General features: G+C 38.1%; 53 protein-coding genes (1 of these 53 running past the window's edge). 32 read left to right on the top strand and 21 right to left on the bottom strand.

Annotated features, from left to right (window positions below; translation table 11 throughout):
* The 6 genes in view from CWC11_RS08085 to bcsR are tightly spaced (at most 7 nt apart) and all read right to left on the bottom strand, a layout consistent with a single transcriptional unit that may run on beyond the window.
* Window positions 1–2,284, bottom strand: partial view of a cellulose synthase subunit BcsC-related outer membrane protein gene (locus CWC11_RS08085; protein WP_138682273.1) — the 5' portion only. Its footprint begins 1,535 nt before the window's first position; the window shows 2,284 of its 3,819 coding nt (coding positions 1–2,284); the start codon lies at window positions 2,282–2,284; the stop codon falls past the left edge of the window.
* A complete protein-coding gene (gene bcsZ / locus CWC11_RS08080) occupies window positions 2,275–3,405 on the bottom strand; it encodes a cellulose synthase complex periplasmic endoglucanase BcsZ (RefSeq protein ID WP_138682272.1) in 1,131 nt (376 codons plus the stop codon). The genes CWC11_RS08085 and bcsZ overlap by 10 nt, the downstream gene beginning before the upstream one ends.
* On the bottom strand, window positions 3,405–5,651 hold the full coding sequence (gene bcsB, locus CWC11_RS08075) for a cellulose biosynthesis cyclic di-GMP-binding regulatory protein BcsB (RefSeq protein ID WP_138682271.1): 2,247 nt from the start codon (window positions 5,649–5,651) through the stop codon (window positions 3,405–3,407). The genes bcsZ and bcsB overlap by 1 nt, the downstream gene beginning before the upstream one ends.
* On the bottom strand, window positions 5,644–8,319 hold the full coding sequence (gene bcsA / locus CWC11_RS08070; RefSeq protein ID WP_138682270.1) for a UDP-forming cellulose synthase catalytic subunit: 2,676 nt from the start codon (window positions 8,317–8,319) through the stop codon (window positions 5,644–5,646). Before bcsA ends, bcsB begins: the two co-directional genes overlap by 8 nt.
* A 2-nt stretch (window positions 8,320–8,321) precedes the next feature.
* Window positions 8,322–9,035 (bottom strand): cellulose biosynthesis protein BcsQ, encoded by a 714-nt coding sequence (bcsQ, locus tag CWC11_RS08065; RefSeq protein ID WP_138682269.1) that lies wholly within the window; start codon window positions 9,033–9,035, stop codon window positions 8,322–8,324.
* 7 nt (window positions 9,036–9,042) lie between these two features.
* Entirely contained in the window at window positions 9,043–9,246 is a 204-nt protein-coding gene (gene bcsR / locus CWC11_RS08060) for a BcsR/BcsP family cellulose biosynthesis protein (RefSeq protein ID WP_058547356.1), read from the bottom strand.
* Window positions 9,247–9,362: 116 nt separating this feature from the next.
* On the opposite strand from bcsR, the gene bcsE reads away from it, so the two are divergent.
* The 4 genes from bcsE to tyrR all read left to right on the top strand — a co-directional run bounded on the left by bcsE (window position 9,363) and on the right by tyrR (window position 14,450).
* Complete coding sequence (gene bcsE / locus CWC11_RS08055; protein WP_138682268.1) at window positions 9,363–10,985, top strand: cellulose biosynthesis protein BcsE; 1,623 nt, start codon at window positions 9,363–9,365, stop codon at window positions 10,983–10,985.
* On the top strand, window positions 10,982–11,158 hold the full coding sequence (locus tag CWC11_RS22810; RefSeq protein WP_171038406.1) for a hypothetical protein: 177 nt from the start codon (window positions 10,982–10,984) through the stop codon (window positions 11,156–11,158). Before bcsE ends, CWC11_RS22810 begins: the two co-directional genes overlap by 4 nt.
* Window positions 11,155–12,738, top strand: a complete 1,584-nt coding sequence (bcsG, locus tag CWC11_RS08050) for a cellulose biosynthesis protein BcsG (RefSeq protein ID WP_138682267.1) — start codon at window positions 11,155–11,157, stop codon at window positions 12,736–12,738. The genes CWC11_RS22810 and bcsG overlap by 4 nt, the downstream gene beginning before the upstream one ends.
* A 155-nt stretch (window positions 12,739–12,893) precedes the next feature.
* On the top strand, window positions 12,894–14,450 hold the full coding sequence (tyrR, locus tag CWC11_RS08045; protein ID WP_104642247.1) for a transcriptional regulator TyrR: 1,557 nt from the start codon (window positions 12,894–12,896) through the stop codon (window positions 14,448–14,450).
* An 18-nt stretch (window positions 14,451–14,468) separates the two neighbouring features.
* On the opposite strand, the gene CWC11_RS08040 is transcribed toward tyrR, so the two are convergent.
* On the bottom strand, window positions 14,469–14,963 hold the full coding sequence (locus tag CWC11_RS08040; protein WP_138682266.1) for a hypothetical protein: 495 nt from the start codon (window positions 14,961–14,963) through the stop codon (window positions 14,469–14,471).
* A 105-nt stretch (window positions 14,964–15,068) separates the two neighbouring features.
* Here CWC11_RS08040 and CWC11_RS08035 point away from each other — a divergent pair, with 105 nt between their 5' ends.
* Window positions 15,069–15,605, top strand: coding sequence for a thioesterase family protein (locus CWC11_RS08035; protein ID WP_104642249.1), 537 nt, complete (start codon window positions 15,069–15,071; stop codon window positions 15,603–15,605).
* Window positions 15,606–15,635: 30 nt separating this feature from the next.
* Here the strand turns inward: CWC11_RS08035 and CWC11_RS08030 are convergent, their stop codons facing one another.
* Complete coding sequence (locus CWC11_RS08030; RefSeq protein ID WP_138682265.1) at window positions 15,636–15,944, bottom strand: EscU/YscU/HrcU family type III secretion system export apparatus switch protein; 309 nt, start codon at window positions 15,942–15,944, stop codon at window positions 15,636–15,638.
* A gap of 2 nt (window positions 15,945–15,946) precedes the next feature.
* Window positions 15,947–18,376 carry a flagellar hook-length control protein FliK gene (fliK, locus tag CWC11_RS08025; RefSeq protein ID WP_138682264.1) on the bottom strand — a complete coding sequence of 810 codons (2,430 nt, stop codon included), beginning with the start codon at window positions 18,374–18,376 and terminating at the stop codon, window positions 15,947–15,949.
* 103 nt (window positions 18,377–18,479) lie between these two features.
* Between fliK and ccmA the strand changes: the two genes are divergently transcribed.
* The 10 genes from ccmA to CWC11_RS07975 are packed head-to-tail and all read left to right on the top strand — an operon-like array spanning window position 18,480 to window position 26,195.
* Complete coding sequence (gene ccmA / locus CWC11_RS08020) at window positions 18,480–19,100, top strand: cytochrome c biogenesis heme-transporting ATPase CcmA (RefSeq protein ID WP_104642251.1); 621 nt, start codon at window positions 18,480–18,482, stop codon at window positions 19,098–19,100.
* Window positions 19,100–19,786: a heme exporter protein CcmB gene (gene ccmB, locus CWC11_RS08015; RefSeq protein WP_104642252.1), complete on the top strand. Its 687-nt coding sequence runs from the start codon at window positions 19,100–19,102 to the stop codon at window positions 19,784–19,786. Before ccmA ends, ccmB begins: the two co-directional genes overlap by 1 nt.
* Entirely contained in the window at window positions 19,786–20,523 is a 738-nt protein-coding gene (locus tag CWC11_RS08010) for a heme ABC transporter permease (RefSeq protein ID WP_058547366.1), read from the top strand. The genes ccmB and CWC11_RS08010 overlap by 1 nt, the downstream gene beginning before the upstream one ends.
* Window positions 20,524–20,525: 2 nt before the next feature.
* The gene (ccmD, locus tag CWC11_RS08005) at window positions 20,526–20,729 is read left to right on the top strand and encodes a heme exporter protein CcmD (protein ID WP_058547367.1); all 204 of its coding nucleotides are present in this window, start codon (window positions 20,526–20,528) and stop codon (window positions 20,727–20,729) included.
* Window positions 20,726–21,205 carry a cytochrome c maturation protein CcmE gene (gene ccmE, locus CWC11_RS08000; RefSeq protein WP_138682263.1) on the top strand — a complete coding sequence of 160 codons (480 nt, stop codon included), beginning with the start codon at window positions 20,726–20,728 and terminating at the stop codon, window positions 21,203–21,205. The genes ccmD and ccmE overlap by 4 nt, the downstream gene beginning before the upstream one ends.
* Before the next feature lies 1 nt (window position 21,206).
* Window positions 21,207–23,177, top strand: a complete 1,971-nt coding sequence (locus CWC11_RS07995; RefSeq protein ID WP_138682262.1) for a heme lyase CcmF/NrfE family subunit — start codon at window positions 21,207–21,209, stop codon at window positions 23,175–23,177.
* Window positions 23,174–23,743 carry a redoxin family protein gene (locus CWC11_RS07990; RefSeq protein WP_138682261.1) on the top strand — a complete coding sequence of 190 codons (570 nt, stop codon included), beginning with the start codon at window positions 23,174–23,176 and terminating at the stop codon, window positions 23,741–23,743. Before CWC11_RS07995 ends, CWC11_RS07990 begins: the two co-directional genes overlap by 4 nt.
* Window positions 23,743–24,204 carry a cytochrome c-type biogenesis protein gene (locus CWC11_RS07985; RefSeq protein ID WP_058547371.1) on the top strand — a complete coding sequence of 154 codons (462 nt, stop codon included), beginning with the start codon at window positions 23,743–23,745 and terminating at the stop codon, window positions 24,202–24,204. The genes CWC11_RS07990 and CWC11_RS07985 overlap by 1 nt, the downstream gene beginning before the upstream one ends.
* Window positions 24,204–25,454, top strand: coding sequence for a c-type cytochrome biogenesis protein CcmI (gene ccmI, locus CWC11_RS07980; protein WP_138682260.1), 1,251 nt, complete (start codon window positions 24,204–24,206; stop codon window positions 25,452–25,454). The genes CWC11_RS07985 and ccmI overlap by 1 nt, the downstream gene beginning before the upstream one ends.
* Window positions 25,455–25,463: 9 nt before the next feature.
* The gene (locus CWC11_RS07975) at window positions 25,464–26,195 is read left to right on the top strand and encodes an MlaA family lipoprotein (RefSeq protein WP_058547373.1); all 732 of its coding nucleotides are present in this window, start codon (window positions 25,464–25,466) and stop codon (window positions 26,193–26,195) included.
* An 82-nt stretch (window positions 26,196–26,277) separates the two neighbouring features.
* Here CWC11_RS07975 and CWC11_RS07970 read toward each other — a convergent pair whose 3' ends face one another.
* On the bottom strand, window positions 26,278–27,504 hold the full coding sequence (locus CWC11_RS07970; protein ID WP_138682259.1) for an EAL and HDOD domain-containing protein: 1,227 nt from the start codon (window positions 27,502–27,504) through the stop codon (window positions 26,278–26,280).
* A 334-nt stretch (window positions 27,505–27,838) separates the two neighbouring features.
* On the opposite strand from CWC11_RS07970, the gene putP reads away from it, so the two are divergent.
* Window positions 27,839–29,317: a sodium/proline symporter PutP gene (gene putP, locus CWC11_RS07965; protein WP_138682258.1), complete on the top strand. Its 1,479-nt coding sequence runs from the start codon at window positions 27,839–27,841 to the stop codon at window positions 29,315–29,317.
* 501 nt (window positions 29,318–29,818) lie between these two features.
* The gene (locus CWC11_RS23290; RefSeq protein ID WP_138682257.1) at window positions 29,819–30,013 is read left to right on the top strand and encodes a hypothetical protein; all 195 of its coding nucleotides are present in this window, start codon (window positions 29,819–29,821) and stop codon (window positions 30,011–30,013) included.
* On the opposite strand, the gene CWC11_RS07955 is transcribed toward CWC11_RS23290, so the two are convergent.
* Complete coding sequence (locus tag CWC11_RS07955) at window positions 30,010–32,268, bottom strand: sensor domain-containing protein (protein ID WP_138682256.1); 2,259 nt, start codon at window positions 32,266–32,268, stop codon at window positions 30,010–30,012. The two genes, CWC11_RS23290 and CWC11_RS07955, sit on opposite strands and share 4 nt — an antisense overlap.
* A 55-nt stretch (window positions 32,269–32,323) precedes the next feature.
* Complete coding sequence (locus tag CWC11_RS07950; RefSeq protein WP_138682255.1) at window positions 32,324–35,047, bottom strand: insulinase family protein; 2,724 nt, start codon at window positions 35,045–35,047, stop codon at window positions 32,324–32,326.
* 192 nt (window positions 35,048–35,239) lie between these two features.
* Here CWC11_RS07950 and sixA point away from each other — a divergent pair, with 192 nt between their 5' ends.
* From sixA to CWC11_RS07935, 3 genes are read left to right on the top strand one after another with little or no spacing between them, the layout of a single operon-like run.
* Window positions 35,240–35,710, top strand: coding sequence for a phosphohistidine phosphatase SixA (gene sixA, locus CWC11_RS07945; protein ID WP_138682254.1), 471 nt, complete (start codon window positions 35,240–35,242; stop codon window positions 35,708–35,710).
* Between the two features lie 19 nt (window positions 35,711–35,729).
* On the top strand, window positions 35,730–36,083 hold the full coding sequence (locus tag CWC11_RS07940) for a RidA family protein (RefSeq protein ID WP_138682253.1): 354 nt from the start codon (window positions 35,730–35,732) through the stop codon (window positions 36,081–36,083).
* Between the two features lie 8 nt (window positions 36,084–36,091).
* Window positions 36,092–36,814 carry an SDR family oxidoreductase gene (locus tag CWC11_RS07935; protein WP_138682252.1) on the top strand — a complete coding sequence of 241 codons (723 nt, stop codon included), beginning with the start codon at window positions 36,092–36,094 and terminating at the stop codon, window positions 36,812–36,814.
* A 2-nt stretch (window positions 36,815–36,816) separates the two neighbouring features.
* On the opposite strand, the gene CWC11_RS07930 is transcribed toward CWC11_RS07935, so the two are convergent.
* Together CWC11_RS07930 and smrB are read right to left on the bottom strand one after the other, a co-directional pair.
* Window positions 36,817–37,758 (bottom strand): AEC family transporter, encoded by a 942-nt coding sequence (locus CWC11_RS07930; protein ID WP_138682251.1) that lies wholly within the window; start codon window positions 37,756–37,758, stop codon window positions 36,817–36,819.
* Between the two features lie 16 nt (window positions 37,759–37,774).
* Window positions 37,775–38,332: an endonuclease SmrB gene (gene smrB / locus CWC11_RS07925; protein WP_058547383.1), complete on the bottom strand. Its 558-nt coding sequence runs from the start codon at window positions 38,330–38,332 to the stop codon at window positions 37,775–37,777.
* Between the two features lie 149 nt (window positions 38,333–38,481).
* Here smrB and prmB point away from each other — a divergent pair, with 149 nt between their 5' ends.
* Together prmB and aroC are read left to right on the top strand one after the other, a co-directional pair.
* Window positions 38,482–39,417 (top strand): 50S ribosomal protein L3 N(5)-glutamine methyltransferase, encoded by a 936-nt coding sequence (gene prmB, locus CWC11_RS07920; protein WP_058547384.1) that lies wholly within the window; start codon window positions 38,482–38,484, stop codon window positions 39,415–39,417.
* Between the two features lie 62 nt (window positions 39,418–39,479).
* Window positions 39,480–40,577 (top strand): chorismate synthase, encoded by a 1,098-nt coding sequence (aroC, locus tag CWC11_RS07915; protein ID WP_138682250.1) that lies wholly within the window; start codon window positions 39,480–39,482, stop codon window positions 40,575–40,577.
* A gap of 49 nt (window positions 40,578–40,626) precedes the next feature.
* Here the strand turns inward: aroC and CWC11_RS07910 are convergent, their stop codons facing one another.
* The 4 genes from CWC11_RS07910 to CWC11_RS07895 all read right to left on the bottom strand — a co-directional run bounded on the left by CWC11_RS07910 (window position 40,627) and on the right by CWC11_RS07895 (window position 43,472).
* Window positions 40,627–41,580, bottom strand: coding sequence for a lipase family protein (locus CWC11_RS07910; protein WP_249330694.1), 954 nt, complete (start codon window positions 41,578–41,580; stop codon window positions 40,627–40,629).
* A gap of 202 nt (window positions 41,581–41,782) precedes the next feature.
* Entirely contained in the window at window positions 41,783–42,409 is a 627-nt protein-coding gene (locus CWC11_RS07905; protein ID WP_138682249.1) for a DUF6795 domain-containing protein, read from the bottom strand.
* Window positions 42,410–42,549: 140 nt separating this feature from the next.
* Window positions 42,550–42,831: a hypothetical protein gene (locus CWC11_RS07900; protein ID WP_249330692.1), complete on the bottom strand. Its 282-nt coding sequence runs from the start codon at window positions 42,829–42,831 to the stop codon at window positions 42,550–42,552.
* Window positions 42,828–43,472: a DUF6795 domain-containing protein gene (locus tag CWC11_RS07895; RefSeq protein ID WP_138682248.1), complete on the bottom strand. Its 645-nt coding sequence runs from the start codon at window positions 43,470–43,472 to the stop codon at window positions 42,828–42,830. The genes CWC11_RS07900 and CWC11_RS07895 overlap by 4 nt, the downstream gene beginning before the upstream one ends.
* Before the next feature lie 333 nt (window positions 43,473–43,805).
* Here CWC11_RS07895 and CWC11_RS07890 point away from each other — a divergent pair, with 333 nt between their 5' ends.
* The 6 genes from CWC11_RS07890 to CWC11_RS07865 all read left to right on the top strand — a co-directional run bounded on the left by CWC11_RS07890 (window position 43,806) and on the right by CWC11_RS07865 (window position 48,708).
* Entirely contained in the window at window positions 43,806–44,186 is a 381-nt protein-coding gene (locus CWC11_RS07890; RefSeq protein ID WP_138682247.1) for a DUF4112 domain-containing protein, read from the top strand.
* Between the two features lie 117 nt (window positions 44,187–44,303).
* Window positions 44,304–44,951 carry a glutathione S-transferase family protein gene (locus CWC11_RS07885; RefSeq protein WP_138682246.1) on the top strand — a complete coding sequence of 216 codons (648 nt, stop codon included), beginning with the start codon at window positions 44,304–44,306 and terminating at the stop codon, window positions 44,949–44,951.
* A gap of 101 nt (window positions 44,952–45,052) precedes the next feature.
* On the top strand, window positions 45,053–45,607 hold the full coding sequence (locus tag CWC11_RS07880; RefSeq protein ID WP_138682245.1) for an elongation factor P hydroxylase: 555 nt from the start codon (window positions 45,053–45,055) through the stop codon (window positions 45,605–45,607).
* The gene (locus CWC11_RS07875; RefSeq protein ID WP_138682244.1) at window positions 45,597–46,727 is read left to right on the top strand and encodes an ATP-NAD kinase family protein; all 1,131 of its coding nucleotides are present in this window, start codon (window positions 45,597–45,599) and stop codon (window positions 46,725–46,727) included. The genes CWC11_RS07880 and CWC11_RS07875 overlap by 11 nt, the downstream gene beginning before the upstream one ends.
* A gap of 4 nt (window positions 46,728–46,731) precedes the next feature.
* Window positions 46,732–47,007, top strand: coding sequence for a YfcL family protein (locus CWC11_RS07870; RefSeq protein ID WP_138682243.1), 276 nt, complete (start codon window positions 46,732–46,734; stop codon window positions 47,005–47,007).
* A 144-nt stretch (window positions 47,008–47,151) separates the two neighbouring features.
* Window positions 47,152–48,708 carry an AbgT family transporter gene (locus CWC11_RS07865; protein WP_138682242.1) on the top strand — a complete coding sequence of 519 codons (1,557 nt, stop codon included), beginning with the start codon at window positions 47,152–47,154 and terminating at the stop codon, window positions 48,706–48,708.
* Between the two features lie 80 nt (window positions 48,709–48,788).
* On the opposite strand, the gene CWC11_RS07860 is transcribed toward CWC11_RS07865, so the two are convergent.
* The 3 genes from CWC11_RS07860 to CWC11_RS07850 form a co-directional block, all read right to left on the bottom strand.
* Window positions 48,789–49,229 carry a hypothetical protein gene (locus CWC11_RS07860; protein WP_249330690.1) on the bottom strand — a complete coding sequence of 147 codons (441 nt, stop codon included), beginning with the start codon at window positions 49,227–49,229 and terminating at the stop codon, window positions 48,789–48,791.
* 281 nt (window positions 49,230–49,510) lie between these two features.
* A complete protein-coding gene (locus tag CWC11_RS07855; RefSeq protein ID WP_138682240.1) occupies window positions 49,511–51,352 on the bottom strand; it encodes a DEAD/DEAH box helicase in 1,842 nt (613 codons plus the stop codon).
* A 161-nt stretch (window positions 51,353–51,513) separates the two neighbouring features.
* Entirely contained in the window at window positions 51,514–51,777 is a 264-nt protein-coding gene (locus tag CWC11_RS07850; protein WP_004587283.1) for a GrxA family glutaredoxin, read from the bottom strand.
* 256 nt (window positions 51,778–52,033) lie between these two features.
* On the opposite strand from CWC11_RS07850, the gene CWC11_RS07845 reads away from it, so the two are divergent.
* From CWC11_RS07845 to CWC11_RS07830, 4 genes are all read left to right on the top strand, one after another.
* Window positions 52,034–53,071: a response regulator gene (locus CWC11_RS07845; protein WP_138682239.1), complete on the top strand. Its 1,038-nt coding sequence runs from the start codon at window positions 52,034–52,036 to the stop codon at window positions 53,069–53,071.
* 22 nt (window positions 53,072–53,093) lie between these two features.
* Window positions 53,094–53,687, top strand: a complete 594-nt coding sequence (locus CWC11_RS07840) for a cysteine hydrolase family protein (RefSeq protein WP_138682238.1) — start codon at window positions 53,094–53,096, stop codon at window positions 53,685–53,687.
* 10 nt (window positions 53,688–53,697) lie between these two features.
* Window positions 53,698–56,508, top strand: a complete 2,811-nt coding sequence (locus CWC11_RS07835) for a PAS domain S-box protein (protein ID WP_138682237.1) — start codon at window positions 53,698–53,700, stop codon at window positions 56,506–56,508.
* A 336-nt stretch (window positions 56,509–56,844) separates the two neighbouring features.
* Window positions 56,845–57,135 (top strand): hypothetical protein, encoded by a 291-nt coding sequence (locus CWC11_RS07830; protein ID WP_138682236.1) that lies wholly within the window; start codon window positions 56,845–56,847, stop codon window positions 57,133–57,135.
* Window positions 57,136–57,671: the final 536 nt, after the last annotated feature.

Genomic DNA, 57,671 nt, shown 5'->3' with positions numbered 1-57,671 from the left:
CTGCAAGTAATGCTTGAGGTTCAATAACTTGATTATTTTTAACTTTTTGTTGGTATAGAATAACGGCTGCTTCGCGTTGCTCTAGTGCTAGGTTTGCATTAATAAGTGCAGTAGTAGTCGCAGGGGTATTTTTATACTTTTGGTCAAGCTGGTTAAGCTTCGCAATTAAATCGCTGCCACTGTAATACTGGTTAATATAGCTATTTTGTAATTGAACATATTGTGTTTTTTCGTCTTCAGAGGCGCTCTCTGGTAAAACGTAATTTTCAAACCACTGTTTAGTTTTTTTCTCGTCGCCTTGCTCTAAAAGCCACTCACCGAAAAGCGTATGCCAATATGATGAAAGCGTAGGCTCGGCGATTAATGCTTTATCGATAAGTTTTAGGGCGTGTTTTTTCTCATCAATAGCGTACCAGCTACGTGATAACTCGGCTTGCATCGCAGGCGTTAAATTTTGCGCTTCTAAATTACTTAAGTGATAAATTGCCGTAGCTTTATTTTTAGTGTCTAAATGGCGCTCACTTTGAGTTAAAGACTGACTAAGTTTAAGTTGTTGCTCAAGTGCAATGATCTCTTCATCCCTAGCTTTAAAAGGAATGTATTGTAAGGTTTTAATTGCGCCTTGATAATCATCTATAGAGCGTAAAAAAAGCGCGTGGCTATATCGGATTTGCGAGTTTAGCGGAAATTGCCACAGCACATTATTAAACAAAGCGCGGGCCTTTTCAGTTAGGCCTTTTTGCTGATAAATAAATGCCAAATCGTAATAGAGCCAAGGTTGTTGTGGTGCTATTTCAATGGCGTCTTTTAATACTTTTTCAGCCTGCTCTAAATCCCCAGCTTGAGCTAAAGTGGTCGCTTTTGAGCGGTATTGGCTGCTTAAAGATACTGAGTATGAGTCTTTAATTTGATTTTTCTGAGCATACGATAAACTGTTATAAAACGAGGTAAGAGCTTGATCGTTTTGATCAAGTTCTGCTATTGCAAGTAAACCAATTAGCGCACTACTATTGAGTGGATCGCTTTTTAAAACGCTTTGATAGGTCAGTGCTGCTTGTGAATACTGACCTTGAGCAAATTGTAATAAGCCTTTGTTATAAAGAACGATATCTGAGTCTTGATCTAAAGACTCAGCTAAATCTAGCTTTAGTTTCGCAGTTTTATACTCTTCATTATTAATTGCATCTTTAGCTTGGCGTATATATAGCCAAAACTTTGCAGTTTTTGCTAAACCTTTTAATGTTTCACGTTCAGCAAAGTCTGCTGTATATTTTTGCGCGTTAGTAAAGTATCTGTATGACTTAGTATTATCACCAAGCCTTAGGTATAAAATTCCAAGGCTGCGCATAATAGCTCCATCTTTAGGGCGACCTTTTAACGCGCTTAAAAGTAGAGGCTCAGCAGAGGTTAGTTTATTCTTTTCAAGTAACTTCTCGCCTCTTACCCATAGTTGATAAGCAGGATCTGCAAGGAGCGTTTGACGCGCTTTTAAATCTTTTCTGAAGTCTTGATATTGAAGCTCCCCTTTACTGCTAAAAGGGTAAATAGAAAAATACTTTTTAAACTGACTATCGGTTTGTCTATTTATTGGCATGCTAGCTAATGCGCTAAGCCAAATTTCTTCTACTTCGTTACTAAACGATGATGTAGAGCCGTATCGACCTAATAGCTCTATTGCAACTTGGTCATTAGGGTCTTTTCTAAGTAGATGCCTTGCATAAGCTATTTCTACCAAACCTATATTAGAGTAGCTTTTTAATAACTTTTCATAACCCTTCTTAACACTTGCCCATTGCTCACTGTCTTGTCCATACCAACTTAAGTGCTCTAGCTCGTAATTAAGCGTAGGGTAGGTGTTTTTAAAAATTTTATTGTATATTTCGCGAGCCTGTTCGTAACGCCCTGCTCGAGAAAGTAGCCTAGCTTGTTGAATTAAAGATTTATCTTTACTCTCAATACGAGAAAGTATTTTAAGCTTTTCAACACAAGGGGCTTGCTTTGTGAGTCCGTTATCTATTTTGCTTAGCAGCTGGTTGGCTTTTGCAGATTCGCCGTTAGCAAAATCATAACGTGCAACAGCACATTGTGTTTCAATACGAGCAGGCGCGATAGCTACGAGCTTGCGTAAGCTATCTTCAACAAGCTTTTTGTTTTGCTGTGCCTCGCCAATGCTTATTTGGCTTAACAACCAATCAACAGACTGTGTATCAATATCGTTGACTGTATTAGCACTTAATCCAGAGCTAAGCGCTAATGTGCATGCTAGGGCAAACCTTAACGGCATTCAGTGCTCCATGCTGGTTGTAGCGTCCCATCTGCTGTTATTGAAAAACGATTGTTAAATGTACTAGTACCAAATAAGTTAAGTACACTGTCGTAATAACGTGTTTGAGTAAATGATTTATCGACCATTAGCTTTTGTTGAATAGCCATTACAACAGCGCTATCTGCATTTTCAGCAAGTAAAGGTAGTAGCGCTGAGTTAAAGCCAGCAGGGCCTCTTTTTTCAGACCTTCCAGTTTTAGCAAAAGTATTTAAAGGTACATACCCTCTATCATTAATTGTCTCTATAAAAGGCTTAAACTGTGCTAAAAGTTCTTTTTTGTAAGGAGCATCGTTTGCCATCATGCTAGCCCATAAATACACTCTAATTGCGTTATAGCTACCTAAATCAATTGTTTTTCTATCATAGTAAAACCCGTTATTAGCATCATACATCACCCAGTCAGGGCTAACCCCTTTATTTGCGGTATCTAAAATAAGCTTTGCTGAGCCCTCATGTAGCTGGTGCCAAGGAGAATGTGGGTATAATTTTTTAAACTGCTGGTAAATAAATAAAGGAGAGTAACTGGGATTTAGTTTAAAGCGCTCATTATCAAATTCAAAACCTGATGGAGCGGGTAATAGTGATAAACCAAGACCTGAAATATACGCTGTTTCTTCACGCATTATACGCTGTGCAACCACTGAAGCTAAAATACTGTAGCGACGGTCATCCCAAAGCATAGCCGCTTGCGATAGGCTGTAGGCAATCCACAAATCAGAGTCGGAAGCAGGATTTGAATCTAAAATTCCGGTTTCATTATCGTTATTAATTCCCCATTGCCATGCAGGTAAGCGAGTACTTAAATCGCCTTCAGATAAATGCTCTTGAGTCCAATCAAGGATTAAGTCAAACATTGCTTTATCGTTGGCAATTACAGCAAAAAATAATGCGTAAGATTGCCCTTCAGAAGTCGTTATGTTTTTCTCGCTACCTAAGTCTATAACTCGCCCATCTTGGCTTATAAAGTTATTTTTAAATGTTTGCCATGCGCCCCATGGCTTACATTGTTCTATTTGCGCGCTGGCATTAAAGGTTATTAATGCAATCACAGTTAAAAATATATTAATGAGTGATTTCATTATTTATCTCCTTCAGCTAAGCGTTTATAGGTAAGCGCTTGTAGTAATCGCCATATAATAAATGAGATCAATAGCAGCGTTAAAATTGAGAGCAGTGCAAGTACAAATGGATGATCTGATAAGTGGAACCAGATTAAGGTATGCACTGGAATATGACCAACAAAGTACTGCTCGTCAGTCTTAATGGTTTTGATCCCTTGTGAGTTAATAACTGCTGCACTGCCTTTTATTTGGGCAAGAGTTTGTGAATTCATTAGTGCATTATTTAACAAGCTAAATCCATTATGAGAAGTCGCGCTTAGCGAAACAATCGAACGCTCAGAATCAAACGGAGATTGAAAGCCAGTTATTACGGCCATATCGCCGCTACTTTTTATGCTCACTTGTACTTTTTCAGATTCGTTCTCATCATAGGCACCGTTGTAGATAGCTTGTTTAATAGCACGTTGGTTGCCATTTAATAAGATATTAGTTTGTGCATTTTCATCAAGTTCGTTAGCAACGCTGCTTGCTTTAGCAATCACTAAAATATCTTTATCATCTAAGTCAGCATTTTGATTTAAGTGTGCAACACTCATTCTATGTGTTGGGTAGCCTGTAATTGCACCAAAATGACCTGTTAAATTAAGCAGTACCGAAATTACTTCTGGAGTCGGTTTCTCGTCAATAAGTACGATGGTTTGTTGTAAATCAGCGTATTTTGTAAATGGAAAGCCGCTGTTAGCAAATACATTTAAATCCGGTAATGCAATGTAGTGATCAAACCCGCTCACATCAATATTAGAGTTTCCATCTATTACGCCAAATTCTCCACCAGGAGGAGCGGCTGGACATTCTCCTTTTTGGAGCACAGCAAATCTAAAGTCAAAGTTAAGTTCGTTTCGGTTAGCGAGCTTAATACCGTCTAACGAAAAATCTTCAGCACTTTGAGTTGTATCTGTATTGGCTATTAATGGCAGTAATGTTTTGGTTGTTGTGAGCGATGAATCATCTTTTTCTAATAAAAAGCCACTAATAAACTCTTGGTTTATTAGCATATTTAAGCGCGAGTCTAAGGTTTCACTTTCAGGTGTATTACGGTATTGCAACGTAATAGGAATACCTTTTTCGCGCCACGTAAATAAATCTGGTGCAAAACGAATATTTAATTTAACAGGGCCATTGTTTAGGCCTTGTGCTTGTAATTGAGTTGGGTAGTCAGTTAATTCATCAAAATGAACTGGGCGGTCACCTCGAAGCCAGCGCGGGGCATCGTATGCTTTACGCAGGGGCAGTTTGTTTATTGCTTCTATACTTGCGCTTCTGCCGGTCATTATTTTGTGCCCAAACACAAGGCCAGTTACTGCTGTTTTTAAATCTTCTTCGTCACGGCCAAGTATTAACAACATTTTGTTGTATCTATGAACAGGGCTTGAGATGAGTTCTATGGTTGGCTTTTCGACATCAGGGTAATCTTTTAAAAAATCAGGTTTAGAATCGTTAGTAATAAATACGATGCTATGCTGCTGTGGTGCTTTATTTAACACTACCGGAAAGTTCGCGCCTCGCCAATCTGCTTGTGCACCAAACCAGCTAGATAATGTAGCAGCTGCTTCAATGGCTTTAGTACCTGGTGTTGTTGCAAAAATAAAGGGTAAATTTAATTTGCTGTAGTCTTTATCATCAAAAAATGGTTCTGGTAAATATTCAAGACGGCTATCAATTGCTAATTGTTTTTGATCAAGCGTGATATTGCTCGACTTGTTTATTTCAGTCCAAATAGAGCGGCTAAAGTAGTCTTGGCATTGTAAATCATAATAACCAACAAGCTCAAAGCGAACCTGGTTGAAGTCTTGAACGTATTTTGCGTTAAGACTTAAGCTGTGGTTAACCGTATTCTTAACAACACTTAACTTATCGTTTACTGGTAAAACGGTAACTAGATTATCGTTAAAATAAACTTTTAAATGCGACACATTAGCGATTAATGAAGGTGAGTTAGTGTATGAAAAATTAAGCTTTAAATTTGTGCTTAATTTATCAATTCTATTTGTAAAATCGACGCGTGAATTATTATTTATTCCATCTAGCTTGTAGCCATTAAAACCTAATGCCTCAAAATCTAAACGCAGACTTGAAACCTGCGCACTCTCGGGATATCCATTTATAAACATAGACTTATCATGCATGGGCTCTATAGCAAGAGCCTGATAGGCACTACTAATGAGTAACAATGTCAGAAATGTATTAAGCAGCTTTTTAATCATAATTATTATGCACTATCGGTTTTTTTGGAGTGAATGAGTTTACGTAAATGACAATATTAGTCATAAACTTAATGATAGGTTGTAACTGCCTTGGAGCATGAAATAATAAATTACTAAAGCCCCTCAAACTTGTTTTTTGTACTTCTTTAAAGCTATACGACGGACGATCATGTCTAAAGTTGTTTTGCCAATCTAGCCATGCATCCGCTCTTGAGAATGTGCATTGAATAAAGGCACGTTGCTTTTCAAGCGATAAATCTTTAATTGTTAAACCTATTTGTTTTTTACGGGTATTACATACGTGGGTTGTAAACGAAAACTGTTTATTACCGCGGCTCATTAAGAGCTCTATTTTATCGTTAACACGACATAAGTGTGCATGCTCAGTTTCAATTCCCACGCCATTATCGGAGTAATCTGTAATTTTAACTTTTAAGGTATGCCCATTAGCTAATCGAATACCCGCCGGAAAATTAGCTTTAATACGATGTGATTGCCTTACTTGTCGTGCCTCGGCAGCTACAGCAACGGCAGCGCCTAAAATAATAATATTATAAATAGCCCAGCCCATACTTATTACAAGTACGCCTATTTGGCTCGGATCGCCCAGAACGAGTCTTAAAATGCCTACAAGTATACCAAGTAAGTTAATCATTAAGAGGATCAAATAAGGTTTAGAGATACCCCAATCGTAATGCTCTTCATCGTTTAGGCCGCCTTTTTCAGTAACATTAAACTTACCTTTATTTGGGTTGAAAAGTGCCACGGTAGTTGGTTTTAAAATATACCAAGCAAGTACAGATTCGTAGACTTCTCCCCAAAATGAGTATCTATATTTGCCTTGAATACGCGAATTGGTTGCTTTTATTTGGATAAGTGTTGGCACAACATAAATGAATATGGCTAAAAATGGGGCGTAAATAATATATGCATTAAAATATATAAGTGCCAGTGGTGCTGTTAAAAAAACAATACGAGGAATACCAGAGAGGAAATGCAGCATTGCGTTTATGTAACACAGGCGCTGAGGAACACTTAAGCCTTTCCCCATTAATGGATTATCGAGTCTAAAAATTTGTGCCATACCTCGCGCCCAACGAATACGCTGGCCAATATGAGCTGAAAGGCTATCTGTAGCAAGACCCGCAGCTTGTGGAATGTTTATATAAGCTGTTTTATATCCAGCGCGCTGCATACGAAGTGCTGTATGTGCATCTTCTGTTACCGTTTCAAAAGCAAAGCCGCCAATGTCTTCAAGTGCTTCTCGTTTTAATACCGCACAAGAACCACAAAAGAAAGTGGCATCCCACATGTCGTTACCGTCTTGAATAAGTCCATAAAATAGCATGTTTTCATTTGGGATTTGGCTATGGTTATTAAGGTTTCGCTCAAATGGATCAGCAGAGAAAAAGTGGTGCGGTGTTTGTACTAAACATACTTTACTGTCTTTTAAAAATTGCCCCATAGTCATTTGTAAAAATGAGCGAGCAGGGACGTGGTCACAATCAAAAATAGCAATATATTCGCCATCGGTATAGCGCATTGCACTATTCATGTTACCGGCTTTGGCATGGTTATTATCTGGTCGAGTTAAATAACCTACGCCGACTTCTTTGGCAAATTCGCCAAATTCAGGGCGTTTACCATCATCAAGTATATAAACGTTTAATTTATCTGCAGGCCAGTCAATACTTAATGCCGCAAGAGTAGTTGGTTTTACAACACTTAAAGGCTCATTGTAAGTGGGTATGTAAACATCAACCGTGGGCCATAAATCTGTATTTTTAGGTAAAGGAATAGGTTTACGTTCAAGCGGATTAATAGTTTGAAAAAAGCCTAAAATAAGCACCAGCCACGCATAGGTTTCTGCAAGTAATAAACCAGCACCTAAAGCAAGTGCTACAGGGTCATCCCAATTTAAGGTCTCAGTATAACGCCACCATAAATAGCGAGAAGAAGTCGTTACAGAGAGAGTGATCATGACAATGGTAGCCATTTGACCTTTTACGCGCTTAAGTGCATATGCAACTAGTAATATAAAGCTGATAAAAACGGCCTGCGCTTCTAGGCTAAATGGAATAGTGATAAAAATGGCTAATAAAAATAAAATAAATGCGAGCATCAAATATTTTATGGGTTTATTTTGCCAAATACGCGCTTCAGACATTGCTTTAAATGCGCTTTTTTTAGGAGCTTTTTTATTTTTTGAAAGTAAGCGTCTAATTAGTTTACCTAGCTTTAAATCGAACCAGCGCAGTTGCCTTAAAATATAGCTAACTCGGTCGTAAAAGTAGTCTGTTGCAGTTTCCTTTATAGAGTACGAGCTAGCTTTGGGCTTATTTTTAAAAAATATTAAAAACAGGCTTTGAATAATAAAGCGTATTATATTTGAGTAAATATAGGTCCTGTAAGGCAATCTCAAGTGCGGGTAGTAACTGTAAAGTACCAATTCAAAATCAAGTTTATGTTTTTTGATATTTATAAACAGTGAACTAAATAAAGTAATGAAGGGCATTAAAAAAGCCTCAATTACATTTACTTTATGTTGGTTAAAGTAGCTGTGAAATTTAAATAAAATATAACGTACAAGCTTATCGGTAAATAAAATACTCAACAGTATGTATAAGGTACTGTGTATGGGGCGTTTATAAAATAAAGTAAAGCTCATTGTTATAAAGCCGCTTTACTAACAAGCCAACCAGCGAGTGTTTCAAAATCATCATTGGCAATACTGTACGGCGCACAGTTAAGTGCAACATTTCTATAAGCCGTTGATTCTTTAATAACCTCATCGCTGTTAATAAAAAATGGTGCCATAAGAGGGAGAGTTGATTGCCAAAGTGAAAATAAGTCAAACTCGAGTACAGAAGCTGAATTATAACGATTAACTAAAAAATAATGCTTCCAGTTAGACTCTGAGCTTTTTAGTTTTTGTAGTCGTTTGTAAATTAGACTGTGGCAAATAGCATCGCAATTTATAAGCTCAATAACTATATCATTCGGTTTTAGAGGAAAACGCTCTAAATCAATATAAGAAGGGCAATCGAACAAGAACCAAGTATTTTGAGAACAATCCAACTTTTCGCAATTGTTAATTGTGCTGATAATTTCGTTTTGGTCAGCTTTATTATCACCAAAAGGTAAAAATATGACTCCGTCACTATCTTGGTGAAAGTGTACAAGTGCATCTTCAAAGCAGCCTTCGTTACTCCACCCCTTAGTTGACTTCCAAGGTAGACCAAAGTGTAAACCCAGATCACTTTTTGCATCTAGGTCTATAGCAACAACATTTGCATCAGATTTTTTTAATACGCACGCAAGGTTAGCAACAACAGAAGTGCTACCCAACCCACCTTTGATACCTTTAACAAAAACTCTTTGCAACGTTACATTACTCGCTATTATTTGAACTTATTAATGTGTTTAGTTCGCTATTTATTTCTTTTAATAAAGCATATTTATTGATTGTTTGGGTGTTTTTTTGTTTATTTACAATCTCTATGTAATCTTCGCTTTTGCCACCAAAGCGACGCGCTAAATTTTCTATGTCACTAGATGTTAACGTTTGTGAATCTTTATAAGCTAAACTGCGCATCATAACCTTTATGTAATATTTTAATTATTTTTATTTAAAGTGGACAATATTTGGCTATTATATATAGAATAGCGGGTAAAACTAGTAAAAAAGTATTTTTTTATAGGGCGTTTTAAGTGCATAACTTTAACATAACGGGATTAGAGCCTGCAGCAAAAGAGTTAAAATCGGCTTCAAGTTATGCTGTTTTGGCCCCTTTAGACAATTTTGTGATTGAACTGGCGTTACATTCAATTAACCCTAGCTTGGTTGATGATATATTTATAGTTTCTCAAGAAATTGAATCATTTTTTGACTCTTCTTTTTCTCAAGCGTTAAACTCAGCATATGAAAAAAATAGAGTTCATCCCTTTTCACTTTCCTCAAGCACGCAACAATATAGTGCTCAGCATATTAATAAAAATATAATAAAAGAGATCAGTGCTTATAAGCGTCTAAACAAGGCACTTGTATTTATTCATTTTAATACTGCACAAATTAATAGTGTTGATGATATTAGTTTGAAAGTAATAATGAAGGATTATTATACGTTTGCGCAAAAAACGGGCGTTACATTATTATTTTTAATATCGGGTCCTGATGTAGCTAATTATCGTTTTTTATTTAGGCGCTTAAATAAATATCTAGATGGATTGATGTTTGTTGATAACGACTCCGCAGTGCGTGTACTCGAATATGACTACTGGCGCCACAGTCGAGGAATATTAGCGGGTGAACAGTTTCAATTATCGATAGATAATCATCAACTAATAGTACAAGAAGCTTTAAATAACAAAAATAAAACACTTCAAGAGTCCGGTTTTACTGATGAGGATGAAGTGTGGCTAGTTCAAAGTGTAGTGCCAGAGGGGACTAAATTACCAGCTCATTATAAAAGCTTAAAAGATAACAATGAGCTATTTAATAAAGGCCCCAAAGTAGAAGCAGCGACATTAATTTTTGCAGTTACACGCTATACCGACTTAGCATTATTAGGCAAACAATGTTTTGAATTAAGAAAAAACTGCGGCCGTTGGTTAAAGTTAGTTATTCAAAATGTAGATGGTGTGATCCGTCATCAAGATGAATGCTTACTTTTAACGCTTGGCGTAAACCTTATTTTATATAGCTCATCAGAGCCGTCTAGGTTGTTATCGCAAGTACAATCAATCCAAGGTTTTCAGTACACTAGGCCGTTGCCTCCTTCAGTAGAGCATGTGCTAAAATACACTGAAAACACGTTTTCTAAGGGTTATTTACCTTTTAACGAATTTACTAAGCAAGTAGAAATACACAGTGACTCCGCGGTTAACCTTGGTGTGAGTGGGGTATTAGTTAAATTAGAGCTTTTACCAAGAATAGATCCAATTCATCCCCTGCATTTATTTCATATTAAGCGTGAAGGAGATGTATTTAGTATTGCAGAAAATACAGTGTATTTGTATTTACATGCATGTAGAGAAAATGATGTAAATAATGCAATTAAGCATTTATTTAAATTAACAACGAGTGATTTTTTTGCACAGCAAAATGTAATCTCTGATCATTTTTATATTCAACAAGAGTGTAAGCAGCTTAGGCGCTTTTACACTGGCAAAAACCTTGTAGATTATTCTAAGCAATTGGCAGAAAATGATAGTTACAAGTTTGCGCCTGACATGGCTAAAAGCGTTATAGATGACTTAGAAACACCCGAGTTTATTGATAAGGGCAGAGCCGACGCAAAACCTTTTACAATGAAATTAAAAGGTAGTGTATGAGTATTAATCAACTTTTTTTGACAGCCTTTTTGGCGATGATTTTAGGTGTTGTGTTGTGCTTGTTTGGTACGCACTTACTAACACGTATAAAACAATATTATTATAAGCTTACTTTTAAACATGAAGTACTTGAACCTTATACACCAAATAAAATAAAAAAGGATAAGCAGTGAAATTGTCAGGCTTAGGGGTGTGGAACCTTTATTTTTTAGTTAAATTTGCCCTTTATTATTATGGCGCAATAGATTTTAACGTACTTACAAATGCAGCTTTAGCTGCAATGCTAGCTATTGAGTTTAAAAAGCCATTAATCGAAAAAGCCAAACATCTATTAGGTGGTGTGTTAGCCGTGGTACTGCTTTACCAAGACTCATGGCTGCCACCAATTAACCGATTAACTAAGCAAGCGGGAAATGTTCAAGATTTTAGTTTTGGTTACTTTATAGAGTTAATCACCCGCGTTATTAATGTTGATATGATATTAGCTTTATTCGTTATTTGTATATGTTTTTGGTATACATCTCAGTGGATACGTTTTACTACAGTAACGGTTGTAGGACTTTTAGTGATGGGCTGGCAAAGTGGCGATTCTCAATCACACCTTGTGAGTAATACACCAAACTCTGCTGCAGTGGCACAAACTCAAAGTTCTACACAAACACAAGTAATTACTGAAGCTATTCAATCTCCAGATCAAAAGCTGGCTGACTTTTATCAACAACAAAGTTTATTAACGAGTAACTTTCCAAGCCAGGTGAGTGGTGAGTTGTTTGATGTAATTATATTGAATGTTTGCTCAATGGCAGTTGCGGATTTAAAAGCTATTGGTGTAGACATAACAGACATGTATGACGATTTTGATGTGGTATTTTCTGACTTTAATTCGGCGACCTCATACAGTGGTCCTGCTGCAATTAGATTACTACGCGCCAGTTGCGGACAAACAAGCCAAACAGCATTATTTAAAGATGCACCAGAGCAATGTTACTTGTTTAAAAACTTAGAAAAACTAGGGTATCAAAACAATGTTGTAATGAACCATGACGGTCATTTTGATGAATTTAAAGGCTTGATTAATAAGTACGGCGGCTTAAATAGTACACCGTTTAATATAGACTCTATGCCAGTTGCTCAATATGGTTTTGATGACAGTCCAATTTATTCTGATGGTGCAGTACTAAATGGTTGGTTAGACACTCAAGCAAAAGACTGTAAACCTTGTGCTATGTATTACAACACAACAAGTTTACATGATGGCAATCAACTAGCTAATCGAGCTCGTATGAACAGCCAACAGAGTTACCCTATAAGACATAAAAACTTGTTTAGTGATATCAATACGTTTGTAAAAAACCTTGAGAGCCGTGGTCGTAATGTAATGCTTATGATAGTGCCAGAGCACGGCGCAGCATTAAAGGGTGATAAAGTGCAATTTGCCGGTTTGCGTGAAATACCGAGTCCTTCTATTGTCTCGGTGCCTGTTGCTATTAAGTTTATAGGCCCTGACGTACAAAACTACTCACAAATTGTTGTCGATGATTCAACCAGTTATTTTGCTCTATCACAGCTTGTTAGTAAGGCACTACAAACCGATGTTTTTGGCGGGAAAAACAGTGTTGCTAACTTACTTGAAAACCTACCTAAAGCCCCTAAAGTTGCTGAAAATGCCGATACAATTATGATGTATGTGAATCAGCGTCCATACATACAATTAGATGGCGGTGACTGGACAGCGTACCCTCAAGGTAACTAATATCGTGTTCACTTAAACGCTACTTTTAAAAGGTAGTGTTTAAGTGAGCGGATTTTAGTATACCTGCTTGTCCAAAAATGTTTACATTAAGCTACCTTCTCAAAGCGACTTAGCGTATTATTCGACTAATATAGTTTTTCCTTCTTTGAGGATGTATGCGTCTAGATATTCACTGTGCTGATCGAATTGGTATTGCCCAAGAAATCCTTAATATATTAGTTAACTACAGCGTTGATTTAAAAGGGATTGAAGTCGATTCTGTTAATTGCCGTATGTATGTGAGCTTTCCTGAAATTGAATTTGAACAATTTCAAAAAATCATGCCTTCGATACGTTTAATAGATGGCGTTCATGATGTGCGTACTACTGCATTTTTACCCTCAGAACGTGAGCACAACGAACTAAATACATTACTGCGTGCATTACCCGATGGTGTTATATCAATTGATGCTAAAGGTTGGGTACGTTTATGTAACGACGCCGCATGTAAAGACTTACAACTTATCGAAAAAGAAGTTATCGGGGCAAACATTAATAACTTGCTCAAAGGGTTTAACTTTACGCGCTGGTTAGAAGGCAAAGAGGTGCTTGGTCAAACCACACGCGTTGAAGTTGCTGGTGAAGACTTTATTGCCGACATTTTACCTATCGCAGTGCCGCAAGGTGGCGAAGGTGATGTACTTGCCGGTGCAGTTATTAATATTAAATCGCAAAGCCGACTAGGGCAGCAAGTAAGTGCCTTTAGGCGCTACGGGCAAGAAAGCTTTGCAACTATTCACAATTTTAGTACCGCGATGCGTCGAGTTGTGCGTGAAGCACGTAAAATGGCGCAATTAGAAGCTCCCATTTTAATTACTGGCGAAACAGGTACGGGTAAAGAGTTACTCGCTCGAGCTTGCCACTATGCATCTAATCGTTCTGTTAAGCCTTTTATTGCGCTTTCTTGTGCGTCACTTCCTGATGATGTTGCTGAGTCTGAATTATTTGGCTACGCCGGATATGAAGAAAACACAGCGCCTAAACGTGGCGTATTAGAACAAGCTGATGGTGGTACTGTGTTTTTAGATGAAGTTGGCGAAATGTCGACTCAATTACAAACTAAGTTACTGCGCTTTTTGCAAGATGGCACGTTTAGAAAAGTGGGCGATGAAAACGAAGTTAAAGTAAATGTACGCATTATTGCAGCGACTCAAAAAGACTTACCAGCAATGGTTCAAGAGGGCGTCTTTAGGGAAGATTTATATTATCGCATCAATGTGTTAACCCTTGAAATAGCGCCACTAAGAGACCGAAAAGCTGATGTTGGGCCGCTGGCTGAGCATTTTATTCAAAAGTACGCACAGCAAAATGGTCATGCAATTCCATTGCTTTCACAAGAGTGTTTAAGCTTTTTACAGCAATACCCTTGGCCTGGGAATGTACGCCAGCTCGAAAATGCAATTTACCGTGCAGTATCATTGTTGGATGACAGTGAGCTACGTGTAGAGCATTTACAGTTGCCTACTTTTACTCATGACTTAGGGTATTTAGAATCAGACTTTGAAGGCTCCTTAGATCAAGCAGTAAAACGCTTTGAAGCTACTTTACTTCGTAAGCTTTATCCTGCTTATCCAAGTTCACGACAGTTGGCTAAGCGTTTAGGCTTAAGCCATACCGCAGTGGCAAATAAATTGCGTGATTACGGTATTAACCGTAAAACCGTAAAGGTGTAATAATAAGTTTCATGGGCACTAGTTTTTAGTGCCCATATTTTTAGTAACCCCATCTATAGCTATTGTTTCTATACCGCCCTCATTAAAGTTCATCACTATACTTGCGTTGTTACGGGTAAAAAAGTAACTACGACCATTGAGTTCAATAACATAGTCACCTTTTACCGGATCGCTAAACTGCTGCTTTTTTAATACAACGTTATGATCGCCAATGTGCCATTCAAACTCTTTAATAAAGCCGTTGTTAAACTCCTGTACCCATACTTGGCTATCATCTTTAGCAAGTGTGATTGCAACAGAGTAAGAGCTAGGAATTTTCTCCATATTGTAACTTTTTGAGCCTATACTGAATTTTTCAGCTTGTTGCTGCCATTTAAATCCAAATTCAAATTCTTTAACTACGCCAGTTGGGTAAGTTACAGTTCCTTTGCCTGGTAATGAAAAATCGGCAAGCGCACTATAGCTAGGTGCTAACAACACAATGCCAGCAATAACATTAATATTTAATTTCATGATTTTACTTTTTATTATAATAATGATTTAAGATTAAATTAGAAAATTCGTGTTAGCAAGTGGCTGTGCTACACTCGTGTAAAATTAACTGGTAAGACCTTTGTTGTGAACCTATATATTCGACTTTTATTATTATTTTTTAAAATTAAACGCAATCAGCATTATCAAGATTTACTCGATACAGTAGATATTGATTACAAAGCGTTGCCTACTGATTGCGATATTAATATGCATCTAACAAATTCTCGCTATCTTGCGATGATGGATTTATCTCGTACGTGGATGATCGAAAGAATTGGCTTATTAAAACAAGTAATGAAACGTCGTTGGTTTCCTATAGTAAATGCCACAGCTATTACTTATATTCGTGATATTAAGCCTATGCAGCGTTATACAATAAGCACTAAATTAGTGGGCTGGGATCATAAATATTTTTACATAGAACAAAAGTTTCATTCAGAGCGTGGCTTACATGCTGTTGCATATGTACGAGGTGTGTTTAAAAATAAAAAAGGGATTGTAAGTATTGAAGAAATGCTTGAAGTAGCTGGTTTTGAAGGCCAAACTCCTATTTTACCAAGCGAAGTTATGCACTGGAAAGAAATGCTAGAGCAGAAAAAAATAACTAACCTACCTAAGTAGCTCTAACTCATATAGGCGCTTAGCGCCTATTTATGCCTTTACGTTTAACTTACCTTGAAAGTCTTGCCATCCAGGTGGAAATTGCCCTCTTAACACATACGAAAAAGCAATTAACTCGGCAATCACATAATAGAGCTCTTTGGGTATTTCTTCACCAAGTTTTAAGTGTGAGAGTGTTTTAGCGAGCGCCTCATCTTGGTGGATCATAATCCCTTTTTGCTTAGCCGCTGTTATTATTTCATCTGCTAATTCACCAAAACCTTTTACACTGACTGTAGGTGAGTTGCCTGCTTCGTATAAAAGACCGATGGCTGATTTATCGTTAGATACATTGCTCATAATTAAACCTTAATGTTAATAATGGCGTGAGATTTATAAAAATCGCTGTGTTTAGCATCGCCTCTTTTTAAATTTAGTTCACCTACTTGTAAGCCGTGCTTAGCCAGTTTTGAACGTAGGTTATCTAAATGCGGGTGAGCAATAGCACTTACCTCTTGGCTTGAGGCGAGTAGCTGGCAATCAAGTGCTTTATCCATTAACTCTGCCGTTATTTGTAGTTGCCCAAGTTGCGCGTAATCAAAATTTAGCCTTACAAACCATACATTTTTATCTTCTAATTTATCTGCACTTGGTTTTTTATATTGCCCTAGGGTTATTTCGGTTTGCCCAGCTTCTGGTGGCAGTTTCATAGGAAACAAAAACTGCGCTAGCGGGTTTGTATCAATTTGTTGATTAGGAGTAAGCGCACTAACTTGAGTAAGCGTGTTTTTTACTTGTACTATTTCGCTTGCCAATGCTTGTACTTGAGCTTGTTGTAATTGCTCAAGTATTTTGGGGCCAGTATTACCTGTTTTAAATGTAGGGATGAGTACTTGCAGTAGGGCATCTAAACCAGTTTGATTATTAAAGGTCAAAGGCGTGACTGATTGGCTAATAATAGGGGCAGCTAAAATACTAACAGCCACTTGCTCAAGCCCTTTACTAAAGCTACTTTGCAATGATTCGCTTGAAAGCAATGTTGGCTGTATGGTTGCTAATATCTCACGTTGAACAGTCGCAGGATTTATATTGCTACTCGATACCATTCTATTAAATGCCTGATTAACTAGGCGAGTTAGATCAGGAGTGTTCTGTGTGGCTTTATGTGCTATTTCTGCAATTTGGCTACTTAGCAAAGGTTTATCAGTCACTATATTTGGCGCTGTTACTGGTAAGCTTAATAATTTACTGAAAAGCTTAGCTTCAATAGGCTGTAACATTTGGCTTCGTGAAGGCATTTCTCCGGGTAAAAATTGTTTAACGCTCACTTGAGTTGACTGTGACATTGATGGTTTTTGGTTATCAGCCACAGCAGCTGGTAGCTGACTTTGCAAGCCTTGTAATGTTTTAGGCTGCAGTTCAGGGATTTTTGTAATTAATGGTGCGGCCTTTTGCTCAACAGCAATTTTTTCATCAACGGGTTTAGTTATTGCGGGTGTGTGAACTGTGTTTTGTTGTAGCGTATTTAGAGGTATTTGGCTTGGTTGAGCGATGTGAGAAGAGGATTGCCAAACATTTACACTTGCTTTAACTAACTGTGTTAACTGTATTAAAGCAGGTAGTTGATTAAAGTGTTTTTGTAATGGTGCATCTGGGCTTTTAATTTTATTTAAAGCGTTATCTACATGTTGAGTAATGTTTGTTTGCGTTATTAAAGGCTTATCTAATTGTTTTAAAGCTTGAGTTAATGTGGTTTGGTTTTGCTCAGTGTTACTTGCGGCTAATGAGGGTTTTGAACTGTCAGTAAAAGGTCTGCTTTCAAAATATTTAACCGCGTCGTTAATGCGGGTTTTAAAATCACTAAAGCTTGTTTGTAGCCACGACTTTATAGGGCTGTTCGTGCCAACTAAAGGGCTTAGCGTATTGTTTAAAGCCTCAGATGGTAAAGCGCTTGGTTGAGCACTCACAATGTTGTTAAACGCCTTAGTAAATGAGTTATTAAGGGTTACTTGCATTGTGTTTATTTGTGTTTTTATTAAAACTTTGTCGGCATGATTGGACAAGCCTACTTTTAAAGCGGTGTTTGGCAATTCGCTCACTTGTTTGTTATTTAAAGGTATTGTGAATGAGCCCTGTTTTTTTGGATGCGTTAAAATAGCAAGTTTGGGTGCTGTTTTTAGTTCAGCACTTGGTAATAAAGCCGTTAGTAGTTTAGCTAATTTTGTTTGCGCTAAGGGCTGTGAATGCACGGTATCTGCAAATCGATTTACAACATTAAGTTGAGCGCCTTTATTATTTGTACTCACAATTATTTTTAAAGGTTGCTCCGATGAAAGTATTTGCGCCACATCTTTATTTATAGCAATACTGGCATTGAGCTTTTCAATAACTAGCTTAGGTGAAGGCGAAAGCACTATTTGTGCTGGCATAGGTTTGCTCTCTACCTCAGTGCCTGTATTTATGTAATTAAGTAAACGCTGTAATTGCGCAGGCTGGTTTAATGACATTGTTGTATTATTTGGCGTTATAGTGAGTTGTTTACCATCGAGGCTTAATTGAATATTTGCACTTGCTATTTTTTGGGTACTTGGTGCTTCACTCGAGGTGCCCAATCTAATTGTTTGCCAATGTTTATCTACAAATACATCAAGCGTGATTGAGCCTTTACTAAATTGAATGTTTTTGGCCGCAATAACCTCATCTGGTAATTGTGTTAATTCATTAGTGTGCTTGTTGGTCGTTTGATTGTTAACCAATGAATTAGATAATGTTATTTGCGTTGGTGTATTCATTATTTTAAATCAAGTTTTCGTTAATCGATTATAAAGCAATATTCGTATTACCCTATCATTATGGTAGACTAACGCCTAATTTTTGGCATAGAGAATCGTCATCTTGTTACACATTAAGTCCGTCACCTGCATCAAGCAAGATCGTTGTTTGTTTGCGGATCTTAATTTTAGCCTTAATAGCGGTCAAATCATGCAATTAGCGGGTCCTAATGGGGCTGGTAAAACATCGTTATTGCGTATTGTCGCGGGTTTTTCTGTGCCTGACGAAGGCGCTGTTTTATTCAATCAGCAGCCAATTAATAAGTACTATGAAGAGTATGCACAAGAGCTGCTATTCATAGGTCATAAAACTGGGGTTAATACGCAGCTCACCGCAATTGAAAATGTACAATATTGGTTGCAAATTAATGGCTATCAAGACACTCCCGATTTATATCCTATTTTAGCAAAGCTTGGCTTGGTTGGCCTTGAAGACGTGCCGGTAAGAATGCTCTCTGCAGGGCAGCAAAGGCGCGTGGCGCTGGTACGGTTATGGCTAAGTGATTGCAAACTTTGGGTATTAGATGAGCCATTTACCGCCCTTGATAAAAGCGGCGTAGCTTACTTGCAGCAACGCTTTGGTGAGCATTTAAAAACCGGTGGCGCTATTTTATTAACGACCCATCAAGACTTAACCACTCACTTTGATAACTTGCAAACGGTTACGTTGGAGTATCGTCACTAATGACTCGTCAACACTCTTACTGGCAGCTATTTAGCGCGGTATTTAGTAAAGATGTAAAGCTTGCATTTCGCCAGCGTGCTGAAATAGTTAATCCTATTTTATTCTTTTTGATTGTTATTTCGTTATTTCCGTTAGCAATTGGGCCTGAGCCCGGTCTACTTGCGAGAATGGCTCCCGGTATTATCTGGGTTGCAGCGCTACTTTCTACCATGCTTGGGCTCGATAAGTTATTTAGAGATGACTATAACGATGGCTCATTAGAGCAGTTAATTGCCTCTTCTTACCCGCTATCTTTATCAGTTTTAGGCAAAGTGGCTGCGCACTGGGTTGTAACAGGGCTACCACTTGTATTAATGACTCCGCTTTTTGCCTTATTACTAAATTTAGAAAGCCAATCATTACTCGCAACCGTATTAACATTATTATTAGGTACGCCATTATTAAGCTTTATAGGCGCAATAGGTGCGGGCTTGACTGTAGGATTACAAAAGGGCGGCATTTTAATGAGTTTACTGGTATTGCCTTTGTATATTCCTGTTTTAATTTTTGCAACGTCTGCTATCGACACCAGCTCTATGTCGCTGGATTATAGTGGGCAGCTTGCCATCCTTGGTGCCATGTTAGTTATTGCTATTATAAGTGCGCCAATTGCCATATCGTCAGCTTTAAAAGTGAGTGTAAGTTAATGTGGAAGTGGTTACATCCCTATGCTAAAGCGGAGCGTGCATATCAGCTATGCAATACGTTACTGCCTTATTTTGCCGTCGTTACGGTTATTACTATGATTGTTGGTTGGGTTTGGGGGTTAGGTTTTGCGCCTGCGGATTACCAACAAAAAGATAGTTACCGTATTATTTTTATTCATGTGCCTTCAGCTATTTTATCCATGGGTGCGTATTCATCAATGGCGATAGCCGCAATTGTTGCACTTGTTTGGCAGTTACGTAATGCAGAACTTGCAGTAATTGCTATTGCGCCAGTAGGGGCGTGCATAACTGCCATTGCACTTATAACCGGTGCCGCATGGGGTAAACCTATGTGGGGAGCATGGTGGGTATGGGATGCACGTTTAACTTCAGAGCTTATTTTATTGTTTTTATACTTGGGAGTGCTTTCGCTTTACCATGCTTTTGAAGATAAAAAATCAGCAGGTCGTGCGGCTTCAATTTTAGCCATTGTAGGGGTTATTAACTTACCTATTATTCATTACTCAGTAGAGTGGTGGAACACGCTACACCAAGGTGCAACTATTACAAAACTCGACACAAAAGCAATTGACCCTAGTATGTTTTGGCCACTCATGGTGAACATTTTAGCGTTTGCAGCATTTGTAGGTACTGTGACTTTAATTCGTCTTAAAAATGAAATTTTACAACGTGAAAAGCATCGCCCTTGGGTGCGAGCGTTGTTAAATAAGGGGTAGTTATGCAGTTTGACTCTTTTTCAGATTTTATTGCTATGGGAGGCTATGGATTTTATGTATGGCTTTCTTTTGGTACATGCGCACTTATTTTACTCGGTATTTTATTAAACTCTCTTAGAGACACTAAACGTATTATGGCCTCTGTAGAGCAACAAATAATACGCGAAGAAAGAATTAAAAAAGCTAAGCAGGAACAAACATCATGAACCCACGACGTAAAAAACGCCTATTAGTGATTATTGCCGTACTGTTTGGTATAGGTACTTCTATTGGTCTTGTATTGTATGCACTACAAGAAAATATAAACTTGTTTTATACACCAAGTGAATTAATTGACGGTAAAGGCCCAAATAAAGAAAAGCCATATATAGGTCAAAAGTTAAGAATTGGCGGTATGGTCGTGCCTGGCACTGTTGATCGAAACGAGCAAAGTTTACAAGTAAGTTTTAAGCTCATTGATACAGGCCCATTAGTAACGGTTCGCTATCAGGGCATTTTGCCAGACTTATTTCGCGAAGGGCAAGGGATTGTAGCGCAAGGTGTTTTAGTTGAACCTAATGTAATTGAGGCCTTTGAGGTGCTTGCAAAGCATGATGAAGAATACATGCCAGCAGAAGTTGCTGAAGCAGTAAAAGGCATCAAGCACGAAAAACCAAAATACAACCTAGATAGCGGTAGTTAATATGATCCCAGAACTTGGTTATTTTTCTTTAACGCTTGCCATGGTGCTTAGCGTTTTACTGTGTATTTTTCCGCTTTGGGGCGCGCATACCGGTAATCTTCGTTTAATGCGTGCAGCCCCTTCATTAGCTGTTGGGCAATTTGCTTTTGTACTACTTTCGTTTGCAGCGCTTATTTATGCCAGTTTAACGGATGATTTTACCGTATCGTATGTGGCGTATCATTCTAGTAGTACATTACCTTGGTATTATAAAGTTACCTCTACCTGGGGTGGCCATGAAGGCGCCATTTTATTGTGGCTAGTTATGCAAGCAGGGTGGACCGCAGCGGTCGCTGTGCGATCTAAATCGCTGCCGTGGGTACTACGTGCGCGTGTACTTGGTGTGCTTGGGTTTTTAGGTGTAGGTTTTATGATGTACACCTTATTACTTTCAAGCCCTTTTGAGCGTTTATTACCTTATTTTCCGGTTGAAGGGCGCGATTTAAACCCGCTACTTCAAGACCCAGGAATGATTATTCATCCTCCATTACTGTACATGGGTTATGTTGGGCTATCGGTTGCTTTTTCTTTTGCTATTGCCGCACTTTTAACAGGCAAGCTTGATAACACGTGGGCTAAATGGTCACGCCCATGGACAATGACCGCTTGGGGGTTCTTAGGCCTAGGTCTTACTATTGGCAGTTGGTGGGCTTATTCGGAGCTTGGCTGGGGCGGCTGGTGGTTTTGGGATCCAGTAGAAAATGCAGCGCTGATGCCTTGGCTTGTAGCCACCGCATTACTGCACTCGTTAAGCGTAACCGAAAAACGCGGTATATTTAAATCCTGGACGGTATTATTAGCAATAGCTGGTTTTTCATTAAGCTTGTTAGGCACCTTTATTGTGCGCTCGGGCATTATTGTATCGGTGCATGCGTTTGCTACAGATCCTGATAGGGGCTTATTTATACTCGCCTTTTTAGGTGTTGTTGTCGGTGGCGGCTTAGCCTTGTATGCACTGCGTGTATCGCAGGTATACAGCGAAGGTCGGTACAAGTTTGTATCTCGCGAAGTCGCATTGTGGCTTAATAATATATTTTTAGTGGTTGCTACATTAATTGTTATGTTAGGTACGCTATTACCTATGGTCCATAAAGAAATGGGCTTAGGTAGCATTTCTATTGGCGAACCGTTTTTTAATAAAATGTTTGCAATTTTATTAGTGCCTTTCGCTATTTTAATGGGAATAGGGCCATTTTTACGCTGGAAGCAAAATAAATGGGCTTTTTTGCAAAACAAAATTTTAATGGGTGTATTAGCAAGTGTAGTAATAACCTGCACTTGGTTATTCTCAAGTTACGAGCTCGTAAAGCCACTTACATTATTAGCGACAACGCTTGCAGTTTGGGTTGCTGTATCAACAGGGATTGATATTTACACCAAAGCAGCTGTGCATGGCACCTTAATAGAAGGGTTAAAACGCTTTACTGTAAGTTATTGGGCTATGGTGCTTGGGCACATTGGTATTGCATTTATTATTGCTGGTGTATCACTTACGTCTGCTTATTCAGTTGAACGCGATGTATCAATGAAACCAGGTGACATAGCTCAGCTTAACGAATATGAATATCGCTTTGATGGCGTTAAGACTATTAGAGGGCCAAACTACAGTGGTCATGCAGGCGTTGTATCAGTTCTTAAAAATAATGAGCTAGTAACACGCTTACACGCAGAAAAACGTAAATATGATATCGGAATGCAATTTATGACCGAGGCTGCAATAGATGCTGGTTTTAAACGTGATTTATATTTAGCGTTAGGTGAACAGCTTAGCGGCGATGGATGGTCACTTCGAATTTACCATAAACCATTTGTTCGCTGGATTTGGATTGGTGGTGTACTTATGTCATTCGCAGGGTTTATGATTTTATTTGATAAACGCTATCGTACATCAGCTAAAACAGCGCGTAAGGCTGAATCGGAGAGTGCTTTATGAATCGTAAACTTTTAGCTATTGCACCGCTTTTAGTGTTTGCTTTTGTATGTGTATTTTTATACCAAGGGTTATTTGCAAACCCGCGAGAGATTCAAACTGGGCGACTAGGCCAAGATATGCCAGCGTTTAAACTGCCTGATTTAATGCAAGACGACAAACGCTGGACTAACGAGTCGTTAAAAGGTGAGGTGTATTTACTTAATGTGTGGGGCACATGGTGCCCAACATGTTTGGTAGAGCTTGGCTATTTAACTAAGTTACGTGAGCAAGGCGTTAAAATTATTGGTCTTTATTATGTACAAGGTTACGACGCTGACTTTGATGGCCCATTTGATATGCAGGCTTTGCGCACAGATGTAACAGATATGCTTGGTCGCGCGGGTGATCCGTACCAATTTAATATTTTAGACTTGCACCGAACGCTTTCGCTTGATTTAGGCGTGTCGGGTGCGCCAGAAACATTTTTAGTTGATAAAAATGGCAAGATACTACTGCATCATACGGGCGATATAAATCCTCGGGTATGGCGCGCTAAATTTGCACCCGTTATGCAGGAGCTAAATTAATGAGATTTTTTCTATTAAGCCTTAGTTTTTTTATAAGCATGGCCGCAAACGCTGAACTTGATCGTTATCAGTTTGATAATAATGAGCAAGCAGTGCGTTTTGAAGAGTTAACTAAAGAGCTTCGCTGCCCTAAATGCCAAAATCAGAATATTGCTGATTCGGATGCTGTTGTTGCTAAAGATTTACGCGACAAAGTTTTGGTACTTGTAAAAGAGGGCAAAACAAAAGACGAAGTAATTGACTACATGATTGATAGGTACGGCTACTTTGTTCACTACGATCCTCCTGTTACACCGGCTACGCTCGTGCTTTGGGTATTACCAGTACTCATAGTGATTATTGGTTTTGGCTTTATTGTAATTCGTCAGCGTAAAGCGTCTGTAAAGCAAACGTGGAGCAGTAGCGATGAAGCATTGCTTGCAAAGCTAATCGCTGATAACAAACGTCAGGAGCAAAGTTAATGATTTTAATGTGGGCGTGTTTTGCTTTACTCACACTAATTGCTATCGCATTCGTGGCGTTACCTTTTTTACAAAAAGAGCGAGTGCAAACTATTACGCACAACGCTAATGCTGAGCTTATCAGTATATATGAGCAACGTTTAGTTGAATTACAAACCGATTTAGATAACCAACGTATAGATTTGAAAAATCATAATGAATCGGTTATTGAGTTAAAACGCCGTTTGCTTAACGAACTATCACCTGAAAAATCGTTAAACAGCAAAGGTAATAACCGTATATTTGCATTAACGGGTGCTGCTTTTGTTATTGCTTTAACCGGTGTGTTTTATACATTTACCGGAAGTGAGCAACAAATTTCTGCATGGCATGATGCAATGGACAATCTTGCTGATTACGGTGAACGTGCTGTTATGCAAAAAGGAGAGCCACTTAGTCAAAACGAGCTACAAGCATTTGCTTTAGCACTTAGAACAAAGCTTAGCCAAACAGGCGATGATGAAGTTGCTTGGATGTTATTAGGCCGCGTTGCTATGTCACTTAATGAGTTTGATATGGCGCAGCAGTCGTTTGATAAAGCACTGCGGATGAACCCCGATAACATGCAAGTGTTAATAAGCTACAGCCAAGTTTTATTACTAGAGGGCAGCGAAGCTAATATGACCCGTGCAGCGGGTATGCTTTCAAAGGTATTAAAAGTTGAGCCTACTAATTTAGATGCAATATCGTTATTAGCGTTAATAGCTTATGAGCGAAAAGATTGGCCTCAAGCTAAAGCTGCGTTTGAAGTGCTTCTTGCCAGTATGCAAAAAAATGATACACGTTATGAAATGATAGCAGGTCGTATCGCTGATATTGAACAGCAAATGCAAGCAGAAGGCTCTGTTTTACCCGTTACAACACAAAGCGTTATTAACGTAACAGTAAAACTAACTGATGAGCTTAAACAGCAACAACCAGAAAATAGTATTTTATTTGTGTTTGCAAAAGCAGCGCAGGGCTCGCCTATGCCGCTTGCTGTTGTAAAGCTTAAAGAGTATAGCTTTCCAATGAGCGTGCAATTAACAGATGCGAATGCAATGGTTGCTGGGTTAAACTTATCAAGTGCACAAGATATCGTTATATCTGCGCGAATATCTAAAGACGAATCGGTTATGCCAAGCTCGGGTGAGCTTGAAGGGCATTCAGATAAACTAACACGTGAAAATGTAAGTGACTACACACTTACAATTGATACATTAATACCTTAAGGACATTAGATGTTAAAGCATAGTTTTACTTTTTTGTGTTTACTGATACTTGCAGGCTGTGCGCAAGTACCAGAAAATAAAGTGGATGAACGAGATCCACTACAAAATATTAACCGTCCATTGTACGACTTTAATATGGATGTTCTTGATGCCTACATTCTACGTCCTGTCGCTGTAGGGTACGTTGAAGTAACGCCTGTCCCGGTTAGAAATTCAATTGTGAACTTCACTGATAATATTTCAGCACCAGTGGACATGATTAACGCTGGCCTTCAAGGTAAACCAGGCAATGCAAGTGTGAGCCTCGCCCGCTTTTTAGTGAACTCAACTGTAGGTATATTTGGTATATTTGATGTAGCCAGTTCACTAGGTTTGAATCATGTAGATGAAGACTTTGGACAAACGTTAGGTGTGTGGGGCGTAGGAGACGGCGCCTATTTAATGCTGCCTGCAATGGGACCAACAACTGCACGTAACTTAACAGGTGACGTAGTTGATAACTTTGTTTTACCTGAAGTAGCGCTTACTACACCACAAACTATTTTAGTGTTTGTATTAAAAGCTGTAGAAGCTAGAGCGTCACTTATCCCTCAAGAAGGCTTATTAAATGATTCACTTGATCCGTACCTTTTTGTAAAAGATATTTATTTTCAGCGTCAAATTTATGAACTATATGACGGTAACCCGCCGATCAAAGAAGAACCTGAAGACTTTGATGAAGACTTCTTAGAAAGTCTATAAGCGTAATTATGGCTTAAGTGTTTAGCTAACCATAACTAAAATGCCAGCAAATATGCTGGCATTTTTAGTTTCAAACTGCAGGTTATTTTTCGTTAACCATTAACTGCATTTGCTCACTTACCCAGCCTAGGGCTTCATGATAGGCGTCGGGTACTTTATCACCAAGGTTAAGCTCTTTAGTAAGCGCATTAGCGGCTTCCCAATTTGCTTGCTCATAATATTTAACAAGGTTTAAATATTTAGCTAGTAGCCCTTCATCTTCCAATAATGCCGCTTTAATATCGTTAGAAAGGGGAAGTTTTTTCATTACGCTTTCCATGCTTTCATCTAATATGGCGTCCATTAGCGACATCATGCCGGTTAAAAAAGCCATACCGGTATCTTTAAATTGACCATGAGATATTGCAAGTAGCTCACCAAAGCGAGCACGAGTAAGTGATAACCTAATTAGCTCTACAGGTTTATCGGCAGACACTTGTGCGGCAAACAGTAGCGATAATAACTTTTTAATTTCGTTAGCGCCTAAAACAATAAGCGCTTGTTTGATAGTGCTTATCTCTGCGCGTCGGGCGAATGCTGCTGAGTTAGAATAACGAAGTAACTTGTACGATAGATTTACATCTCGCTCAAAAACATCTGTAATTTTTTTAAGATCCATATCAACGTTAGAAGTTTCGTATAAAAGCTCAGCTAAGGCCATCTCTGAAGGTGGCAGCGCTTTACTTTGCACCATTTCAGGCTTTGAAAAAAAGAACCCTTGAAAGTAGTCAAAGCCTAGATCTAATGCTTGCTCATATATGTCGTATGTTTCAACTTTTTCGGCAAGTAACTTAATATGTGGATACGGTTTTAAATCGTTAATTATGGTTTTTATTGTATCTACATCGCACGATAAAAAGTCTATTTTAATAATATCTATAAACGGATAGAAATGACGCCAAACTGGCTGATGAATGTAATCATCTAATGCAATTGTATAGCCTTTATCTTTTAAGTCTTTAACAATCGCTAATAAGCGTTTGCCGGGCTGTATGGTTTCGAGTATTTCTACTACAACAGCATCTTTACCTAGCATGCTAGGGTAACCTTTTAGCAAGGTTTCTAAGGTAAAGTTAATATAAGCAGGCTTGTTATCGGTTAAATCTTCAAGACCAAAGTTAAATTGGCTACCTTCAATTAAACGAGTTGTTGCTTCATCTCCGTCTATGTCTGGGAATACGTTATCAACGCCATCACGAAATAAAAGCTCATAACCAATGAGTTCTTTTTCTCGATTTAATATAGGTTGGCGCGCGGCGTAAAAATACATAAACAGTTCCGTTAGAAGTAATGTCAGTAGGTATTGTAATAATATATGGCAAAAGATTCAAAATAGCATTACTAATATTAGTGAGATTAAGAAGTTATCATTAATAATTAGGGGTTTTATTTACTTATTTTAATTTGTTTTTGTTATTTTGATGTAAAAATATGCAATATGAATATTTTTAAATCAAGAAAATGTAACTAGTTGGAGATCTACTTAAAAGGCATGATATAGTCATCGAGAATGGTTTTTACCCCAATAGTGTCTTAACTATAAAACTTTAAGAGTCATTATTCGGATTAAAAGCCTGTTATTTAATTATTGTGCGGAGGCTAATTTGGAAACAGGAATGATTATTTCACTAGCGTTATACTTTATTGTAATGTTAGGTATCGGACTATATGCATATAAACAATCTACAAGTGATGTCTCTGGTTATATGTTAGGTGGACGAAGTCTTTCACCAAGTGTTGCGGCGCTATCAGCTGGTGCGTCAGACATGAGTGGTTGGATTTTAATGGGTCTACCAGGCGCGATGTTTGTTACTGGCTTTAGCAGTACCTGGATTGCTATTGGACTTGTAATTGGCGCTTGGCTTAACTATCTGTTAGTTGCACCTAGATTGCGTGTATACACAGAAAAAGCTAACGACTCTATCACCATCCCGGATTACTTCTCAAACCGTTTTAACGACAAATCTAACTTACTACGTGTTGTATCTGCTGTGGTAATTATTGTTTTCTTTACTCTTTATACTTCGTCAGGCGTTGTGGCCGGAGGTAAATTATTTGAAAGTTCATTTGGTTTAAGTTACGAGATGGGCCTCTATATCACAACAGGTGTTGTGGTTTTATACACTTTATTTGGCGGCTTCTTAGCTGTGAGCTTAACTGACTTTGTGCAAGGTTGTATTATGTTTGTTGCACTTATTTTAGTGCCAACGGTTGCATATTCTTTACTAGAACAACCACTTGAGTCTACCTTACACAGCGTAAACCCAGATATGCTTAACTGGATAGGCGCGGGCTCTGCATTAGGCATTATTTCAGCAATGGCTTGGGGTTTAGGCTACTTTGGTCAGCCACATATTATTGTTCGTTTTATGTCTGTGCGCAGTGTTAAAGATATGCCAACAGCTCGCCGTATTGGTATGACGTGGATGATAGTTGCCGCTATCGGTGCTGTAGGCACTGGTTTATTTGGTGCAGCTTACACATACGAAAATAATATTGTTGTTGATGATCCTGAGACAATTTTCTTAATTCTTTCAGAGCTTTTATTCCACCCATTAATTGCTGGCTTTTTGCTAGCTGCAATTTTAGCTGCAATTATGAGTACAATTTCTTCACAATTACTGGTTAGTTCAAGTTCTTTAACTGAAGATTTTTATAAAACATTTTTACGCAAAGAAGCAAGTGATACAGAGCTTGTAACTGTTGGTCGTATTAGTGTTGCAGCTGTTGCTATATGTGCAATTTACCTTGCATACGACAGAGATAGCTCAATCTTAAGTTTAGTAAGTAACGCGTGGGCGGGCTTTGGTGCTGCATTTGGTCCACTTGTATTATTTAGCCTTTACTGGAAGCGTATGAACTTTGAAGGTGCGCTAGCGGGTATGTTAGTAGGTGCTGGAACGGTATTGGTTTGGATATATTCTCCATTTACTATTGATGGACAAAGCTTGAGCAGCTACATGTACGAAATTGTACCTGGCTTTATTTTAGCAAGTATTGCAATTGTTGTTGTTAGCTTAGCGACCAAAGAACCAGAGCAAAACATCACTGCTTTATTTGATGAAGTTGAAAAAGAGCTTTAATAATTAGCTAATCTATTTAGTTTTTTATAGAACAAACGAAAGGCCAGAGGTGCAAACTTCTGGCCTTTTTTATATTCAACATTTGCTAATATTAATCTGCGTAATACTTATACTAATTTGCTCAATTAATTCCAATTGGCAATAATATTTAGTCAATCTGAAAGATTAAATCTGACGCTAATTACGTTAAACATCTCTGATATACGACTTTATGGATGCAGGAATTGAAACAATTTCAGGAGCAATTACCTGAAACGATTAAATAACACCTTTGCATGCCGACAGCTGCGTTAATTAACTTACAATAGAGCGTTTTTGGTTATTAAATTCGCTTTCTTTGACTGAAAACGCTTGCTTGAGAACAATACATTCAATAGTTGAGTGTTTTAAAGTGTAAGTAAATCTCTTCACTAAATTTTAAGTTGTACAGAGCTTTAAATTTTATTTTATTGTAGTTAAACTGCTGCCTTATTTTTGAGCTATTAAATAAGGGGAGTAGCTTTGTTATTTGCTTTAATAAGCTGTTTATTTATTGCTGTGATGTATTTTGAAGCCATTAAAAAAGGCATGCCAGTAAAGCGCTGGTTATTGTTAGGTGGGGCCTTAGGACCTTTAGCATGGTGTTTGTTTAACCTACATTATCGCAGAGCTTTACTGCGCAATATAGGCTTTAGTGGGTGTGTTTGGCGCCCTTAATTAACGATTGAAATCGCTTTTTTTTGCTTTGTAATTAAACTAGGCGCTGCTTTGGTTTGTTGTTGTTTTAAAAACTCAGTAAATTCGTCTTTTGATAATGGTTTAGAGTAGTAATACCCTTGAACCGTTTCACAGTTTAGTTTTTTAAGTATTTCTATTTGATCTGCTTGCTCTACGCCTTCTGCAACAACATGTAAGTCTAAGTTATGTGCAATGGTGACGATTGAGTCGACCATATTGCGGCCACGCTCAGTTTTCATATCATCTATAAATGCTTTGTCTACTTTTAAAGTATTAAGCGGAAATTGCTCTAAATACGCTAAAGAAGAGTAGCCCGTGCCAAAGTCATCCATTGCTAAATGAATACCTCGCGCGCTTAAAGAACGCATAATAGCTATAGCATCTTTAGGATCATCCATTACAGTGCCTTCGGTTATCTCTAGTTCTAAAAAATAAGAAGGCAGTTCATTTTTTTGTAAAATGACATCAATACGCGAGGTTAAATCAGGTAAGCTAAATTGCTTTGCTGATAAGTTAACAGCCACTCGGCCGCTAAATAAGCCATCATCTAGCCATTTTTTTACATCTCGACAGGCTTTATTTAAAACGACTTCACCAATTTCAATTATTTGTCCGGTTTCTTCGGCTATAGGTATAAATACACCTGGGCTAATAATACCTTTTTTAGGTGTGATAAAGCGTACCAATGCTTCCATACCGGTTAGTTTTCCGGTTCGAATATTCATTTTAGGTTGGTAATACACTTCAAAGTGATCTTCTTTTAAACCAAAGCGCATTAAATTTTCTATTTGTAGGCGCTTAACTGCTTGGCGGTTCATGGTGTCGTTAAAAAATAAGTAGCTATTACCTTTCTTTTTAGCGTGATACATCGCGGTATCGGCATTTTTTAATAAAAGCTCTGGTGTATTACCATCTTCGGGAAATAACACAATGCCAACACTAGAGGTAATTGCCAGTTCGTGGCCAGCCATTTTAAATGGGGTGGCAATAGCAGCTAAAAACTGTTTTGCCATACGCGTGATGACATGTATGTCGTTGGTGTCTGACATAACGAGTGCAAACTCATCACCACCTAAACGATAAAACACATCGTTTTCTCGTGTTAATTTGTTTAAACGCATCGCTAATTTAGCTAATAAACTGTCGCCAAGTTGATGGCCTAATGAGTCGTTAATTTTTTTAAAGTTATCTAAATCAAACACTAAAAGAGCATGATGAGAATTTAGTTTTACAAGCTTTTGTAGGTCAGTAAAAAATAAGTTTCGGTTAGGGAGACTCGTTGTACGGTCTCGGTTTGATAAATTATGCAGTTGCGACTCAGCTTTTTTTCGCTCAGTTAGATCCGAGTAAACAATTACATAATTAGTTATTTGATTTTGATCGTTTTTAATTTCATCTATCGAAATTTCGATTGGCAATAAAACTCGCTCGCTATTACGTAGTTTTACTTCTTGCTGAATGTGTTCGTGCTCTTTAACAATGTCAATAATTTTATCTGTATAGCTTTGCTCATACCCAGATAGACTGAAGCCTTTGCCTAGGTATTGCTCGCGCACGCCACCAAATAAAGTTAAAAAGCTGGGATTTATATCGACTAATTTAAAGTTTTTGTCGTAAATAGCGAGTGCATCAGTGAGCGACTCTACGCATTTAGCAAAAAGGTTTAAGCGCTCTTCAGTGGATTTTAGCTGTGAAATATCGCGTACAGTGCCGGTCATTCTTAGGGGAGATAAATTGGCATCTTTTTCAATTATTTTCCCGCGGTCAAGAACCCAATGCCAGCGACCAAATGTATCTTTAATTCGATAGGTTGCTTCAAAAAAAGCAGATTGCTCAGCAAAATGGACTTTTAATAAATGTTCAACGTTGTTTATGTCGTGAGGGTGTATAAGACCTTTATTTGGCGGAAAACCCATCAACGTTGTTGAGTCCATTAAGTATTTGTCGTTAATACGAATAACTTCGCCTGTTTTAATATTCCAGTCCCAAAGTGTATCACCGCTGCCTTCAACGGTGCTTTTAAGGCGTTTTTCAGAGAGGCGAAGTTGGCGGCGTGAACGTCTAAGCTTATAAATAACAAATAACAGGTACGGTAAAGCAAGCGCTATAATAGCGCTTGCTAGTATGAGGATATTGTCTGAGTTGTAATTAAATGAAGACTCAAAAGCAAAAAGCTTAAATGAGTAAGCAAGTACTACAAGCATGCTTAATTTTATTATTGTTGTTTTTATCATTTGTTTTATTACTTCTAATTTACAAATGATAATTTAAAACAAGCTCAACCTAGAGTCAAAGAGATTGCGAGCAAAGGGGCATATTTTGAGATTTATTCACTTTTGCCGAGCTTAATAGCTCATACCTTGGTCTATCTTCATTAAATAATGTAAGCGCATATGCTTTTAAATCTTTTAGAGTCAGTGCATTTAGTGCCTCTAAGAGTCGTTGCTGCATATGAAACTCATGATCTCTATTACCAATAGCTAACCATAAACGCTGAGAACGAAGACGTAGGTTTTTATCTTTTTCGGCAATATGCGTACTTAACCCGTGCTTTTGTTGTTGCCAGTTTTGCTCGTCAAGCGCATCAATATTTTCAAGGTAATTGTTAATGAAACTATTATGTCGACGCAATAATGTTTTGGCATCAAATTTAGGCGATTGAATGTAAAACGCCATACCAGCTCGAGTGTTAAAAGGGGCATAACCTGCACCTACTAAATAACCGAGCTGCTGTGTGGTTCGTAGTTCATTAAAGTAATCTTGATTAATTAAGTGATTAAGTGCCATCATCTTTACTTTTTCGGTCACGCTATCTGTTTGCGCTTGGTAATAAATAACCATTGCGTGGTCGCTACACGGGAGTTCTAGCTCGTAACGTGTCACTTTTTGAATTTCAAATAGTGGGCGGCGCAAATCTTCAATTATGGTGGCATGCCTTAAGTGATCAGCTACTTTCTTTTGAAAGGCAATGGCGTCATTTTGCTGCCAGTTACCATGTAAGAATGACTCTACGTGCAGTGCTTTAAAAAAGTCTGTTCTAAATTCATTAAATTGCTGAAAACATGTGTTTTTTAAAGCCGATGCAAGTTCACTTGGTCTTGGGTTCCATGGCATTATTTTAGCGCCTAAAATACTGAATAGCTCACTCACCGGTTTATTTTGATTACTGTTACGCCAATGTCTTACTAACTGCTTTTTATATTCAGCAAAACGTTTTGCACAAATTTCTACATTAAATAAAGCATCTATTAATTGATCAACTAGTTCTAGTTGGCTAGATGAAAGCCCAGCTGTATGAAGCGTCAATCCGCCTTGATGCGATGTTAAATGGTAACTAAGGCCGGCTAATTCTGCCGGATAAAACTGCTCACCAACACTATCCATAAATAAATCGGTGAATAGCCGAGTAAGTGCCATGTGTTTTACGTCTTTAACGGCAAAGTCTGAGTCCATGGCTAAATAAAAATGGCCCTTAGCTACGCGAAAGGTGTTGTCTTGTTTAAACCAAAAATCAAAACCAGGTTCTTTAACAAGTAACTCAGGTTTTGTTTGAGGTTTTTCAACATCGTAAAGTATGACTTCTTTTGTTAAATAAGGGTTGGCAGTAGGCAATAGCATTTCGGCCAAAGGCTTATTAATATCGCTCAGCGCGTCAAGCCAGCTTTGCGATACTTGTTCAACTTTGTAAGGAGTATTATACCAAGCCGTTTTGTGCTCTGGCTCTACATCTGGATGTATTAGCACAATACGCATATTATGCGGCGTTAACCATTGCATAGCCATTTCGTGGGTGGCTTTTTTAAAGCCTTCCATTAGGTAATCGCCTTGCACGTAATTGGCTTCGTCATAATGTTGCATGTTAATGCTTAAGTTACTTACCCAATCAATTAAGCGCGATTTTTCTTGGTTATCGAATGCAATTTGTAAAAGGTTTTTTTTGTCTTGGTATAAACGCGGTAGCTTTTCAGTGTTGTTATTAATTAGGCAAATGTATTCAAAGACCATTTCAATAATGTCTTCAAAGTATTCAATTCCTTCATCAGTTAGGGCTAAACTAATATTAAAATCTTTAAAGTTGCTGCCATTAATACCACCACCAGCAGAAAGCGCATTGATCCAGCCTTGCTCTTTTAAAATTGAATAAAGCGAACCCGCACCTTCATAGCCCAATAAGTGGGCAATAAAGCTCACTGTTTTATGGCGATAAAAGTCATCAATATTTGGCATAGCAAAACTAACAATAAGCTTTTGCATATGTTTGTGAGGTTCAATGTGTAATACCTTACCTAAATCTTGTTTACGATAAAGTGGCTCGCTTATTTCGGGCTTTCTAAGCTTTTTATTACCATTGATCGCGGCAAAATAGGTTTGAGTCCAACTCTGTAGCGTGTCTAGTGTTTCATTTGCACATATGACCAATGTCATCCACTGTGCTTGATAATGATTATTAAAAAAGTCACGCAGCTCATCGCTAATACAACGTTCTCGATCTGCTAAGGTTTGTAGGTTACCGACCGAAAATTTAGCAAATGGATGTGCAGGGTTGACTGTTTCTTTATGTGCTTGGTAAATGCGGCGGCCATCATCTTTTATTTTTAGCTTAAACTCGGCCTCAATCGCGTTGCGTTCTTTTTCTGTTTCTGCGGGGTTTAATAAAGGTGCAATAAAAAAACGGCTAAATTGTGCAAGAGCCTCTTCAAATTCTTGGTTGTTAATATCGAAAAAGTAACAGGTGTGCTCTGTGCCGGTCCACGCATTTGTGTTGCCGCCAGCTTGCGAGACAAAATTATTAAAACTGCCTGAATCAGGATATTGGTCTGTGCCTAAAAAAAGCATATGCTCTAAAAAGTGTGCTAAGCCTTGCCTATCAAGGGGATCGTCAAAATGTCCTGCATTTACTGCCATAGATGCAGCCGCTTTTGTTGAATCTTTATCTTGCACTAATAGTACTTTTAGACCATTGTCCAGTGTAATGGCGCGGTATGCTCTGTTATCATTGCGACTGATATTCAAATGATGCTCCTGAAACTAAACGTTTACTTGTTAACAACAGATGATGGCTTCAGGAAAGCGAAATGCAGCTTAAAGAATTACCTGAATCTCATGAAAGAACTATTTAAGAAATAAATAGGTTTATGTTGTTAATATAGCGGACAAATGGGCAAACTGGCTACTGTTTTATATTCTTTAATCGGTTGATTTTTTATGAAAACAATCCTAATAATGCGCCACGGCGAAGCTGCTCCAATGCAGGCTGATGATGCGGCTAGAAATTTAACCCAAATAGGGCATGACGAAGCTGAAAAAATGGGTATTTGGCTCAATAAAAATTTCCACCCAGATGCGCTGTTAGTTAGCCCTTACATTCGCGCACAGCAAACGGCAAATGGCGTAGCTAAAAATAATGCTTTTACATTTAGCGAGACAACGTCTGATGTTATTCCACAAGGGAAGCCGCAAGTTGCCGCAGATTATCTCGAAACCCTTATCGCTACACATCCCGAGTGTAAAACGTGGCTTGTAGTTTCTCATATGCCAATTGTTAGCTATTTAGTTGACCAGTTGAGCCCAGGCAATATGCCAATTTTTAATACAGGTGCAGTTGCTGTAATTAACTACGATGAGCAAACTCAGCGCAGTAGTTATTTAAGTATTAATGCCCCTGCAAACGTCTAAATAATTGAGTGAAGTAAAAATGATTATTGAACGCCTTCAAACAGGTGCGCGTATGAGCCGCATTGTAAAACATAATGGAACTGTGTATTTATGTGGGCAAGTATGCGCTGACGCACAAAAAGATATTAAAGAACAAACTAAAACTATGCTCGATAAAGTAGAGGCGCTGCTTGATGAAGCAGGAAGTTCAAAAGAACATATGCTTAGTGCGACTATTTATGTAAAGAGCATGGAATATTTTGCAGATATGAACGCGGTTTGGGATGCATGGGTACCAGAGGGACATGCACCAGCAAGAGCATGTGTAGAGGCTAAAATGGCACGTGATGCACTACTTGTTGAAATTTCAGTAGTTGCAGCTTTAAAAGAATAATAACCTAAATGACTAAATCTCCTGTAGTACTTATAACCGGAGCAAGCCGTGGGATAGGTGCTGCAACAGCATTATATTTTGCAGAGCAAGGGTATAGTGTTTGTATAAACTATAAAGCTGACGAAGCAAGCGCACGATTAGTGGCAGAAAAAATAAGGATGTTTGGCGTAAAAGCTGACGTATCGTATGAGCCTGATGTGTTGGCTTTATTCTTATTTATAGATGAAACCTTTGGCCGCCTCGATGTATTGGTAAACAATGCAGGTATATTAAAAGGTCAAATGACTTTACTAGAAATGGACGCAGAGCGTATAAACCATATTCTGAGTACAAACATAACAAGCGCATTTTTATGTAGTCGAGAAGCGCTAAAAAGAATGTTAAGTGGTGCTAGTATAGTAAATGTATCATCGGGAGCTGCTAAAACAGGTGCGCCTTACGAGTATATAGATTATGCCGCTTCAAAAGGGGCCATAGACACATTAACAATTGGTTTAGCAAAAGAAGTTGCTACGCGTAACATAAGAGTTAATTGCGTTCGCCCAGGGCTGATTTATACAGATATGCACGCAGATGGCGGTGAGCCCAATAGGGTTGATAATTTAAAGCATAGGCTACCGCTTGGTAGAGGTGGTAAGGTAGAGGAAGTTGCTAAAGCAATCTACTTTTTAGCCTCTAGTGATGCTTCATTCACTACGGGAAGTTTTATTGATGTTTCAGGCGGCTTGTAACGCTACAAGAGTATAGCTAGCCAAAAGGTGAAGCTTAGCATACATAATATAGTAGATAGCACTACGGTTCCTGCAAGTGTCGCTTGGTGCTGCTTTAATTGACTCGCAATAAGGTATGCGTTAACCCCAACGGGTGATGCGCTAAGTAGCACAAGTACATTTCTTATTTGTTCATCTAATTGAAAAATATATGTTGCGGCAAAAAATACACCGGCAGGCAAAATAAGTATTTTTAATATGGAAGATACAAGCGCAGGCAGCCAATTTGAGGCAATTTTATAAAATACTAAATTGGCCCCTAATACAAATAAAGCACATGGAATAGCTGGTTTTGCCAGTAAATCGATACCCTTGGTTAAATTATCAAACAGCGTTATCCCCGATACATTAATAATTAAACCACAGCCAATACTCAGTACAATTGGGTTTAACACCATACTTTTTGCAAAGTTGTACCACGAGAAGTCTTTAGCATTTCCCTTTGCGCCAATTAAAAAGGTGAGTGCAAATAATAATGTGCTGTGAAAAGTGATGATCATAAATGCAATCGCTATCATCTCTTTACCAAGCGATGCTATTACAATGGGAATGCCTACCAATACCATATTTGAATAACTACCCGCTAAACCAAATACGCTATGCTGTTGATAGTTTATGACCTTTTTATTAGGGTATGGCTTATTTAAATAAAAACGATCAATTAAAATACCGAGCCCAAATACGCATAAAACCGGGATATAAAAACTCAAAAATGCCCCAGAACTAATGCTTTGCTGCAGGTTTATTTGCGACATATTGAGTATTAAAAAAGCAGGTAAACTGACATAAAAAGTAAATTTACTTAGTCCTGCTATGTGTTGCTCGGTAAAAAACTTAACTCGGCAACAGCCATAACCCAGTGCAACTATAAAAATTAGCGGGAATATAATTGAAAAAATATGCACTGGTTTATGTCCTTATTTAGCGTCTAAATTCATCGCTTTGCGGTAAATTAATTAAAATAAGCACCGCGCCTTTACCGCCATATTCTAATGGGGCTTGGTGCATTGCAATTACGTCTGGGTGCTGCACTAAATATTGAGGAATTTTATGCTTTAGTATGCCGCCTCCAATACCGTGCACTACACAAGCGCAGTAATAATGGCGCTTTTTACATTCGTGTATTAACCCGGCCAGTTCATCTTTGGCTATTTCTTTATTTAATCCATGTAAATCAAGGGTTAAATCGGGTGCAAAATCACCACGGCGCAACTGTTTAGGTAAAAAGGTATCTTCACCTTCTTTTACGTAATTTACGGTGCCATGGGTATCAATATCGGGAATATACTCATCTGAGAAATAAAATTCAGATTGTGCCTGTTTTTTTTGCTGGGCAAATTGCTTTGCTTGTGACACCTTAGGCTTTGTATCAAAACGATGAGTATCTTGTTTAAATACCTTAGCGCCTGTGATTGTTTGACGAAATAAGTCTATGTCGTCGTTGCTTAGGGAAGATTGTGATGGAGTGTCTTTTTTCATAACTATTACCTAAACAAAAAAACGTAAAAACGCAACGCAAAAGGCGGTACAATATCAAATGAAGTGCAATTGTAATTTGCCCAGCCAATATAGGCAATGCAATCGTCTTAAAGATTAAAACAGTCAGTAAGCTAATACAGGTAAAATATATGAGTGATTTACAAATAGAAGAAGCAACACTTGAAGAAGCTGTTGCAGAACTGTCAACTTTACATGACTGGTTACGTTGGACTACAAGCCAATTTGCAAGTAGTGGTATATTTTTTGGACATGGTACCGATAACGCATGGGATGAAGCCGTAAGCTTGTTACTTCCTGCGCTTAGTTTACCTGTGGATGCGCCAAAAGAATTAATGCACGCGCGTTTAACAAGTACAGAAAAAAACCAACTTGCAGGGCTAATAGCTGAGCGTATTAACGATTGTACCCCAGTACCTTATTTAACAAACATAGCATGGTTTGCTGGTATGCCGTTTTATGTTGATGAACGTGTATTGATTCCTCGCTCACCCTTTGCAGAATTAATTGCTAACAGATTTGCACCATGGCTAGAAGAGCCGCAATCGGTAAATAGAATTTTAGATTTATGTACGGGCTCTGCATGTATTGCTATTGCGCTTGCACAAGCATTTGAAGACGCGCAAGTAGATGCAGTAGATATTTCGTATGAAGCACTAGAGGTAGCTGATATAAATATTAGCGATTACATGTTAAGTGAACGAGTATTACCTATTCAATCCGATGTATTTAGCGGCGTACCAGGTCAAAAATATGACCTGATAGTTGCAAACCCACCGTATGTTGATGCCGAAGATATGGCTGATTTACCGCGTGAATTTCATCATGAGCCAGAGCTTGGTTTAGCATCGGGACACGATGGTCTCGATGTTACTCGCACAATTTTAAGCGAAGCAAGCGAGCATCTAACTGATAACGGTTTGTTATTTGTAGAAGTTGGTAACTCTATGGTACATATGGATGCACTATATCCGGGCGCACCGTTTGAGTGGGTTGAATTTGAACAAGGTGGGTTAGGTGTTTTTGTAATTAGTAAAGCCCAGCTTGACGCGTATTTTGCAAAATAAACTTTAAGGCCGAGCCAATTGTGCTCGGCTACTTTGGTAGTCATTAGGAATGAGGAAAGTTAATGGCAGGTAATAGCATAGGGCAGTTATTTAAAGTGTCCACCTTTGGTGAGAGCCACGGCGTTGCATTAGGCGGCGTAGTTGATGGTACTCCCGCAGGCCTTGAGATCACAGAGGCTGATTTACAAATTGATTTAGATCGTAGAAAACCAGGGCAAAGCCGTTATACAACGCAGCGCCGTGAGAGCGATCAAATAAAAATTTTAGCAGGCGTTTTTGAAGGTAAAACCACAGGCACTAGTATTGGTTTATTGATTGAAAATACCGATCAACGCTCGCAAGATTACGGCAAAATTAAAGACGTATTTCGCCCAGGTCATGGCGATTACACCTATTGGCATAAATACGGCCTGCGCGATTATCGCGGTGGGGGTCGTTCTTCTGCTCGCGAAACAGCAATCCGTGTAGCGGCAGGCGCAATTGCTAAAAAATATTTAAAGCAGTTTCATGGTATTGAAGTAAAAGCATGCTTAAGTCAGCTTGGGCCAATAAAAGCCGAAAGTTACGATTGGGATGAAGTTGAAAACAACTTATTCTTTTTCCCTGATGCAAGCAAACTAGAAGCACTTGACGAGTACATGCGTGACCTAAAAAAACAAGGTGACTCTGTAGGCGCTAAAGTTAAGATAGTGGCGAGCAATGTTCCTGTAGGGTTAGGCGAACCAGTATTTGACCGATTAGATGCTGAAATTGCGCACTCACTAATGAGCATTAACGCCGTTAAAGGCGTTGAAATTGGTGATGGCTTTGATGTAGTAGAGCAAAAAGGCTCAGAGCATCGCGATGAGTTAACCCCAGAAGGTTTTACATCAAACCATGCGGGTGGTGTACTTGCCGGTATTTCTACAGGGCAAGATATTATTGCTTCTATCGCGCTTAAACCAACATCAAGTATTACTATTCCAGGTAAGAGCATTAATACCAGCAACGAAGCGGTTGAGATGATCACCAAAGGTCGTCATGACCCGTGCGTTGGTATTCGTGCAATTCCTATTGCTGAGGCAATGATGGCTATTACATTAATGGATCATTTACTGCGTCAACGCGGGCAAAACCCTCATGTAAACCACAAGCATGGGCCAATTAACGGCTCTGTTTAAGTCATTACTGGGAGCGCGGTTAGGTTTTACGAACCGCGCTCATTTTAATTTAAATAAGATCAATTGCCTGTTTTGCTACCATATAAAGCTTTTTGATCATCAAACCGAGCACCCACCTGATGAACTGTTTGCTTAGTTCTTTGACTTCGTAAGTTTTTTTTCCTACAAATGCAAGCATATGACCAATTAAGCCTTTTAACTCTTCAGTTAATTCTACAAATTTGACTACAGAATCAAATAAACATCGAGCAAGCGTATCATAGAAAGTTAGACCAAGGCCTAAACCTGCTTGGATAGAAATAAAAGCGTATTGTCCTGTTTTCTTTAAAAAAGTTATTAAGCCGTCTGTAATTATTCGTTGCCATCTAAGTGAGAATGTTACGTTATAGCGCATAGCATATTTTAAAACCGTATGATTATAGTGAAGAGTTTTTAGTGAACTTTCCATACTTCCATAATCTTTGTATGCAGCCACGGTATTAGCATAACCTGGTGTATCTTCTTCCATAGAGTGCGCACCAATATTAAAAAAAGACCCTTCATTCATCGCCGTTTGGTATTCACCTGAGGTATGACTAAATGGCCAAGCTGGTACGCAGGGTACAGGATCAGCGCCATGCGTTACACGATACTGGCCAACATTGTGAGCAGCTGAATGTACCGAATGATTCAGCACGACCCTCGGCGCACCAAAAGTATATAAATTAGTGGGAATACCTTGCTCACTTGCCCATATTGCTGTGAGTTGGGCAATCGCACCACCTAAACTATGACCAACAAGGTGCAAACACTTAGGTTTATGCTGCTTGACGTAACTTGCAAACATCGGCTTCATGCTGGTAAAGGCTTTCTCAAAGCCAGAATGGACTTCTAAGTTTTTAGGGCCATGGGTAATAGCTACATTTAGGTTTGTTAACCAGTCGGCGCAGGAGGTAAAAACGGTGCCACGTATACCAATAATATGGTGGCCTTTAAATTGTTGTGATGCACCTTCTGCAGTCAAAGCGAAACCTGTAGTGCGGTTTAGGAGCTGATTGATTAAGCCACCACTAACGCCTTTAATTTGGTTGTTGGTGAGTTTAAAATCTGTGTCAAAACTTCGTCATAATTCTTCTTTAAATGAGGAAGAGGTTCTTATATCATAAACTCTGGCTGCTATAGTGGCAGCTATATTTGGGGGTAATATTGCTTGGACTTTTTCCATGTCAATCTTCCTTTTGTCTTTCAGTTAAATCTGTTAGGTCGTAGTTATTTATCAGGTACTCTTTACCATCTCTTAAAAGCTTATAAGGTAAAAAGTCTTCTTCCCATCGGCAAATGCTTTGTGCTACATAGTTACGGTGTATATTCTTTTGATTTCTAAACTCAAATACAACGTGAGAATTGGTTATTTCACAATTTAAAATTGATAGTTTTTTACTATACTCAGTAACTTCATCAATACCTGATTGAGTGGCAATCCAAAGAGGAATTAAGATGTCATTATTTTCAATAAAGATTTCTTGGGAAATACGGTTTTCAACGATAAGTTTATTCGGAATTGAGGAAAAAATTGTTTTTTTGGGAAAATGAAAGCGCCCATCTGCATCGGTAATTGCAGTGTCACGACGGTCAATCTCATCTAAATACATTAACGATCGTATTATTTCTAAGTTGGCAATTGGTGTGCCATTTTCTGTAACAACACCATTGACTTCAGGGCTTAAAAATACTTCTTTTTTCTTTTTGAACCAGCTAAACATATCTCCTCCTTGGCTAATGGCTGGGAAAATAATAAGGCAAACAAGAATAAATAAGATAATGAATCGAGGGCTATAGCTAGATTTATTCATAAGCAATCCTTGCATATATTTTCTCAATATTAATTGAGCTCAAAAGCTTTGTAAAGGTTAGTGTTTAGAGGCTGTTCTAGTGCAATATTATTAAAAAACAGAATTTGCACATGATTTAATCTCTCGACCTTAATAAACTATCAACTGCGCTCTAAACAGGCAAATACGGTTCCACGAATGCCAATAATATGGTGGTTTTTGAATTGTGATGAAACACCTTCAGCAGTTAAAGCGAAGCCTGTCGTACGGTTCAAAAGCTGATTTATTAGCCCACCACTAACCCCCTGAATTTGATTGTTAGTCACTTTAAAGTTTCTCACAAAGTCATTATGAAACTCTCCGCTGAAGTCATAACTTTTTCTTATATCATAAACTCTATTTGCGACAGAAGCAGCTGTGCTTGGTGATATTGTTTTATTCATAGTTCAACCTTCTTCCCTGTAAAACGTTCTGTTAAATCATTTAAATCGCCATTATGGATTTCGTACTTTTCTTCACCGTTTTCCATAACCCATGTAGGGTTGTAATCTTCATCCCATCTGCAAATGCTTGTTGCAGTTCTATTGAGGTATTTATTGGTGTTATTTTTAAATTCAAATCTGACCAATTGATTAGTTATTTCACACTTTAAAAAATCAAGCTTTTTGGTGAATTCAGGTAACTCTGAAATGCCAGGTTGTGTGGCTCCCCACAAACCAATAACTAAGTTGTTATCTTTACGAATAAAAATCTTCTGGTGGACACGGTCTTCGGAAATTAATTTATTCGGGATAGAAGAAAGTATAGTTTTCTTTGATAAATGAAAGCGTCCGTCATCTCCTGTCATTACAGAATCAAGTCGTTCAACGCCATCAATATATGTTAATGAACGTATTATTTCTAAATCAGCAATCGGTATGCCATTTTCAGTGACGACGCCGTTGACTTCAGGGCTTAAAAATACTTCTTTCTTTTTTCTGAACCAGCTAAACATATCTTCTCCTTGACTAAGGGCCGGAAAAACAATAGCACAAAAAAGAATCAACAGGATGGCGAATCGAGGTAAATAAATAGATTTATTCATAGGCAATCCTTGCATAATTTTCTTAGATTTTAACTAAGAAAAAATGTATGTAAAGTGAACTGTACCTATTTTTATAAGGTGCCTTAATTGCTAATTAAAGTAAGCAATTCTTCCTCTAGCACTTTTCTTTTATATAAGTAGTCTTTATAGATTATTAATCTCCCGAGGGTACTTTATATTTTGGGCAGACGTTTCCGTATTTATTCTGTAGGCGTACTAATATTTTTTATATTAAATTCATCGTTGAAAGTATTCCATTAGTTTTTAATAATTCATTAAGTATTAATATCCTTAGTGTTTATATATTATAACCTCACATAAAAAGTAGCTATTATGAGTAAAAATATTCAAACTAACCTCTCGCATGCTGAATATGAATCAACATTAAAACGTTTGGAAAAATTTAGTCATTATACCGATAGCAGCATTGGCATCCCTTTTACTAAATTTAACATAGGGCTAGAGGCGGTGATTGGCTTAATACCCGTAATAGGGGATGCAGCAGGGCTTATTTTATCAAGCTATGTGCTAATAGAAGTACAGCGCTTAGGTGTGAGTAAACGTATAAAGAGTAAAATGATTATTAATATGCTCATTGATTTTATAGGTGGCTTAGTGCCATTTTTTGGCGATATATTTGATGCATTTTTTAAAGCCAATACCCGTAATACGCGGCTTTTAAAAAAACACTTGAATAGCCAGTTAGCTAACTGATACTAAACCTATTTTTTAGTGATTTAAGTTTTAGCATCAAAAATGAAAAACAAAGTGTTGTTGGTTGTTTAATCACCTAGTAAGGTAAGAGCGTCTATTCACTTTGGTATTTACAATATGCAATTATTTATCGGTAATAAAAACTACTCTAGCTGGTCATTACGCGCATGGTATTTAATGAGTAAATTTGATGTTGAATTTAGTGAAACCCAACTCGTACTCGACACATCTGATTTTTATAACGAACTAAAAAATATATTTGCTGTGCAAAAAGTGCCAGCGCTAATTGATGGCGATTTACAGGTATGGGATTCGCTAGCAATTTGTGAATATATTAATGATGCATACTTATCTGGTGCTGCATGGCCAAAATACATTACCCAAAGAGCTAAAGCACGCGCGTTAAGCGCTGAAATGCATTCAGGCTTTATGGCGCTTCGTAATGAAATGCCAATGAACATACGAGCAACCCGTAAAGTAGAACTATCAAGCGAAGCACTAAAAGACATCGCTCGCATAGACGAGATATTTGCACAGCAACAAGATGTGTTTCCCAATGAATGGTTTTTTGGCGACTTTAGCATTGCAGATGCTATGTATGCGCCTATTGTACTGCGCTTAAAAACCTACCAAATTACGCTATCACCAGAGGCGCAGCAATACTGTGATTTTGTGATGCGCTGCCCCGTATTGCAAACATGGATTACTCAGGCGTTAACCGAGACCGATATAGTCGAGTGCGACGAAGCAGGAAAAGACGTTTAACACCCTCACCACTTTTACTTTAAAGGTAAAAGCCCGTACAATTCGTCTCGTTTTTAGTGCGCTAATGTGGCGCTGCAACCGAGACGAATTAATCAATTTTTATGCATCAAATAGCTGACCTCATTTCAATTTTTGATTCTACTTTTTACCAAAGCCACAACACACGCTTAGTTAAAGGCGATGATGAGCCTATTTATTTACCTGCCAATAATACAATTACATTTAATCAGGTAGTGTTTGCTCATGGCTTTTACGCAAGTGCTTTGCATGAAATAGCCCATTGGCTTATCGCCGGAGCCGAGCGAAGAAAGCATGAAGATTATGGTTATTGGTACTGCCCAGATGGGCGAGATAAACAAAAGCAGGCTGAGTTTGAAAATGTAGAAGTAAAACCACAAGCCATTGAATGGTTACTCAGTAAGGCCGCAGGGTTTGAATTTAACGTATCGGTAGATAATTTAAATGGTGAGCAAACTTGCCGATTTGATTTTCAGGCTAGGGTTCACCAGCACGTTTTAATATTACTAGAGCAGGGTGTTAACGCACGTACACACACACTATTAAAAGCGCTAAGTAATTTTTATAACACGCCGTGGCCATTAACTGCTCAGCAATTTAATTGGCATCACCCACAGGAGTTACAAAATGCAGTTTAAGTTAGGCTTAATTATTAACCCTGTAGCAGGGCTTGGCGGCAGTGTTGCCTTAAAGGGCAGTGATGGTGAAAATACAGCAGCAAAGGCCATTGAGTTAGGCGCACAAGCTAAGGCCAACAGCCGTACTCAAGCTGCGCTTGAAGTGCTATTACCTTATAAAAGCCAACTAACCATTTACACCGTAAACGGCGATATGGGCGAACACGCAGCAAAAGCGCTGGGTTTTAATGTTGAGGTTGTTTATAGCGCAAATACACTAACAACACCTAACGACACTGAAGCCGCTGCCAAAGTTCTTAAAAGCTTAGGCGTAGATTTAGTGCTTTTTGCTGGTGGAGATGGTACTGCACGCAATATTTGCCACGCCATAGAAGATACCATCCCAGTGCTTGGAATTCCCGCAGGCTGTAAAATTCACTCTGGGGTATATGCTATTACACCTAAAGCCGCTGGCCGCGTTGTAGAAATGCTAGTAAAAGGTGAGCTTGTTACTGTAGCTGATGCTGATGTAATGGATATAGACGAAGAAGCCTTTAGACAAGGTACAGTAAAAGCTAAGCGTTACGGCGAAATGCAAATACCAAGCGAAGTACGTTATGTACAAGCTGTTAAAAATGGCGGTAAAGAAACCGATGAATTAGTGCTCGCAGATATAGCCGCCCACGTAGTGAGCGAAATGGACGAAGACACTTTTTATATCATGGGGAGCGGCTCAACCGTTGAAGCCATTATGCAAGAAATGGGGCTTGAGAACACATTATTAGGTGTAGATTTAATTAAAGATCAAACCCTTATAGCGCAAGATTTAACGGCTAACCAGCTACTTGAATACACTCGCGATCACTCAACTCAACTCGTTATTACGCTCATCGGCGGGCAAGGGCATATTTTTGGACGAGGTAATCAGCAATTAAGCCCTGAGCTTATCCGCGCTATTGGTAAAGACAATATTATCGTAGTGGCAACTAAAACCAAATTACAAGCGCTGAATGGCCGCCCACTTATTTGTGATACAGGCGACAGCACTTTAGACGACGAATTAACAGGTTACATTAAAGTAACCACCGGCTATAACGACCATATTATGTATGCTGTCGGTTATGATAACCAGGAGAAGTAACACAATGAGTTTAGTGAATTATATTGATGCAGCCCAGCAATACTTTGATGATTTAGTAATAAAAGCAACCGATGACGAGCTGTTTGCTGGCGGTTATTTACGAGGTCATTTTGACCTTGCTGTAGGTTATGCAGAAGTAGAAGAGTTAACAATTTCTATTGATGAGCTAAACGAAACCGTAGAGCAAAGCTTAGTTAAAGCTTATCGCAATGGCGAACTAAACGAAGAAGATAAAACACTGGTTGTGCGCCTATGGGAAGAAGTTAAAGCACTTGCTTAACTAACCCACCAAATACATAAAAAGCGGCTTAATATATTAAGCCGTTTTTTTATGCTTATTTTGTACCTAAAATAGATTTATTAGTTAATTTACTGTTGCATATTAATAGTATATTGTTATTGAAATCTATTTAGGGAGCTTTTAATGAATAACAATAATCAAGCTGCAGTACCTTCGGGGCCTATTGCTCGCTTTTTAAATTTTGTGGAGCGTATTGGTAATAAACTCCCCGATCCTGCCATTATCTTTTTATTTGCGATGCTACTTATTTGGGTGTGTTCGTGGTGGTTATCGGGAGTTAGTTTTGAAGCCATTGATCCACGTACAGGCCAAGCCATTGTTGTAAATAACTTATTAGAGGGCGATTCACTCGCTTCGTTTTTATCCTCTATGGTAAAAACATTTACAGGCTTTGCCCCATTAGGCGTGGTACTGGTTGCTATGTTAGGTGTTGGTGTAGCTGAGCACTCGGGCTATATTAATACAGGCCTTAAGCTTATGCTAAAGGTAACGCCTAAACAGTTACTAACACCGTCAGTAATTTTAGTCGCTATTGTAAGCCATACAGCAACCGATGCAGGCTATGTTTTAGTGATCCCTTTAGCGGGAGTTATATTTTTTGCCGCTGGACGACACCCATTAGCGGGTATTGCAGCGGCATTTGCCGGCGTAAGCGGCGGATTTGGTGCTAACTTTATTCCATCAGGAATAGACCCATTACTGCAAAGCTTTACGCAAAGCGCGGCGCAAATTATTAACCCCGATATGTCGATTAACCCACTAAATAATTGGGCATTTACCTCTGCATCGAGTTTATTTATTGTGTTACTAGGATGGTATATTACTGACAAAATAATTGAGCCACGATTAAAAAACACACCGCTTAATGAAGATACTCAAAACTTACCCGCGTTTGATGAAGCTAAAAGCGATGAAAAGCGCGCCTTTTTTATAGCCAGTAGCGTAATGATTGCAGGGCTTGTATTACTTGCATTTGTATCTGCCCCAGTCGATTCAGCAATGCGCAGCGCCGATGGCTCACTAACTAATTTTAGATCGCCCCTTATGCAATCTATTGTGCCGTTAATCTTTTTATTATTTTGGATACCTGGTGCCGTGTATGGTTTTACCGTCGGTACCTTTAAAACGTCTAAAGATATGATAGACGCCATGAGCACCGCGATGAGTGGTATGGCTTATTACATTGTTATGGCGTTCTTTTGTGCGCTGTTTATTGCTGCGTTTTCTAAGTCTAACTTAGGGGCGTTAATGGCCATTGAAGGGGCACAGCTTTTAAAAGCAATGGAGCTGCCTAGCGCTGTAACTGTTGTGGGTATTATATTTTTAACCGGCTTTGTAAATTTATTTGTTGGCTCAAGCTCAGCAAAATGGGCGTTACTCGGGCCTATTTTTGTGCCAATGTTAATGCAACTAGGTATATCACCCGATTTAACCCAAGCTGCTTACAGAATAGGAGATTCTAGCTCAAACATAATTACGCCACTCATGCCGTACTTCCCATTGGTTGTGGTGTACTGTCAAAAATATGTAAAAAACACCGGTATAGGCACGCTTATCGCGCTTATGATCCCCTACTCAATCGCGTTTATGATTGGCTGGAGTATATTCTTGCTAGGGTATTGGGCATTGGGTATTCCACTTGGTTTAGATGCAAGCTACGTTTATCCGGCGTTACCTTAACATAAACCTTAATTTATGAACCTCACTCACTTGAGTGAGGTTTTTATATAAAAATACTACAATGTAAAAGGAAGTTTTAATTACCTTTCTAAATCTCTCACTATATAGCCAAACAAACTGGCCTCACCAACAATATACACATAATCGTTTTTGTTGTTCATTATTGTAGACTTATCGTCGTACCATCTAAAATCGTGAGTTTCATTCGTTTTAGGATCTTTAAAGTATAAACGAGTACAACCATCTTCATAGTCAGTGCCACACTCTTGTACATCGGTCAGGATGTATTCTTTATACCAATAGTCGCCTTGCGTGTAGTAAGCCCATAATTTAATAGGAGCAGAGAATAAAAAATAGAGGCTTGCATAGATTAACAAAGGGGATAATGGGTACGCGAAGATTAGAGATAACTTTGTTTTTGTATCTGAAACACTATATTTAATATGCTCTCTGTATTTACTGCAGCGTCTATATTTATTGAATATAAGTATATTTAAGTAGATAAATACTGCACCAGACATAACAGGAAAGACTATAAAGCAAACAACGTCATATAGTTCATTTGAGATGAATGGTGGGTCTGTAAAGTCCCTTAAAATAGGTATAGTGAAGCATAATAAAATGGGGAGTACTATTGCTACAAAGAGCAAGTTGTCGTAAATCTTTTTCAATTTTAATTCGTCCGTGAATTATAGCATTTGCTTAGCTTACAGGATTTTTGTTATTACTGAAGCAGTGGCTTTAAAACAAAAAAACCTTGGCATTTTCATGACAAGGTTTTTTACAACATAAGCTATAAAGCTTAGTTAGATGTGAAGCTCACTGGGCGACGTTCTTTACGAGGACCGCCACGCTTATCACCGCGTTGGTTGTCTTTGTTAAAGCTACGCTTTTTATCACCACTTGGGCGTTCAGAACGCTCGCCACGTGGCTCAGCAGGGCCTTGATCTTGTGTAATTGTCATACCCATTGGGCGTTTACAAATAAACACTTTTTGGAAGTGATCAAGTACATCTTTAGGCATGTTTTGCGGTAATTGTACCGTACTGTGACTGTCGTGAAGACGAATGTCACCAATAAACTTGCTCGAGATGTCAGCTTCGTTAGCAATAGCGCCAACAATATTTTTAACCTGTACGCCATGCTCACGACCCACTTCGATACGGTAAGTATCCATAGGTCCAGCATCACGGCTGTTGCGTTCACGAGGTTTACGTTCTGCACGCTCACCGCCACGTTCGGCACCGCGCTCGTTACGACGTCCGCGATCACCACGGTCATTGCGTGAGTTGCGGTCATTACGTTCGTTACGTTCACGAGGTTGAATTTTAACTTCTTCAACTTTAATAGGAGATTGTTGCTGTGCTAAACACAATAACGCACCCGCTAAGTCTTCAGGAGCAAGTTCAAGCTTTTTCGCCATATTAGCAGCTACTTCATTGAAGAACGTAATATCTTTGTTTTCAAGTGCAAGCGTAAGCTTTTCTTGTAACGCATTGATACGTTTTTCTTCTACGATTTTAGCTGTAGGTAGTTCAACCTGTGCAATTTCAGACTTAGTATGACGAATGATATTTTTAAGTAAATAACGCTCGTTATGTTTTACGAATAAAATAGCTTTACCAGTACGACCAGCACGACCGGTACGGCCAATACGGTGAACGTAGGCTTCAGAATCTTGTGGAATATCGTAGTTGATAACTAGGCTCAAGCGGTCTACATCAAGACCACGTGCTGCTACGTCTGTTGCGATAACAACGTTTAGCATGCCATTTTTTAAGCGATCTACAGTGCGCTCACGTGCTTGCTGGTTCATATCACCGTTAAGTGGAGCAGCAGAGAAACCTTCGCGCTCTAATAATTCAGCAAGTTGAACTGTATCGTTACGAGTACGTACGAAAACAATAGCACCTTCATATTGCTCAGCTTCTAAGAAACGAACAATCGCTTTGTTTTTGTGTACGTGTGCGTTCCAAAACACTTGCTCAACAGATGATACTGTAGAGTTACGCGCAGAAATATGAACCTGTTCAGGGTTATTCATATATTTGCTGCTGATGTTTTGAATTTGCTTAGGCATAGTCGCAGAGAAAAGACATGTTTGCTTTTCACGCGGCGTTTTTTCCATGATGTTTTCAACATCATCGATAAAGCCCATACGTAACATTTCATCGGCTTCATCAAGTACAAGTGCTTGTAAAGCATCAAACTTGATAGTGCCACGGTTAATGTGATCAATTAAGCGGCCAGGAGTCGCAACAATAATTTGTGCGCCACGACGAAGTGCGCTTAATTGAATGCTGTAGCTTTGGCCACCATAAAGTGCCAATACTTCTACACCACGAGTGTGTTTTGCATATTGTTCAAATGCCTCAGCAACTTGGATCGCAAGCTCACGTGTTGGTGTGAGTACAAGGATCTGTGGCTGTTTCACAGACGGGTCAATATTGTTTAGTAATGGCAGTGCAAATGCTGCTGTTTTACCTGTACCCGTTTGTGCTAGTCCCAGTACGTCCTTTCTTTCTAGCAATAACGGTATACATTGAGCTTGGATTTCAGATGGTGTCTTGTAACCCAACTCTTCAACTGCCTTCAAAATTGCAGGAGAAAGATTTAGAGATTCAAACGTGACTGGTTCTGACATTAATACGCCTCAACGAATTTAAAGAGGCGCGCATTATATAGGATTCACGAGGCAAATGCTTGTATAAATTACAACTAATTTGTATGTGATTGATGTTGGTCGAAATTTAACCAGTTTAATTTTTTGATTTATTAAACTGGTTAACAGATTGGCTACAAACCTTATTTATAAAGACCTAGGTTTTCTTTAGCGTATGCTTCAAATTCTGTAAATCCACCGATGTGAGTTTGGTCTACAAAAATCTGTGGAACAGTTGGGCAAGGTTTGCCTGCTGATTTTTCAAGGTCAGCTTTGCTGATACCTTCTTTGATGATATCGATATAACGAAATTTAAAATCGTCACGTTCATTTGATAGTTGCTCGGCAACATCTTTAGCTCGTACACAAAATGGGCAGCCTTCACGGCCAAAAATTACTGTAAGCATAGTTATCTCCTCAATTTAATTAATATCATATTAAGCGATTAAAAAATTATTTAAAGATAAAAAAAGCGATTACACCATTCTAATAAATTTATAAATCAGAGAATGCTTCGCAATATGATTTGCAAAATGCAAATAAATAGATGTTGCTTAAAATCCTAATACTTAAGTCTATGAAAATTAGCATTTTTACAAAAGCATATTTATGGCACATAACTTGATGATTAATATTCATACACTGGGTTAATTAGAGCACTTTATGAATAATAACAGTCACGTTTTAGAGATTATCCAAGCGGTAATAGGCAAATACTGTGAAACCCGCAATCGCGATTTTTCGGTGACTTTAATCAATAAGTTACAATGCAATTATGTATGCTTGCAAGTTTCTCCTGAGCAAATAATAGCGCAATGTGAAGAGTTTTTAACACCAGGTTTAGCGTCGGTAAAAAATAGTTTTTTACTTACAGTAGAGGCTAATATCCAAGGTGTTAGTTTTCATTATTGGGTTGATGATTCTGAGCAGGTAAAGTCATTAGATGTGAATGGCCTTTTAGCGACTAAAGAGTCAGTAAATTTAGCTCTTGATATTAACCAAAATGTAGATGTTTTAACTGATTGCGAATCGTTATTTAAAAGCTGTCTAAAGATGTCTGCACACACCCATGATCGGTTCGGTTTAAATTTTAAATTATTTAACAGTACAATCAGAGAGTCGGTACAACTTGAAGATTTAAGGCATTTAAGCGCAGATACTTTAAAAAATAAGTTAGATAATGACGGCCTAAACACCCACATAAAACTTTGCTCTATCAACGATATCAACCAATTAAGCCAAGCTCATAAATTTTCGAAAAGAGTTTTGGGCTGGCCTTTTTTTGATACTGATTTAATCGCTATTTTAGCAACATTACATACTCAAACTCGTTTATCAATTTTAGTTGCCGACGACAGCCTACCAAGTCAGGTAGCAACTAAAGTAATGCTTGAAATGCTGGGTTGCGCAGTAACGTGTGCTGAAAATGGTGCGAGTGCTTTGTCACTAGCTCAAAGCGAAACATTTGATTTGCTGCTTTTAGATGAACGTATGCCTGGTATGTTTGGCAGTGACGTAGCGCAGCAGTTAACTAGTCAAAATACACCTAATAATAATACACCTAAAGTTATTTTAACGGGGATCACTGGTGATGAGCAAATAGCTGAGTTATTTAAAAAAGGAATAACCCACTACTTACAAAAACCAGTAACAAAAGCGGTACTTGAGAAATTTATTAAACCTTGGCAGCTTGCGTCTTAAATAGCTCCATAAGGAGATGACTATGTATGATTTATCTAAAACTGCGCTTATTTTAATTGGTTTTCAAAACGATTACTTTTCACCTCAAGGTGTTTTATATGATGTGGTTGAAGAGTCATCAAGAGTTACTGGCGTGGTAAAAAATACGCTTTCGTTACTTACTCATTGCGCAGAAAAGTTCGCGTTAGTAATTAATACCCCAATTCATTTCACGCAAAATTATAGTGAGCTTAAAAATCCTATTGGCATACTAAAATCAATTGCTGATGCTGGGGCATTTAAATCAGGGTCGTATGGTGCTCAAACTATTGAGCAGTTAAATCAATTTAAGCATGTTATTGATGAGATCCCAGGCAAGCGTGGACTCAACGCTTTTACTCATACGCATTTAGCTCAAACACTTAAAAATAACAATGTGAGTGAGATTGTATTAGCAGGAACCGTTACCTCTATTTGTATAGACTCTACCGCACGTTCTGCAGTTGATTTAGGCTTTGACGTTACTATTTTGAGTGATTGTACATCGAGTAGAACTCCTTTTGAGCAAACATTTTACTGTGAAGAGGTATTTCCTCTATATGCGCGTGTAATTAACAGTAATGTTTTTACAAAATAATGGAGGAAGTATGGATAAAAACGACGAACTCCAGGTACAAATTCAGTACGCATTAGTAGAGAAGCTTTCTAATAGTAATCGCCGACAAGCAAAACTATTGGCAATATTAGATGAGTGTATCTTTGAGTGTGATAAACATCTAAACCTTACTTATATAAACGAAGCATGGCAAAACAAACTTGGTTATTCGAGTAATGAATTAGTTGGCTCAAATATTACTAAGCTAATGAACTGCGATGATATTATGCATTTTGTTGCTTATAGTTGCAGCCTACTTGAAGGGAAGTTGCCACCAAGTACAGAAATACAACTTAAAAATAAAGCCGGTTTAACAAATTGGTTCGAACTTAGATTAGTTTATGATGAAACAAGCGGATTTATTGGTTCGTTATATGATATTCAGCGCCACAAAGACTTTCAACTTTTACTTACCCAGCAACAAAAATACGTAAAGCGTTTATCCCTCGTAGCAAGCCATACTAATAATTTAGTTATAATTACTGACAAGTTCGGCCTAATTGAATGGGTTAATAACAGTTTTGAAACGCTTACAGGTTACACTTGTGATGAAGTTATCGGAATTTCTCCAGGTAAACTATTACAGGGCCCAAAAACCTGTAAGGAAACCTGTAAAGTAATGTCTAATGCGATAAAAAATGGATTACCGTTTCAGGTTGAAACAGTTAATTACGATAAAAACGGGAATCTATACTGGGTTGCTATTGATGCGAACCCCGTTCGGGATGATGCGGGCGAAGTGAAGCATTTTATTGCTATTGAAACCAATATCACGCAACGCGTAAAAGCTGAGCAAGCTATGGCAGAGACAGAATATAACTACCATTCTGTTGTTGATAATATACCTGATATTGTTTTGCGACTTGATACAAATGGGAAATTACTATTTATAAATCAAGCGTGGCAAAGAGTTTTAAACTCTCAAGTAGAACAGAGCATTGGCTTAGCGCTTATTAAGTTTATTGCTAAAGATGATATTGAAAAAGTAACCAGCACTTTACTTAACTACAAAACGGGCAAGCGTGATATTAGTCGCTTTGATGTTCGGTTAATTAATGCCCAAGGCTCTGATAATTGGGTAGAGATAACACTTACACCTATATTCAATGATTATGACAATAGCTTGTCTTCTATAGCTGCAACCCTTGTTGATATTCAAGAGCGAATTGAAAGTGAGAAGATTCTGCTTGAGGCTAAGCATCAAGCTGAAATACTCGCGGAATCTAAGAGCCGCTTTATGGCTAATATTAGTCATGAAATACGTACACCATTGAATGCAGTTATTGGTTCAGCTGATATCTTGCATCATACAGGCCTAACAACTGAGCAAATGCGTTACACGCAAATGATTAAGACAAGCTCTGACGCTCTACTGAGCGTGCTTGATGATGTATTGACTTATTCACGATTTGAAGCACAAGCAATTTCTTTAGATAACCGACCTTTTAGTGTTGATACATGCATAGAAGAAGCGATTGATATTGTTACCGAGAGCGCCTTACAAAAAGGGCTTGAAGTCATTTTTGATTTTTACCCAGATGTACCTACACAAGTACTTGGTGACCATGCTCGTATAAGGCAAATAGCGATTAATTTATTAGCTAATGCGATTAAGTTTACAGAGCAGGGGGTAATTACGGTTACGGTTAAATGTATAAAAATAGCAGGCGAAGATCTAACTCTTCAGCTATCGGTTAAAGATACAGGGATAGGTATAGCTAAAAGTAAGATAGAAAGTATGTTTATGCCATTTATTCAATCCGATAACTCAATTACAAGGCAACATGGAGGGAGTGGTTTAGGGCTCGCTATTTGTAAACAAATTTGTGATGTGGTCAAAGGTGATATATCTGTTAGCTCTGAGCTGACAAAAGGTAGTGAGTTTGTGGTTAACTACCCATTAAAAATTGATACAACCGATTCTATTTTAAGGGAAGGGTTTGCAGCTAGAAGCAAAAAACCAAAAGTGTGGATTATTGGAAGTAATAAAATATTAAAAACAGCTCTAGAACATACACTTACTCGATACTCAATATCTTTTGATTGTTATGAGTTATGTCCTAGTACGCCTACATTTGACAACCCACCTGACGCAATAGTATTAACAGAACCACAACTTTTAACTCAAACACGCCAATGCATAGATACTTACAAGTTTCTTAATACTCCATGCTTATTAAATATTGATTTGAAAGGTAAAAGCTTATTACCAAAAAACTCAAGTGAGAGTGAGCTAACAATAAACGGGCCATTCAAAGTATCACACTTGCCACGAGCTATGAGTTTACTCGAAGAGCAGCTATTTCACTTAGATATAATATATACAAATCGCGACGAGAAGGAAGTTGTCACATTTAGTGATAAGCCGGCCTATCTTAACGGTCTCAATGTACTTGTAGCTGAGGATAATAAAAATAATCAGGTTGTAATTAGGCAGTTTTTAGAGCAAAAAGGTTGCCAAGTAAACATTGCAAATGATGGTCAAGAAGCAATCACGATGGCTAAGAGTAAAAAAATAGATCTTATTTTTATGGATATACAAATGCCTATTTTAGACGGTATTTCTGCAACGAAGGCCATTAGAGAACTCGGTATTTTAACACCCATCATAGCGCTTACTGCAAATGCGATTCACGGAGATAAGGAGCGCTTTATTGATGCGGGTATGAATGACTATTTAGCTAAGCCAATAGTAAGTAATACTCTTTATTCTTTACTCGAAAAATACACTCCTCACCAAGTAACTGAATCTAAAAATTTAAAGCTTATTCGATTAGCTGAAGTATGGGAAAAGCTATCTTAAAATCAAAATTATAGTTAAAGAACCATGAGAATATTTGATTAAAAATCAAATTAATCTAATCTTTTAGAAGTAAGTTATATTTTATTTATAATGTTTTAAGGTTGTTTTTAGCGTGTTTTTTTCATATTGAATCGCATATTGCAACTCAGTATGAAAATTTAATTCGGCAAGAATTGGTAATACTATCTAACTAAATATCTCGTTCGTTTTAATTATTTGATCTTATTATGTATTTTATTTTTTGATCTAGACTTAGTTAGTTGGCACGGCTTTCGCAATATACTTATTAGATTAAACGAATATAGTTTAAATGTTTTACATTTTAAGAGGTGCACAATGCAAACAAATACAAAAGCTAAACCACAAACAAAGAGTATTAGCTGGGTTTTAACCCCGGAAATTATGGCTTTATCTATTTTGCTTGTAGCTGCCTTAGTTATTACTATTACGGTATTCAGAGATACAAGCTCTCTTGAACCTTTAGCTGATATTAAGCCAATGTCATTCACACAAACTGATTTAGAAAACGTCCAATTAATGAATGACACTTTTGACTCTAAAAATCCAAATTACGCACAGCATTTAGATACATCAAAAAGTGAAGAAATCACAACATTTTCAAACTAGAGACTTTTGTGCAGGTAACCATGTTGCCTGCGTTTTTTACGCTCATCAAACTTCCTTAATTTTCAACTAGTAATATTTAGCAATGCTTCTTCCTCTATTAATAATACTTAATGTTTATTCCTAAATCATTTTTACGTGCTGCTTAATAAGCCGTTGTTTAAAGCACATACTTTTTAGATAGCTAAAAATTAAAGTAATACCAACCTGCATAAATATTTGATCATTTAACGAATTAGATTGCACTATAACGTCGTTAAAAATGCTTTATTTAGAACATAGATACAAAAATTTTGTTTAGGGCGTGTTGATCTTTGATGGTTGAATTTGCAGCAGTATGTTTGGTTTTTAGGCAAGGCAGAGCCTATGAAGTGTGGTTACTCCCCATAAATAGGCGATAACGCAGCATAAATGCCAAACATGCGCTGCCCTTCGGGTTCTGCCTAGGGGCGATAAACTCTTTGTTACTCGGTTTTTACTTAGCCAACTAGGTTACAAACCTCGCTCCGCGATTTACTAGCCCCTAGAGTGAACAAATT

Origin of the sequence: Pseudoalteromonas sp. S3178 (assembly GCF_005886985.1) — a bacterium.
Lineage (GTDB): Bacteria > Pseudomonadota > Gammaproteobacteria > Enterobacterales > Alteromonadaceae > Pseudoalteromonas > Pseudoalteromonas carrageenovora.
The sequence above is the reverse complement of the archived record's forward strand: the minus strand, read 5'-3'. Positions and strand labels throughout refer to the sequence as shown.

Excerpts from the sequence above, each read along its gene's own strand:
- bcsZ (WP_138682272.1), bottom strand. The coding sequence starts at position 3,405 with ATGAAATCACTCATTAATATATTTTTAACTGTGATTGCATTAATAACC.
- bcsB (WP_138682271.1), bottom strand. The coding sequence starts at position 5,651 with ATGATTAAAAAGCTGCTTAATACATTTCTGACATTGTTACTCATTAGT.
- bcsA (WP_138682270.1), bottom strand. The coding sequence starts at position 8,319 with ATGAGCTTTACTTTATTTTATAAACGCCCCATACACAGTACCTTATAC.
- bcsR (WP_058547356.1), bottom strand. The coding sequence starts at position 9,246 with ATGCGCAGTTTAGCTTATAAAGATTCACAAACGTTAACATCTAGTGAC.
- CWC11_RS22810 (WP_171038406.1), top strand. The coding sequence starts at position 10,982 with ATGAGTATTAATCAACTTTTTTTGACAGCCTTTTTGGCGATGATTTTA.
- tyrR (WP_104642247.1), top strand. The coding sequence starts at position 12,894 with ATGCGTCTAGATATTCACTGTGCTGATCGAATTGGTATTGCCCAAGAA.
- CWC11_RS08040 (WP_138682266.1), bottom strand. The coding sequence starts at position 14,963 with ATGAAATTAAATATTAATGTTATTGCTGGCATTGTGTTGTTAGCACCT.
- CWC11_RS08030 (WP_138682265.1), bottom strand. The coding sequence starts at position 15,944 with ATGAGCAATGTATCTAACGATAAATCAGCCATCGGTCTTTTATACGAA.
- fliK (WP_138682264.1), bottom strand. The coding sequence starts at position 18,376 with ATGAATACACCAACGCAAATAACATTATCTAATTCATTGGTTAACAAT.
- ccmB (WP_104642252.1), top strand. The coding sequence starts at position 19,100 with ATGACTCGTCAACACTCTTACTGGCAGCTATTTAGCGCGGTATTTAGT.
- CWC11_RS08010 (WP_058547366.1), top strand. The coding sequence starts at position 19,786 with ATGTGGAAGTGGTTACATCCCTATGCTAAAGCGGAGCGTGCATATCAG.
- ccmD (WP_058547367.1), top strand. The coding sequence starts at position 20,526 with ATGCAGTTTGACTCTTTTTCAGATTTTATTGCTATGGGAGGCTATGGA.
- ccmE (WP_138682263.1), top strand. The coding sequence starts at position 20,726 with ATGAACCCACGACGTAAAAAACGCCTATTAGTGATTATTGCCGTACTG.
- CWC11_RS07995 (WP_138682262.1), top strand. The coding sequence starts at position 21,207 with ATGATCCCAGAACTTGGTTATTTTTCTTTAACGCTTGCCATGGTGCTT.
- CWC11_RS07990 (WP_138682261.1), top strand. The coding sequence starts at position 23,174 with ATGAATCGTAAACTTTTAGCTATTGCACCGCTTTTAGTGTTTGCTTTT.
- CWC11_RS07985 (WP_058547371.1), top strand. The coding sequence starts at position 23,743 with ATGAGATTTTTTCTATTAAGCCTTAGTTTTTTTATAAGCATGGCCGCA.
- ccmI (WP_138682260.1), top strand. The coding sequence starts at position 24,204 with ATGATTTTAATGTGGGCGTGTTTTGCTTTACTCACACTAATTGCTATC.
- CWC11_RS07975 (WP_058547373.1), top strand. The coding sequence starts at position 25,464 with ATGTTAAAGCATAGTTTTACTTTTTTGTGTTTACTGATACTTGCAGGC.
- CWC11_RS07970 (WP_138682259.1), bottom strand. The coding sequence starts at position 27,504 with ATGTATTTTTACGCCGCGCGCCAACCTATATTAAATCGAGAAAAAGAA.
- CWC11_RS07955 (WP_138682256.1), bottom strand. The coding sequence starts at position 32,268 with ATGATAAAAACAACAATAATAAAATTAAGCATGCTTGTAGTACTTGCT.
- sixA (WP_138682254.1), top strand. The coding sequence starts at position 35,240 with ATGAAAACAATCCTAATAATGCGCCACGGCGAAGCTGCTCCAATGCAG.
- CWC11_RS07940 (WP_138682253.1), top strand. The coding sequence starts at position 35,730 with ATGATTATTGAACGCCTTCAAACAGGTGCGCGTATGAGCCGCATTGTA.
- CWC11_RS07935 (WP_138682252.1), top strand. The coding sequence starts at position 36,092 with ATGACTAAATCTCCTGTAGTACTTATAACCGGAGCAAGCCGTGGGATA.
- smrB (WP_058547383.1), bottom strand. The coding sequence starts at position 38,332 with ATGAAAAAAGACACTCCATCACAATCTTCCCTAAGCAACGACGACATA.
- prmB (WP_058547384.1), top strand. The coding sequence starts at position 38,482 with ATGAGTGATTTACAAATAGAAGAAGCAACACTTGAAGAAGCTGTTGCA.
- aroC (WP_138682250.1), top strand. The coding sequence starts at position 39,480 with ATGGCAGGTAATAGCATAGGGCAGTTATTTAAAGTGTCCACCTTTGGT.
- CWC11_RS07905 (WP_138682249.1), bottom strand. The coding sequence starts at position 42,409 with ATGAATAAATCTAGCTATAGCCCTCGATTCATTATCTTATTTATTCTT.
- CWC11_RS07900 (WP_249330692.1), bottom strand. The coding sequence starts at position 42,831 with ATGAATAAAACAATATCACCAAGCACAGCTGCTTCTGTCGCAAATAGA.
- CWC11_RS07895 (WP_138682248.1), bottom strand. The coding sequence starts at position 43,472 with ATGAATAAATCTATTTATTTACCTCGATTCGCCATCCTGTTGATTCTT.
- CWC11_RS07890 (WP_138682247.1), top strand. The coding sequence starts at position 43,806 with ATGAGTAAAAATATTCAAACTAACCTCTCGCATGCTGAATATGAATCA.
- CWC11_RS07885 (WP_138682246.1), top strand. The coding sequence starts at position 44,304 with ATGCAATTATTTATCGGTAATAAAAACTACTCTAGCTGGTCATTACGC.
- CWC11_RS07880 (WP_138682245.1), top strand. The coding sequence starts at position 45,053 with ATGCATCAAATAGCTGACCTCATTTCAATTTTTGATTCTACTTTTTAC.
- CWC11_RS07875 (WP_138682244.1), top strand. The coding sequence starts at position 45,597 with ATGCAGTTTAAGTTAGGCTTAATTATTAACCCTGTAGCAGGGCTTGGC.
- CWC11_RS07870 (WP_138682243.1), top strand. The coding sequence starts at position 46,732 with ATGAGTTTAGTGAATTATATTGATGCAGCCCAGCAATACTTTGATGAT.
- CWC11_RS07865 (WP_138682242.1), top strand. The coding sequence starts at position 47,152 with ATGAATAACAATAATCAAGCTGCAGTACCTTCGGGGCCTATTGCTCGC.
- CWC11_RS07860 (WP_249330690.1), bottom strand. The coding sequence starts at position 49,229 with ATGTCTGGTGCAGTATTTATCTACTTAAATATACTTATATTCAATAAA.
- CWC11_RS07855 (WP_138682240.1), bottom strand. The coding sequence starts at position 51,352 with ATGTCAGAACCAGTCACGTTTGAATCTCTAAATCTTTCTCCTGCAATT.
- CWC11_RS07850 (WP_004587283.1), bottom strand. The coding sequence starts at position 51,777 with ATGCTTACAGTAATTTTTGGCCGTGAAGGCTGCCCATTTTGTGTACGA.
- CWC11_RS07845 (WP_138682239.1), top strand. The coding sequence starts at position 52,034 with ATGAATAATAACAGTCACGTTTTAGAGATTATCCAAGCGGTAATAGGC.
- CWC11_RS07840 (WP_138682238.1), top strand. The coding sequence starts at position 53,094 with ATGTATGATTTATCTAAAACTGCGCTTATTTTAATTGGTTTTCAAAAC.
- CWC11_RS07835 (WP_138682237.1), top strand. The coding sequence starts at position 53,698 with ATGGATAAAAACGACGAACTCCAGGTACAAATTCAGTACGCATTAGTA.
- CWC11_RS07830 (WP_138682236.1), top strand. The coding sequence starts at position 56,845 with ATGCAAACAAATACAAAAGCTAAACCACAAACAAAGAGTATTAGCTGG.